Origin of the sequence: Streptomyces sp. GbtcB6 (assembly GCF_019091475.1) — a bacterium.
GTDB classification, from domain to species: Bacteria; Actinomycetota; Actinomycetes; order Streptomycetales; family Streptomycetaceae; genus Streptomyces; species Streptomyces hyaluromycini.
Genome location: NZ_JAGXJL010000022.1, coordinates 90,422 through 147,672, shown reverse-complemented (window position 1 = coordinate 147,672; position 57,251 = coordinate 90,422). Strand labels below are relative to the sequence as shown.

Here is a 57,251-nt window from a genome sequence, read left to right as displayed (position 1 = left end):
CGCGGCCGTCGGGCCGTCGTCCCGTCCCGTCAGTGCGCGGTCGCTGAACTGCTGCTGACTGAGGCTGTGGCGGGGGACAATCTTCATGGGTCGTGTTCCTCTCAACCAGGTGAACGGCCCGAACAGCGGCTCCCGGGAGGCACCCCGGGAGCCGCACGCCGTTGAAGTCGGAACATCCGGCTCCCCACGCCCCCGCCCGTACGACCACCGCACACCGTGCGGAGCCGGACGGGCGAGAGAGGCAACCGGCCGCAGCGCTAGCCGCTGCGATTGGCGGGCTGAAGAGACGGATCGGATTGGTCGCGGGCGCGCGTTCCGCTCACGAACCGGGCTGAAGCGCTGGCGCCGCCGGCCGATCCATCACGACTGCGCCCAAAGCTGTCGTCGGCACACGAAGCCTCCAACCAGGCGAAATGACAGGGGATGTTGCACTGCAAGGGGGACCGTGTCCCCACTCTCCGGCCGTTGCTCGCGGTCGCCGGGCCACCTCCCCAGTACGGGCCGAAACCCTGTTTCACCTGGGCCTTAGCGGGCGGCCTTGCAGCGTTCACCGCCCTGTTCGGAGCAGCCCAAAGAGGGCCCTCCTGCGCCTGTCGTACTCACCCCTGCGGGCTTTCCTCCGGGCACATCCATAGACTGGACCGGTGGACCGGTCCAGTCAACTGCCAAGTCCCGTTAGGCCGCGGCGATCTGACGATCCATGCAGGTCAGCGAAGAGAAAGAGGAAACAAAAAAGCTGGACCGGCGGACCGGTCCAGCTTCTTTATGGATAACTTCGACCTACATCGCATATGTATCTACCCGTTCGTAGTGAGGGGAGGGTGTGACGCCCTCCTCGCATACGAGTGGACGCCCCTCTTGGTCATAGGCGGTGTGCAGTACCACGGCAACCGCCGTTGCCACAGATAGACCCAGGTGGCGAGCTTCGTCCTCCGTGGCCAGCCGAACCGTGGTCACGTCCACCCCCTCCGAGGGGAAGCGGCCGGTCTGTCGCCGTACGTATCGAGTCGTCCCTTCTGGGATGGGGGCGGTCTGCGCGAGGCGGGGGGACGCTTCCGCAACCTCAGGCGGAAACCATGCTTCGGCGTAGCTGTGCGGGCTTCCGTCCGGGAGTTGGTGAATCCGGATGCGCCGCAGGGCAGAGACGCCCGGAGCCATGCCCAGTACCGCCGCCACCCGTTCGGGCGGCTCAGCCCAATCCGGCTCACCTACACGCAGGAAGGGCATACCCCCGGTGACGCGGGTGGAGCCCGCCTGTCGTGCTCCCGCCGGCCGCGCGACGGGCGTCTCCGTCACGACAAAGCCCGTCCCCTGCTTGGCCACGACAACGCCGTCGTTCCGCAGCACATCCATCGCCTTGATGGCCGTCGCGCGGGAAACCGACCACTGCTCCGCAAGGTCGCGCCCAGACGGCACAATCTCACCAGGACCGAATTCGCCCGCGGCGATGCGGGCCCGTAGCGACTCCGCAATCTCCTCGTACTTCAGTAGCGCCATGACTGCCCTTCTTGCTGCCACCTTGCTGGACTGGTCCACCGGTACACAGCATACTGCCGCTATGTCTAATTTCGGATTGGCTCCCTCCGTTCTGCGCTTCTACAGCGAGACCGTGGACGAGAGCAGACGCCTGCATCGCTCAGCCGATGGGCGCCTTGAGCTGGCCCGGACCAAGGAACTCCTGCGCCGCTTTCTGCCGGCGGCGCCCGCGAGCGTGCTGGACGTCGGCGGCGGGCCGGGGGTGCACGCAGAGTGGCTGGTCAAGGACGGGTACACGGTGTCGCTGGTGGACCCCGTCCCCCGTCACGTAGAGCAGGCGTCCGCGATTTGCTCCGCAGCGATCGGAGACGCGCGGGCCCTAGAAGCAGCCGACAACAGCTTCGACGTCGTCCAGCTCTTGGGGCCGCTCTATCATCTGCCCGACGCGGTTGACCGCCGTAGGGCTCTCGGGGAAGCGCGCCGCGTAGTGAAACCCGATGGACTGGTGGCCGCAGCAGCGATCAACCGCTACGCCTCGCTCTTCGAACACGTCACGTACGCCCACCTGCACACGGAGCGCATGCGTGAGCCGGTGTCCAAGATTCTTCGCACAGCCGTGCACGACGGAGCGCACTTCACTCTGGCGTACTTCCATCGTGCAGAGGAACTTGCGGATGAGCTTCGCGAGGCCGGGCTCACTGACGTGGAAGTCTTCGGGATCGAAGGTCCGGCATGGTCGCTCGTGAAGGCTGTCGAGCAGCAGCCTGGCGAAGGCCCTACCGATGAGCTGATCGCCTCAGCTATGGAAGCCGCGCGGATGGCTGAACCGTACCCGGAGCTGCTCGCTGCTAGCTCCCACTTGCTCGCGGTGGGTCGCGCTCCGCGGTCTTGAAAGCCGCTGCGGGCATGTCGCGGGCAACTCGCATCCGCCGGGCCGTCCCTGGGCCGTCCGGGGACGGCCAACGACTACCAACAACGACAGACAACGACGACGTTCTGACTGGTCAGAGCGACCCTGCGAACAGGGCTCCAAGGCAGCACCGCTGCAACATCACTTCTTCGACGTGTGACAGGCGCCGTTCCGGCCGTCGACGCCCCCGTTCCTGTTTCTCAGGGCGGGGGCGTCGTCGTATCGTGCGTCGGTACTGATGTTCGAGACGGGGGAGCCGGGATGTCCCAACAGGACGACGAGAAGCACGAGTTCGACCTCAGGTGGGCCGCCGAGGCGGAACACAAGGAGCCGTCCGCGCGGGCCCGGATGCTGGCCGCCCGCTGGAAGGAGAACCCCCCGGCCCCGGCGCCGTTCCGGGCGGATCCGGGGCCGGTGACACCGCGCCGGTCGTCGTGGGTGTCGACGGCGGTGGTGCTGGGGTGTGTCGCGGCGGTGATCCTGTTGCTGGGGTACATACAGACACGGTCGCCGTACTAGGAACCCGACGCACCGGCCCGTCGTGGGCCCCGCGCAATCGGCGCGAGCCGCGTCCGCCCCGCCGTCTAACATCACCCGAACGCCAGGTGGAACGGAGCACGGGGATGCGCGAGGAGTACGGGGACGGCGAGGCCGTGGCGCTGCGGCTTGCCGAGGGGGCCGCGCCGAGCGACGTGTTCGACGGCGCCGATCCGCTCGGCTGGCTCGCCCTGGACGCCGGTGCCCGGTCCTGGAGGCTGCGTGACGCGCTGCCGAGTCGCGCCGAGATCGACGGCGAGCGCAGGGACGCGCTCACCGAGTCGCGGGCCGCGCTGGCCCTCTGCCATGGGGACGGCCGGATCAGGGCGGCGGCGCTGGAGCGGGCGGCGCGTTTCCCCGGACTGCTGCCGCTGGTCGTCGTCCGCTGTGCCGACTGGGTCGCGCCGGTACGGGAGCGGGCCCGGGACCTGCTGCGCGAGACCCTCGACGCGGACGCCGCCGTCCCGCTCGCACCCCTGGTCCTGCTCCTCGGCCGGCGCGGGCGCGGGGACTTCGCCGTCGAGGTGCTCGGCGACGTCCTGCGGGGCGCGTCGCACGAGCAGCTCGGGCGGCTGCGCGCCGACGGCGACCGTACCGTCCGTCGCTTCGCCCACCGCCTGGCCGTGGCGGAGGGGAGGCTGTCCGCCGCCGAGCTGGCGCGGGCCGCCGCCCAGGACTCCGATCCCACCGTCCAGACACTCTGCGCCGAGGCCGCGGTGGCCCTCCTGCCGGAGGGTGCGGACGCCGACGACGTGCTCGGACCGCTGCTCGCCGCGCGCGGGCCGCGGGTCCGGTCGATCGGGGTGACGGCACTGCGGCGGGCCGGGCGACCGGAGCGGGCGGCGGACTTTCTCGCCGACCGGTCCGGCGTCGTACGCGCCTGTGCGCGCTACGTGGTCCGGCAGTACGGAACCGATCCGCTGCCCTGGTACCGGCGCCGGGTCACCGACGCCGGCGACCCGGCGCTGCCGTCCGGCGCGGTCGTGGGGCTGGCCGAGTGCGGAGCGCGGGCGGACGCCGAGCTGCTGGTGCCGCTGCTCGCCCACCCCTCACCCGCTGTGCGGGCGGGCGCGGTGGCCGGGTTGCGGATCCTCGACGTCACGGACGTACGACGGTTCCGGGAGCTGCTCGACGACCCGGCTCCGGGTGTCGTCCGGGAGGCGACCGTGAGCCTGCTGCCGTCCGCCGGGTCGCTGGACGCGGGGTGGCTCATGGACCGGCTCGCGGCCGGCCGGGCGCGGCATGCGCGGGTCGCCGCGTTCCGGCTGCTGGACGGGCGGGGCGGACTCGTACGGCTGCGGGCCGCGGTCGCGCTGCTCGACGACCCGGACGTGAAACTGCGGGGCTGGGCCGAGCGGTCCGTCCGGCAGTGGCACCCGACGCCGGACGTGCCGCTCGGGTCCGAGGAAGCGGCGGCGCTGCTGGAACGGGCCGGCCTGAGCCTTTGCCGCTACTAGGCGTTTTCGGAGCCTTCTCATTGCTCTCGGCAGGTGCACACTGGACAGCGGGACGAGTGCCTGACTGCGGGGTGGTGCAAGATGCAGAGCCGCTTCCGGAGCGACCGGCGGTTGACCGTGCGGATGACGGTCACGCTGTTCCTGCTCGGATTGCTGTACGTCGGCTTCGTTGCCGCGCTGATCGTGCTGCTGAAGTCGTGGCTGCTGGTCGTCGTCCTGGTGGGCGCCATGTTCGTGGCGCAGTTCTGGTTCTCCGACCGGATCGCGATGTACGCCATGCGCGGGCGGGTCGTGGAGCGGGAGGAGTATCCCGAGCTGCATGCCGTGGTGGACCGGCTGTGTGCCATCGCGGACATGCCGAAGCCGGTCGTCGCCGTCTCCGAGATGGACATGCCGAACGCGTTCGCCACCGGCCGGAACCCCGATCATGCGGTGGTGTGCGTGACGACGGGGCTGCTGCGGCGGCTGGAGCCCGCCGAGCTGGAGGGCGTGCTGGCGCACGAGCTGTCGCACGTGGCCCACAAGGACGTCGCCGTGATCACGGTCGCGTCCTTCCTCGGGGTCATCGCCGGGCTGATCGTGCGGTTCGCGTTCTACTCACAGCTCTTCGGGGGCGGCCGGCGGGACCAGAACACCGCCGCCGTGTTCGCCGCGATCATCGGGGTCTCCGCCGCCGTGTACGCGATCAGCTTCCTGCTGATCAGGGCGCTGTCCCGGTACCGGGAGCTGGCCGCCGACCGGGCCGCCGCCCACCTCACCGGCCGGCCCTCCGCGCTGGCTTCGGCGCTCACCAAGGTCTCCGGTGAGATCGCCCGGATCCCGACCAAGGACCTGCGCACCGCCCAGGCCTTCAACGCGTTCTACTTCACCCCGGCGACCGGCAAGGAGCCCGGCATCGAGCGCATCTTCTCCACTCACCCGTCCCTGGAGCAGCGGCTGGAGCAGCTGGGGCGGATCTCGGCGGAGCTGGGTGAGGCGGCGACGCCCGGAAAGGCCGGGTGAGCATGGGGTTCCTGGACATCCTGCTGGGCCGTACGAAGCCGGTCGCGCCCGATCTCGACCAGTTGTTCGCGCTGCCGTCGGCGGCGGTGACGCTGGAGGCCGCGGCCGGGTTCACGCCCACCGGCGGGGGTGCGGTGTGCTTCGCCACCGTGGAGGGCGCCGCCTTCGAGCAGACCCACCGGGAGGTCCAGGCACTCCTCGACGCGGACACGGACCGCGCCGGCGTTCCGGTGGAGCTGCGGCAGGACGACTACGGCTACTCCTGGCTGGTCTCGCAGCGCCCCTCCGACCAGCTTCCGCAGCTGGTCAACGACCTGCACGCGGTGAACAGCTCGATGGAGGTCAACGGCTTCGGCCCGCAGCTGCTCTGCTCCCTGGCCGCCTTCGAGGACGAGCGCGGGCGCAGGCTCGCGCTCGTGTACCTCTACAAGCGGGGGACGTTCTACCCCTTCGCACCGCTGCCCGGATCCGGTGAACGGCGGGACAGCGCGCTGGAGTTGCAGGTGAAGGCGGTGCTCGCGAACGACCTGCGGATCGAGCAGGACCTCAGCCGCTGGTTCCCGGTCTGGGGTGCCCCGGGCCTCTGACCGGCCGGGGCACCCGCTGCCTGCTTCCGCTGTTTCCCCTACTTCCCCTGCTTCCCCTGCTTCCCCTTCTCGTTCTGCTGGCGCCGGGACTCCAGGGGGCGCTCGCGGCGGTAGCGGCGCTCCCACTTGGCCTGCTGGTCACGGCGGTCGCGGTACGTCTTGTAGTCGCTGGCCATGCCCCCTCCCCCGCCGGACGAACCGCCCGACGAGGAGGCCGACGACGAGCCCCGCCCGTACTGGACGTACAGGAAGAGCAGGGCGACGGCGGCGAGCCACCAGTTGTGGTTGCCGAATCCGAGGATGACCAGGACGACGGTTCCGGATAGGACGATGGTGCCCATGACGGGTCTCCATGGCGTGGGTGTGTGAGCGGTCGACGGATCCGACGGCACGCGGGGGACGGGCGGCCGTCCGTCGGTGCGCGGCAGTGTAGCCCCGAGTCCGGGGGGCGCGGCCGGCCCTTCGGAAAGCGGTGGTGGACCACTCCGCAACGCTTCTCCAGCGTAGGGAGCCGGTCACTCGGCGTGCATCCCGTTTTCGTGCGTGCACGCGGGGGCGCACCCGTGGGTGAATGTGCGGCATGCTTCAACTCACCGACTTCACCCACGAGTACGACGGCGAGCGGCTCAGCGGGGTCCGTGCCCGGGCCGCGGGCGGTCCGGACGGTACGGGCGGACCGGTCGCCGTCCTGCTGCACGGCGCCGGCAACGGCAGCGAGCGGCGACTGCGCCCGCTGCTGGCGGAGTTCGCCGCCCACGGCTGCCCCGCCCTGGCCTTCGACTTCTCGGGCCACGGCGAAAGCACCGGTGCCCGCGCGGAGTTGAGCCTGCGCCGCCGCTTCGAACAGGCTGCGGCGGTGATCGACGCCCAGGTGGAGCCGGACCGCCCGCTGATCCTGGTGGGGTTCAGCATGAGCGGCCAGACGGTCGCGGATCTCGTACGGCACCACGGCGACCGCGCCTCGGCGATCGGCCTGTGCTCCCCCGCGGTCTACACCCCCAAGGCCTGGGACGTCCCCTTCGGCGACGGCACCGGCCGCTTCACCGAGCTCATCCGCACCCCGGACGCCTGGCGTGCCTCACCCGCCCTGGAGGCGCTGCGCTCGTACGCGGGCCGTGCGGTGCTCGCGGTGCCGGGCACGGACGCGGTGATCCCGCCGCAGGTCACGGCGGCCGTCCAGGACGCCCTGCGCACCCGGTCCCGGTACACCCGCCTCGAACTCCCGGACGCACAGCACCGGCTGGGCCTCTGGTTCAGCGAGCACCCGGACGACCGGCGGGAGTTCGTCACGATGCTGCTCAAGCAGCACGGCTGAACCGGCACGGCCGGCTCAGACCCCCGGCGCCGCCGTGAGGACACCCGCCGTCACGGCCGCGCCGAGGGTGGCGTGGTCGGTGGCGGTCTGGTCGGCGTAGGCGAGGGCGAAGTCGGTGATCGCGTGGTCGAAGGTGTCGGTGCCGCCCAGGTAGGCGGCGATGGCGATGCGGTCACCGGAGCGGGCGTGGGCACGCGCCAGGGTCGTACCGCACAGCGTGGCATAGCCGCGCAGGCCCTTCGGGTCCATGGCGGCGACCTCGGCGGAGCCCTTCATGTCGCGCAGCTGGCGCCAGTAGAAGGAGCGGCCCTGGGGGCCGGTCATCCAGCCGAGGAAGATGTCCCCGGCGGCCTGGAGCAGCCGCTGCCCGGCGACGACCCGGTGGCCGTGGTGGGAGTAGGGCCCGCTCGGCAGATGCTGCTCCAGTACGGACGTCCGGGCCTCCTTGATCTGGAGGAACAGCGGGTCGTCGACGTCCCGGCCGGCCAGCAGGACGATGAAGCAGCGGGTGCCGACGCTGCCGACGCCGACGACCTTGCGGGCCGCGTCGACGAAGCGGTAGCGGTCGAGGAGGAGGCGGCGCTCCCCGGCGAGGGTGGAGCGGTAGTCGCTGAAGGTCTTGCGCAGGGAGGCCATGTCGGAGGCGCCGGCGGGTTCGAGGAGCGGCGGGTCCTTGACGATGCGGCACTGTCCGCCGGTCGTCTCGGTGAGCCTGCCGAGCGCGTGCAGGCTGGTGCGGCGCCGGGCCCGGGTGAGGGTGTCCTCGATCCGGCGCCGGCGGCGCGCGGAGCGGGCCAGGGCCGTCAGGCTGTCGGTGTCGACCCGCTCGTACCAGACGGCGAGTTCCCCGAGCCCGGCCAGCCGCCGCATGGCGGTCCGGTACGCGGCCACGGCGGCCCGGGCGGCGGCGCGGGCCGCGGGATCGCCGTGCCCGTTCTCGCGGGCGGCGACGGCGACGGAGGCGGCGAGCCGTTTGACATCCCACTCGAAGGGCCCGGGGAACGTCTCGTCGAAGTCGTTCAGGTCGAAGAGCAGGGACCGCTCCGGAGAGGCGTAGAGCCCGAAGTTCTGCAGATGCGCGTCTCCGCAGAGCTGCACGGTGAGCCCGGTGTGCGGCTGGGCGGCGAGGTCGGCGGCCATCACGGCGGCCGCGCCGCGCAGGAAGGCGGAGGGCGAGGCGGCCATCCGCCCGTACCGGATGGGCAGCAGTTCGGGCAGCCGGTCGCGGCCCTGCCGCTCCAGTACGGCGACGGGGTCGGGGCGGTCGACGGACGGCAGCCAGAAGGCGTGGGCCGAGCGGGGGGCCCGCTTGCGGGCGGCCTTGCCGCGGGCGGCACGGTCGGCGGGTGCGGTCATACGGCACTCCCCTCTGTCGACTGGCTCCCTCTGGCGACTTGCTCCCTCCGTCACCTGCTGATCGCAGTGAAAGGGAGATACCGGGGCCGGCGCATGCCGAGCCCGCCGAACAGGTGATTGTCAGTGGCATCGGGCAGGATGCGGTCAGGAGTCCACGGGGAGGTCGGCATGAGCGGCGGACGGCGGCACATCGGGGTGACGGAGCGGCGCGCCCGGCTGGCGGTGCGCCACCTGCTGGCGGGCCCGGCGCGGGCGACGGCGCCGGCGGAGGTCGCCGAGGCGCTGGTGGCGCTGCACGGCTCGGATCCGGCGACGGTGTACCTGGCGGTGGGGGCGCGGCTGGCCGAGGCGGCGAAGACCGTGCCGGAGACGGAGCGGGCCCTGTACGAGGACCGCGCCCTGGTGCGGATGCACGGCATGCGGCACACGGTGTTCGTCTTCCCCGCGGAGCTCACGGCGGTCGTCCACGCGTCGACGGGCCTGACGGTGGCCGCCCGCGAGCGCGCCAAGCTGCTGAAGGACATGGCGCTGGCCGGTGCCCCGGACGCGGCCTGGCTCGCGGAGGTCGAGTCCGCGGCGCTGGCCGCGCTGGCCCGGCTCGGCCAGGCGACGGCGACGGAACTGGCGGCCGCCGAACCACGCCTGCGCGAGCAGTTCGCGTACGCCGCGGGCAAGAGCTACGAGGGCGTCCACACCGTCTCCACGCGCCTGCTGAAGGTCCTGGGCGTGGAGGGCAAGGTGGTGCGGGGCCGCCCGCTGGGCTCCTGGACGTCCAGCCAGTTCCGCTGGGCACCGGCGCCGGACCATGCGGAGCTGGACCCGGCAGCGGCCCAGGCGGTCCTGCTGGACCGCTGGTTGCACGCCTGCGGCCCGGCCACGGAAGCGGACCTCAAGTGGTGGACGGGGTGGCGGGTGACGGAGGTCCGCCGCGCGCTGACCGCCATCGGAGCGCAGCCGGTGACGCTGGACGAGGGCGACACGGGGTACGTGACGGCCGGGGACCTGCCGCCGGTCACCGAACCGTCCCGCCCCTGGGCGGCCCTCCTCCCCGCCCTCGACCCGACGGCCATGGCATGGCAGCAGCGGGACTGGTACCTGCCGCCGGAGCTCCGGCCGCTTCTCTTCGACAGAAGCGGCAACGTGGGGCCGACGGTGTGGTGGAACGGGCTGGTGGTGGGTGGCTGGGCGCAGCGCCGGGACGGCGAGATCGTCTGGCGGATCCTCGATCCCGGCATCGGGAGAGAGGCCGAGCAGGCGATCGCGGCGGAGGCGGAGCGGCTGCGCGGATGGGTGGGCACGGCGAAGGTCACGCCGCGGTTCCGTACGCCGGTTGAACGGGAGCTGAGCGGGTGAGAGCCGGGGGGTGGGGTCGCTTACCGGCGCTGGCAGGGTGCCGCTGCGCCCACCCGTGCCGCCCTGCGGCACGCCTGCCCGCAGCTAGGAAGCTGACGCGACTGCAGCGCCCCGTAAGGGGCGCGGGGAACTGCGCGAGCAACCCCCACCGGCCCGCAGCCGGACCACAAGGGCCCTCAATCGCCAGGTGCCGGGCGCCGCCGCAAACGCACGGCACCCGGCACCACCGGCTCAGCGCGAGTAACGCATCAGCGCCCGCACCATGTGGCACGTCGTGTCCGACGGCGGGTGGATGCCGATGCTCTCCGCCGTGCTCCGTATCGTCTCGTTGCGCGCCTGGTTGGGCAGGTAGACGCCGGAGTCGAGCAGGGCGATGGCGAGGCGCATGGCCTTCAGGCGGCGGTTGTGTGTGACATACCACTCTCGTGGCCGCCCGGCCGGCAGCGGGCGCTTCTCCGCCGGCGCGTACGGCGAGTCGAGCAGGACCGCATGCTTCGCGGTGGACTGGGTCGGCAGGGACTTCGGCTTCGGCTTCAGTGCGGCAGCGGGCACAGGCATCCTCCTGTCGCGGTCAGAGGGCCTCCGGACACCCCGGCGACTCTCTCGAACACTGCTTCCAGTGTACCGGCCGGGACTGACAACGAGACAGTCCGTAAAGGCGCCGAACAGCCAGGTGGAGATGGGTTTTTCAGGTGGGGCGCGATGTGCGTGAGGGGTTCCCACGACACTCCCCCGAATTCGAACAGAGCACTCCTCGGCGGCGGCCCGCGTACCGTTCCCCGCATGGAGATCTGGATCAATCCCGCCTGCTCGAAGTGCCGCACCGCGATCGGTCTGCTCGACGCCGAGGGGGCCGACTACACCGTCCGCCGCTACCTGGAGGACGTACCGACCGAGGACGAGATCAGGGTCGTCCTCGAACGGCTCGGGCTCGAACCGTGGGACGTCACCCGCACCCAGGAGGCGGTCGCCAAGGAGCTGGGGCTGAAGGAGTGGGCGCGGGACGCGAGCGCGCGCGACCGGTGGATCGCGGCCCTCGCCGAGCATCCCAGGCTCATCCAGCGGCCGATCATCACCGCCGACGACGGCACGGCGGTCGTCGCCCGCACCGACGAGGCCGTACAGGAAGCGCTGACCAGGAGCAAGAGCTGAACAGCGCTCAACTCAAGTGTGACGCAGGTTACTTCAGTGACTCCTGTAACCGCTGAGTAACGACGTTCGGCATCTCGTACCTACCGACGTACGCTCCCCCACCCCCCTTTGAGGAGGCGCGCATGTCGCGTAGGAGAACTCTCGGCGCCAAGAAGTCGATCGCACTGCTGGTCGGTGCCGCAGCCGTGGCCGGCGGCGGGGCCTTCGTCCTGGCGTCCACCTCGAACGCCTCGCAGACCTCGCAGAGCGCGAAGACACTGTCGTCCGCCGCGGACTCGACCGTCTGCTCGGGGCTGGCCACGGCCCTCGGCAACAACCAGAAGTTCATCGCCGACCAGAAGGCGAACCCGGACGCCCAGTCGTCGGCCCGGATCGCCAACCGCGAGGCGGTCATCGCGCAGATCAAGGTGCAGCAGAAGGCGTCCGGCTGCGTCGTTGGGGAGTCGGCTCAGGGCTCCCAGGCGGCGAGCGGTACGCAGACGGGCCAGACCGGCCAGACCGCCACGGCAGCGCCCTCGAAGAGCGCGGCCACCGGCAACACCGGTAACACCGGGGGCACCGCCGCCTCCGGGCAGCAGGTCTGCAAGGGCTCGACCGTCACGCTCTCCGGCGAGGCCGGCACGCCGGCCGCCTCCAGCAACCAGTTCCCGGCGGGAACCACGCTGAAGGTCACCAACCTGGACAACAACAAGTCCACGACGGTGAAGGTCACGTCGGTCTCCGGCAGTTGCGTGCTGCTCAACAACGCGGCCTTCGAACAGGTCCGGGAACCCGGCAAGTTCCTGATCCGCCGTGCGCTGATCGAGAAGGTCGGCTGACCGAGGCGACGGTTCGAGGCTCGGCCGCCGGCTTTCACGGAGGGAAGGCCGGCGGCCGCCGCGAAGGGGCCGGCACGGCGTCCGAATTGGGCTCCGTACCCCGCCCGCCCCGCTCTCACAACGTGAGTCGCGCCACAGAACCACCAGGTAACACCGGGTTCACATTCGAGCAATGATCGGGAAATCGCCTGTTGACAGGCTGCCGGGCAACACCGAGGCGCCCCAGTGCCGTAGCGCCGCTGCACCCGCAAGTGCGCCCGACCCACCCCGAAGGATGTGGCCCGTGACCTTCAAGGCTGAGTACATCTGGATCGACGGCACCGAGCCGACGGCCAAGCTGCGTTCGAAGACGAAGATCATAGCGGGCGCGCCCGCCGGTCTGGACGCGCTGCCGATCTGGGGCTTCGACGGGTCCTCCACGAACCAGGCCGAGGGGCACTCCTCGGACCGTGTGCTGAAGCCTGTCTTCACCTGCCCGGACCCGATCCGCGGCGGCGACGACATCCTCGTCCTGTGCGAGGTCCTCGACATCGACTTCACCCCGCACTCCTCCAACACGCGTGCCGCGCTGACCGAGGTCGCGGAGAAGTTCGCCGCGCAGGAGCCGATCTTCGGCATCGAGCAGGAGTACACCTTCTTCGACGGCTCCCGTCCGCTGGGCTTCCCCGAGGGCGGCTTCCCGGCCCCCCAGGGCGGCTACTACTGCGGTGTCGGCGCCGACGAGATCTTCGGCCGCGAGATCGTCGAGGCGCACCTGGACAACTGCCTGAAGGCGGGTCTCGCGATCTCCGGCATCAACGCCGAGGTCATGCCCGGCCAGTGGGAGTTCCAGGTCGGCCCGGTCTCCCCGCTGGAGGTCTCCGACCACCTGTGGGTGGCCCGCTGGCTGCTCTACCGCACCGCCGAGGACTTCGGCGTCTCCGCCACCCTCGACCCCAAGCCGGTCAAGGGCGACTGGAACGGCGCCGGCGCGCACACCAACTTCTCCACCAAGGCGATGCGCGAGGGCTACGACGCGATCATCACCGCCTGCGAGTCGCTCGGTGAGGGCTCCAAGCCGCTCGACCACGTCAAGAACTACGGCGCCGGCATCGACGACCGCCTGACCGGTCTGCACGAGACCGCCCCGTGGAACGAGTACTCCTACGGCGTCTCCAACCGCGGTGCCTCGGTCCGTATCCCGTGGCAGGTCGAGAAGGACGGCAAGGGCTACATCGAGGACCGCCGCCCGAACGCCAACGTCGACCCGTACGTCGTGACGCGGCTGATCGTCGACACCTGCTGCTCCGCGCTGGAGAAGGCCGACCAGGTCTGATCCGGCCACCCGGTTCCCGGAAGGGGCGTCCACCGATCGCGGTGGGCGCCCCTTCGGCGTTGTCAGTGGCGGATGCCATGGTGGGGGCATGGAGATCGACGAGGTGCTCGCCGTCAACGCCTGGACGGAGAGCGGGCAGACGTACGTGTGGAGTGCGCCGGAGGAGCTGCGGGCGGCGGTGCGGGAGCTCGGTGCGGCGGGGAACCGCTTCCTGGTCGCGCAGCGCATCCCGGACCTGCCCGACGTGTTCGCGCAGGTGTGGCACGAGCAGGGCGGCGGCTACCGCCTCGAACACCGGCGCGGCGCGGGCGAGTTCTCCGGTACGGACCTCACGGACCCGGAGCGGGTGGCGGACCTGCTCGTCGGCTGGGCGCGGGAGGACGACGGCTGGGACGCGGGGGTCGCCTGGGAGCCGGTCGGGATACCGCCGCGCGAGGAAGTGCCCGCGCTCGCGCCCGAGGTGGCGGCCCGCGCCGAGGAACAGGTGCGCGCGCTGCTCCGGGACGGATACCTGGGCATCGACCGTCTGGTCCAGGAGGCCGTGTACCTGATGGAGGGCGGCGGCCAGGACGGCCCGCCGCCGGTCTCCTCCGCCCAGGCGCGGGAGATCGTGGCGCGGCTCTGGACGGAGCGGGTGGCGGAGCAGCGGGCGTGGACCGGGCTCACCGACCCGGACCGGCTGACGCGGGCGTTCGCGGGCCTGGAGCGCGCGGGCATCGTCGCGCGCGAGGACTTCGCCTGCTGCCGCTCCTGCGGAATGAGCGAGATAGGCGCCGAGGCCGAGGACGCGGGCGGGGCGCGGGGGTTCGTCTTCTTCCACCACCAGGGCACCCGCGGCGCCGCCGAGGGCCACGGCCTCAGCCTCTACTACGGCGGCTTCGACGCCTCCGCCGGCACCACCACGGCCGTCGGCCGCGAGGTCGCCGCCGCGCTCGCCGCCGCGGGGCTGTCCGCGGTGTGGGACGGCAATCCGGACAAGGCGATCGAGGTGACTCCGCTGACCTGGCACAAACGCCTGGTGGGGTGAGGCGGGCAACGTCAACGTCATGCCAAGGAAGCGTCCAAGCAGTGAGAGGAGGGTCCTGTTTCCCGGCTGTGTCTGCTTCAATGGGCGCATGGCCAGCTTCCAGAAGTGCAGCGCGACGGGTCGCCAGGACCTTGAGCCGTTCTGGCCTTCCCGTCAGCACCACGACTTCGACCGGGTGTGTTGCCGCGCGATGAACGCGCGGGCCCTCTAAAGCCGTACACCCCGGCCTTCGGCCAGCGCGGAACGCAGTACGTCCCCGGCGCGCCCGACCACGAATCGCGGCCGTCGTCCCGACCGACTGACACCTCGCGCGAAAGAGCTGACGTCTCATGGCGACCACTCGTTCTCTCTCCCCCGCCTCCGCCCTCGCCTCCTCCTCGCCCGGCCGGCACCGGCTGCGTGCCGTCGACCGGGACGAGGTCGTGGACATGGCGGACCTGCTGCCGCCGGGCGCCACCTGGCTGCCCGCCCCGCAGCACACGCTGCCCACCCTGCCGGGCCAGCCGCCGATGATCGGCTACCTGGTGCTGGTCCCGGCGGACCAGCAGCCGCCCTTCCTGCCGGTCGCGGTGCCGGACCCGCAGGAGCCGGCCCAGGAACCGGTCGCGACCGGCGCCCGGCCGCTCGTCACCGTCGACACTGTGGAGCGCACCGCCCAGGTCGACGGACGTGAACTCGACCTCACCTACCTGGAGTTCGAGCTGCTCGCCCATCTGGTGGCGCATCCGGGCCGGGTGCACACCCGCGACCAGCTGGTCACCACGGTCTGGGGCTACGGCCATGTCGGCGACGGCCGCACGGTCGACGTCCATGTCGCCCGGCTGCGCCGCAAGCTCGGCGCGGAGCACCGCCGGGCGATCCAGACGGTCCGCCGGGTGGGATACAAGTACACCCCGCCGACGGGCCGTTGAGGGACCGCTGACGGGTCGCCGACGGGCAACTCCGCCCTCGGCTGAACCCCGTTACGTCCGCCGTCCCCCGCGGGCACGATCGGCGGCATGAGACTTCTGGTGCTGGGCGGTACGGAGTTCGTGGGGCGGGCCGTCGTCGAGGCGGCTCTGGGGCGCGGCTGGGAGGTGACCGTCTTCCACCGGGGCAACCGCCGGCCCCCGTCCGGGGTGCGGTCGCTGCACGGCGACCGCACCGCACCCGACGGCCTCACCGCGCTGGCGGACGGCACCGAATGGGACGCGGTCGTCGACACGTGGTCGGCCGCACCCCGGGCGGTGCGGGAGACGGCACGGCTGCTGCGGGGCCGTGCCGGACGGTATACGTACGTGTCGAGCTGCTCGGTCTACGAGTGGCCCCGGCCCGCCGGCTACACCGAGGAGGCGCCGCTGGTGAAGGGAGCCTCGGCCGACGCGGAGGCGACCGAGTACGCGCAGGACAAGCTGGGCGGTGAGCTGGCCGCCGAGGAGTCCTTCGGGGCGGACGGTTCGGTGCTGGTGCGGGCCGGGCTGATCCTCGGGCCGTACGAGAACGTCGGCCGGCTGCCGTGGTGGCTGAACCGGATCGCGAAGGGCGGGCCGGTGCTGGCGCCGGGCCCGCGCGACCTGCCCGTGCAGTTCGTGGACGCCCGCGACCTCGCCGAGTGGACCCTCGGGGCGGTCGAGCGGGGTCTGTCGGGGCCGTACAACCTGGTCGGGCCGCCCGGGCACACCACGATGGGCGAGTTGCTCGAAGCCTGCCGGCGGAGCACCGGCTCGGACGCGGAGCTCCGGTGGACCGATGCGGAGGTGATCCTCGGCGCCGGGATCGAGCCGTGGGTGCAGTTGCCGGTGTGGGTGCCGGCGGACAGCGAGTTGCACGACGGGGTCCACGGCCTGGACGTGTCGCGGGCGCTGGCGGCGGGGCTGATGTGCCGTCCGGCGGAGGAGACGGTGGCCGACACGTGGCGATGGCTGCGGGGCCTCGGCGGGGCGGCGCCGGTGCGGGCGGGGATGGGGCTCGACCCCGATGTCGAGGCGCGGGTGCTTGGAATTCCGTTGGAAGGGGTGTGATCTCACCTGCGGGCCGGTGGGGGCTTGTCGCGCAGTTCCCCGCGCCCCTTCAGGGCGCTGCCTGAGGCCCCGTAAGGGGCGCGGGACCGTATCCGATATGCGGCCACCGCCGCGTGGGCGCGACAAGCCACGACGGCGCCGCAGTCGGCACACGGCCTGTCGCGGCACTTCCAGCGGAGCGCTCAGAGCCCCCGGGGTGTATCTGGCACCACCCCCTGACATGGGGCTTCGGGCCAGTGACCCGGTCCTGGAAGGTTCGGGAGACTGGTCGCATGACGACGAACACAGACAGCGGGGGCTTCCGCGACCGGGCCCGGGAGACCGTGCTCGCCGCCGTGCGCGGGCTGGTGCTGGCGCTGGTGATTCTGCCGGTCTCGGTGCTCTGCTTCACGCTGGTCGCGGTCTCGGTGGCGCTGATCCCGATCGGGGTCGGGATCGTCACCACGCCGTGGATCCTGGGCGGGGTGCGGGACGTGGCGGACGTGCGGCGGCGGCTGGCGTTCGAGTGGTGCGGGGTGCGGATCCGGTCGGCGTACCGGGCGGTTCCGGCGGACGCCAACCCGTGGGCCAGGACCTTCGGGATGCTGCGCGACCCGCAGGTCGGGCGGGACGTGCTGTGGCTGTTCGTCGACATGACGGCAGGGTTCGTGACCGCGCTGCTGCCGGCGGTGCTGGTGTTCTATCCGTTCGAGGGGTTCGCGCTGGCGGCGGGCCTGTGGCGGACCATGACCGGCGGGCCGTACGGGAAGTACGGCCCGTACTGGTACGGCTTCGTGCCGGTCAGCGGCCAGGCCACCGCGTTCGCCGCCGCCGCGCTCGGCGCTGTCATCCTCGTAGCCGCCTTCCGCTACACCCCCGCCCTGCTGACCGCCCACTTCCGGCTCACCCGTGCCGTCCTCGACCCCGGACAGGGCGAACTCGTCGAGCGGGTGCGGGTGTTGACCGAGACGCGGAAGGACGCCGTGGACACCTCGGCGGCCGAACTGCGCCGGATCGAGCGGGATCTGCACGACGGGGCGCAGGCCCGGCTGGTGGCCATGGGGATGGACCTCGGGACGATCGAGATGCTTCTGGACAAGGATCCGGAGAAGGCCAGGCAGCTGCTCGCGCAGACCCGGCAGGCGTCCGTGGAGGCGCTGGGCGAGCTGCGGGACCTGGTCCGGGGCATCCATCCGCCGGTGCTGGCCGAGCGCGGGCTCGGGGACGCCGTACGGGCGCTGGCGCTGCGGCTGCCGGTGCCGACGGAGGTGGCGGTGGAGCTGCCGGGGCGGGCGGACGCGCCGGTGGAGTCGGCGGCGTACTTCGCGGTGAGCGAGGTGCTGACCAACGCGGTCAAGCACTCCGGCGCCGACCGGATCTGGGTGGACCTGCATCACGTGGAGGAGGGCGGCGGCATGCTGCGGATCTCGGTCACCGACCACGGCAGGGGCGGCGCGGTGATCGGCGCCGGGTCGGGGCTCGCCGGGGTGGAGCGGCGGCTGGGTACATTCGACGGTGTCCTGGCCGTCAGCAGCCCCGCGGGCGGTCCCACCATGGTCACCATGGAGATTCCGTGCGTGTTGTCCTAGCCGAAGACCTGTTCCTGCTGCGCGACGGACTGGTCCGGCTGCTGGAGGCCCATGGCTTCGAGATCGCGGCCGCCGTCGAGTCCGGCCCCGAACTCGCCCGCGCGCTGGCCGAGTCGGAGCCGGACGTGGCCGTGGTCGACGTACGGCTGCCGCCCACGCACACCGACGAGGGGCTGCAGTGCGCGCTCACGGCGCGGCGGGACCGGCCGGGGCTGCCGGTGCTGGTGCTCTCCCAGCACGTGGAGCAGCTGTACGCGAGGGAGCTGCTGGCCGACGGCAGCGGCGGGGTGGGCTATCTGCTGAAGGACCGGGTGTTCGACGCGGAGCAGTTCGTGGACGCCGTACGGCGGGTCGCGGCGGGCGGTACGGCCATGGACCCGCAGGTGATCCAGCAGCTGCTGTCCCGGCGGGCCGACGACCGGCCGCTGGGGGGCTTGACACCGCGGGAGCTGGAGGTCCTGGAGCTGATGGCGCAGGGGCGGTCGAACGCGGCGATCGCCGGGCAGCTCGTCGTCACGGAACGGGCCATCGCCAAGCATACGTCCAACATCTTCACCAAACTGGGACTTGAGGTGTCGGACGATGACAATCGGCGCGTCCTCGCGGTGCTCGCCTACCTTGACCGCGACCGCTAATTTTCCAGAAATTGCCCTGCTCAAACGGCAGTTGTGCCCCAAGTGCGTAACAAATCTCTGATGAATTTGTGAGGCGGCTGAACACCTCTGAGGCGACCTGCGTATGAAAGGACGCCGCTTCACTCCTGTCGGGCGCCTCGATGCCGCCCCGCAAGGAAGGTCTGAGGAGTTCCATGGGACGCAACATACGCAAACGCCGTTCGCCGCTGACCGTCAAGGTCATAGCCGCATCGGCGGCCGTAGCACTCGGCGGGGGCGGGCTGCTCTATGCGCAGATGAACGCTTCGGCTCACGAGTCGAACAACTCGGCGCAGAACTACACCAAAGCCGCCGCCGCCTCCGCGGTCGCGACGATCTCCTGCCCGGACGTCGGCCAGAAGCTGACGAACGTGCCCGCCAACGCCAAGCAGGGGGTGGCGACGGAGCTGGCGAACCTCGACAAGCAGATCACCGAGGCCTACGCCCGGCTCGCCTCCACCCGTCAGGCGCAGGCGAACGACGCCAACTTCGTGCAGAACGCGATCGTCGGCCCCCTGAAGGAGAAGCGGGCGGCCACGATCAACCGGATCAGGCTCGACATCACGCGGGTCGGTGGCACCTTCGACAACTCGCTGTCGCAGCTCGCCGCCTGCACCACGCAGTCCGCCAACCAGACCACCGCCGGGCAGGGCAACAACAACGGTGGTCAGAACAACAACGGCGGCCAGAACAACGGCCAGGCCAGCGCCGCCCCGAGCGCCAGCGCCAGCGCCAGTGCCCCGGCCAACATCGGCGGGCAGGCCGGCAACGGCCCGGTCGCGGCCGACTTCGTGGACATCACGAAGGTCGCGCCGAACGTCCTGTCCAAGCCGGCGAAGACCGGCCAGGCCTCGACCGGTACCTTCACCACCCGTTGTGGTACGAACCAGAACAAGAACCACAACACCGACAACGTCATCGTGGCGCCCGGCGTGACCAACGGCGCGCACCACCTGCACGACTACGTCGGCAACCAGAAGGTCAACGCGTTCGCCACCAACGACTCGATGCTGGCGGCGCCGAGCTCCTGCCAGAACCAGAGCGACCTGTCGTCGTACTACTGGCCGGTCGTGCGTGTCCAGGACGGCTCGCAGGACTTCGACCAGAACGCGGACGGCGGTGGCAAGGAAGGCAACGTCGGCAAGATCCTGACGCCGGTCCAGGCGCAGATCAAGTACGTCGGCAGCCCGGCCAGCAAGGTCGTCGCGATGCCCCAGTTCCTGCGCATCATCACCGGTGACGCCAAGACCACCACCAACGGTCTGGCCAACGCCAACGCGCACTGGAGCTGCACCGGCTTCGAGAACAAGGTCCAGCTGACGACGCAGTACCCGATCTGCCCGCAGGGCAGCAACGTGGTCCGGACGTTCGCCTTCCAGAGCTGCTGGGACGGCGTCAACATCGACAGCGCCAACCACCGTACGCACGTGGCCTTCGCGGACGCGGCGAGCGGCGTCTGCGGGAACGGCTTCAAGGCGATCCCGCAGCTGACGATGCGTCTGGTCTACAAGATCACGCCCCCCACCCTCCAGGCGGACGGCACGGTGAAGAACGCCTACGCGGTGGACGGCTTCCCGGAGCAGCTGCACAAGCCGTCGACCGACCACGACGACTTCATCAGCATCACCAAGAACAACCTGGCGGCGAAGATCGCCAACTGCATCAACACCGGCCGCAAGTGCCAGTGAGCAGTAGCTAGCCGGTAACACGAAGCGGGCGGTGGGAATCTCCCACCGCCCGCTTTCGTATGTGCCGCGGACCTCAGCCGGTGTGCTTGCTGTGGTCGGTGCCGATCTCCTCCTCGCCGCCCAGCGTGGTCTGCAGCGCCTTGACGACCTTGTCGGTGCCGACGGCGACCCACTTGCGGCCGACGAGGTAGAAACCGCCGTAGTCCTTGGCGTCGTTGATCCACTCGCGCTGCCCGCGGTCGGTGGCGAAGGTGGCGAAGACGAACTTGCCGGCGGAGACCTTGCAGATCGCCTGGCGGACCTCGTCGGAGTCGATCTGCATGTCGGGGGTGCACTTCACCTTGGCGGCCAGGCTCTCCAGGCTGCCGGTCGCGGTGACCGGGATCTTCGCCTCCGCCTTGCCGTCTCCGGATCCACAGCCCGCCAGCGCCAGGGCGGCCACGGCGCCCGCCGCGGCGAGCATCGGTCGGGTCAACCTCATCTGTTCCTCCGGTCGCGTTGCCGGCCCCCGGTGCCTTCAGGGGGCCCGTCCCCTTCGATACGGCTGCGGGCCGCGAAGCACTCACATCGGCTCACATCGTGCGGACACCGCAGTGTCACCCGTGTGGCGGTGACCAACCAACGGGTCGCTCGTTCTTCAGGACGTGCAGTCACAGGATGTAGCCCAGCGTCACGCAGCCGCCTCCGCCGGAGCCCCGCATCCGGCCGTCGATGTCGAGCAGGCCGAGGCCGCGCTCGTCGAGCACTATCCCCGGCTGGTCCGGCTCGCCTACCTGGTGCTGCCGCCGGGGCTCGCGCGCGGCCGCCGCGTCCTGACCGCGCACTCCCTGGTCCAGCGGGCCCTGCCACGGGGCCGCAGGCAGGTCCCGGTCATCCCGACCCAGGCGAACGGGCGGCAGGCCGACCCCGGGTACTCGCTGGTCCGGCTCGAAGTGGTGCGTACGGCACTGGAGGCGGGCCGGCCGCTCCGGCTGACCGCGTGGCCCAAGCGCGCCCAGCTGCCGCCGCTGCTCCCCCAGGTGTGGGGCCTCAGGCTCTTCCCGCGTTCCGGGGGCGCCGACGAACTCGCCCTGGACCAGCGGCTCGCCGGCCTCTCCGGCCCGGCCCGCGCCGCCTACGCGCTGCGCGGCCTCGAACAGCTCCCCGACGGCGACGTCCGCAAGATCCTGCGGGCGGTCGGTGTCGAGCACCCCGAGGGCGCGCTCGCCGAGGCGAACGGCGTCCCGGCCGAGTACCCGCTGCTCGACTCCCCCGAGTTCGACCCCTGTTCCCTGCAGGCCCGGCCCACCGACCTGATGCGCCGCCGCCAGCACACCAAGGCCGCGCTCGCCGCCGCTGCCGCCCTCGCGGTGTGCGGGGCGCTGGTCGCGCTGCCGGGCGGCGGCTGGGGTGCCGACGGCGCGGCCGCCCCGGTGTACGCGCAGAACCCCGCCGCCCAGGCCGCCCTGGACCCGGCCCAGCTGACGAAGGTCCCGGCCGCCGCCTGGCAGACCGCCGCGCGCACCGACTTCTCGGTCTGGCCGGCCCGCGGGGCCCTCACCGGCGACACCACGCTGCTGCGCCGCGCCCTCGCCGTCTGGGCCCGCCCCGGCGACACCGTCCGCGTCTCGGCGACCCCCGGCACCCAGACCGGCGGCCCGGCGGGACCGCCCCAGCTGCTGTACGCGGGCGTGGTCGACAGCGCCCGGGTGGTGGTCTTCTACGACGGTCTGCGCATCGCCCGCTACGCCGAACCGAAGGACGGCACCGAGGGCGCCGCCCTGGACTTCGCCCGTGTCGACGGCGCGACCGGCGCGGAGGCGAGTGCCCTGGTCCTTGGCCGTGCCGACGGCAACGTCCGCTATCTGACCGCCCCCTGGGTGACCAAGGCGGGCGAGCGGGACCTGATGAAGCCGACCGCGGGGGCGATGGACCTCGGGCTGGCCGACGGGGTGACCGGGCCGCTGGCCAGCTCCGCGCTGCAGCAGGGGGCGTGCACGTCCTGGAACGTGCTCCAGCTGACCGACGCGCAGGGTGTGCACCTCGCGACCGACCTGGGCGAACTGGTGCCGGCCCGGCTCACCGCCGGGCGGCCCGGCGACACCGGCGAGGCCTCGGGGGCGGCGGCGCTGCGCGACTGGGCGCCGTTCGCCTGCTCGCTGGCCGCGGAGCGGTCGGCCGGGGTGCGCAGTGTCAACGCGTGGGCGTTCGCCGAGCAGCAGCTGCCGGACGCCGGCGGCACCGGGTCGTGGGTGTGCACGCGTGCCGAGACCTGGCGGGGCGACGGGACCGTGGCGCTGGCGCAGTTCCGGACGCCGGGCAGCCGGTACGGGGCGGTCGCGGCCAAGGGAGCCGATGTGACGGCCTGCGGTCCGCGCGATCCGCAGGTGCTGGCCGGGGTGTTGTGGAAGTCCGAGGGCGGCCAGTGGTACCTGCTGGCCGCGGGCAGCCGCGACACCGCGTCGATCCGGGCGACCGGCGGGGTCACGGCGTCGGCGCAGGGGACGCAGCTGGTGGCCAGGGCGAAGCAGGGGGCGCAGGCCGAGCTGGAGGGGACACTGGTGGATGGCGGCGAGGTCAGCGGGTTGCGGTGAGTTCGGCACCTCCCCCACTGCCTTAAGGGCGTGGGGGGGGGACCCCCAGATTCACCGTCGTGGCTGATCGCCGTCGCGGCGGGAGAGAGTGCGTACAAGCTTGTTGACGTCGGTGTAAACAAGGTCGTCCGCAGGGCTTCTCAGGCGCCCTACCCGTCAGTACATTGACGCCATGTCCAACAAGCAGCCGCAGCCGGTGCAGTCCGAGCACATCGCGCTCAAGGCCCGCAACGTGTCCTTCGCCTGGGAGGGCACCCCCCTGCACTGGGTGCCCGGCGATCCCTTCGCCACGCACACCATCAACGTGCTGCACATGCTGCTGCCCGCCGGCGAGCGATGGTTCGTGCACGTCTACAAGCAGGTGCTGCCCCTCATCCGCGACGAGCGGCTGCGCGAGGACGTCGTCGGGTTCATCGGGCAGGAGGCGATGCACTCCCAGGCCCATGACGAGGTGCTGCCCCACCTCAGGGAACAGGGTCTCGACCCGACGCCGTACACCGCGCAGGTCGACTGGTTCTTCGAGAAGCTGCTCGGCGACCGGACCCTGCCGCCCGGGAAGGCCAGGCGCTGGTGGCTCCTGGAACGGGTCGCGCTGATCGCGGCCATCGAGCACTACACCGCCTTCCTCGGCGACTGGGTGCTCAACGCCGAGGAGCTGGACCGGCGCGGCGCCGATCCGATGATGCTGGACCTGCTGCGCTGGCACGGCGCCGAGGAGGTCGAGCACCGGTCGGTCGCCTTCGACCTGTTCCTGCATGTCGACGGCGGCTACCGGCGCCGGGTGCGGACCTGGGCGACGGCGTTCACGGCGATCGTGTTCCTGTGGCAGCGCGGTGCCCGCTTCTTCATGGCGAACGACCCGACGCTCGTCGAGGGCCGGGCCCGGCTCCGGGACTTCTACCTCGCCGGCCGGCGCGGCACGCTCCCCACCACCGGCGACATGCTGAGGTCGATCCCGACGTACCTGAGCCGCGGCTACCACCCCTCCCAGGAGGGCTCCACCGCCCAGGCGGTCGCCTATCTGGCCTCCTCCCCCGCCGCGCTGGCCGCCGAGAAGGAGGGTGCGTGATGCCGAGGCTGCGGACCGTCGTCGCCGTCGCGGGCGCCGCGCTGCTCGTGAAGCGGGCCCTGCGCCGCCGCATCGAGGCCTCCCCGCTGTGGCCGATGCCGGCCCTGGATCCGCCGACCTCCGGGCAGCCGCGCTCCCGGGCGCTGCGGCTGCTTGTCGCCTCGCGCCGGACGATCGCCGACGGGGTCGTCGAACTGCGTCTGGAGGGCGGGCAGTTGCCGGGCTGGGAACCGGGTGCCCATCTCGACGTGGTCCTGCCGTCCGGACTGGTCCGGCAGTACTCGCTCTGCGGGGATCCGGCCGACACCTCGTCGTACACGATCGCCACCCGGCTGGTCGCCGACGGGCGGGGCGGTTCACGGGAGGTCCACGAGCAGATCGCGGAGGGCATGGAGCTGGAGGTGCGCGGGCCGCGCAACCGTTTCCCGCTCGTCGAGGCCGGGTCCTACGTGTTCGTGGCCGGGGGCATCGGGATCACGCCGGTCCTGTCGATGGTGCGGGCCCTGCCGGAGGGGGTGGCGTGGCGGCTGCTCTACTGCGGGCGGAACCGCCGGTCCATGCCCTTCCTCGAGGAGTTCGCCGGGGACGACCGGGTCACGGTCGTCGCGGAGGACGAGGACGGGCGCCCCGACCTCGACGCGCTGACCGTCCCGGAGGGCGCGGCGGTGTACTGCTGCGGTCCGGAGGGGCTGCTGGCGGCGGTGGAGGAGCGGTTCCCGGCCGTCCGGCTCGAACGTTTCGCGCCGCGCGCCGAGACCGGCGGCAACCGCGCCTTCGAGCTGGAACTCCGGCGCAGCGGACGGACGCTGGCGGTCCCGGCCGACTCGACGGTGCTGGCCGCGGTACGGGCGGAGCTGCCCGACACGCCGTACTCCTGTGCGCAGGGTTTCTGCGGGACCTGTCAACAGCGCGTGCTGGAAGGGGAAGTGGAACACCGGGACGAGCTGCTGACCGACACGGAGCGTGCCGACTCGATGCTCATCTGTGTATCGCGGGCGCGAAGTGGGAGACTTGTGCTGGATCTGTGAACACCCGTGAAGGGTCGGGTCCGTGGGAGGCCGGATCCGATCGGTAAGGTGTTCGCATGACAACCGGGGTACGCCGCAGGATGGGAGTCGAGGAGCGGCGGCAGCAGTTGATCGGCGTCGCCCTCGAACTGTTCAGCCGTCGCTCGCCCGACGAGGTCTCCATCGACGAGATAGCCTCGGCCGCGGGCATCTCACGGCCGCTCGTCTACCACTACTTCCCCGGCAAACTCAGCCTGTACGAGGCCGCGTTGAAGCGTGCTTCGGAGGATCTCGCGGGCCGCTTCAGCGAGCCGCACGAGGGCCCGCTCGGGGCCCGGCTGCTACGCGTGATGCGCCGCTTCTTCGACTTCGTCGACGAACACGGGCCCGGCTTCGCCGCGTTGATGCGCGGCGGCCCGGCGGTCGGCTCCTCGGCGACCAACGCGCTCATCGACTCCGTACGGCAGGTCGCCTACGAGCAGATCCTCGCGCACCTCGACATCACCGAGGCACCGGCCCGCCTCGAACTGGTCATCCGTTCCTGGATCTCGCTCGCCGAGTCGACGGCACTGATCTGGCTGGACGGGCGGCGGATTCCGCGCGGCGAGCTGGAGGTGCAGCTCGTCCACGACTTCGCGGCGCTGACGGCGGTGAGTGCGGCGTACGACGAGGAGATGACGGCACTGGTGAAGCGGATGGTCCAGGACGAACCGACCGACGGCCCGTTCGCGGACCTCGCCGCCCGGCTGATCGCGTTGGCGGGCTAGCCCTGTAGGGGCGCCGTGTGCCGTCGGTCGGCTGCGGCGCCGTGGGGGCTGGTCGCGCAGTTCCCCGCGCCCCTTACGGGGCCTCAGGCAGCGCCCCCGTAAGGGGCGCGGGGGACTGCGCGGCCGGCCACGACGGCGCGCCAGCCGAACAACCGGCAGAAGCAGACCTAGCCCTCGTACTTCCGGTAGGACGGGTCCAGGTCCCGTACCTCGGCGGAGACGTGCAGGGTGATCCCGTCGGTGGGCGTCACATGGCTGCGGACCAACTCCAGCACGGCCTCCGTGAGCTTCGCCTTCGTCTCCTCGGTGCGTCCGGCGAGAAGCCCGATGGTCACATGCACGAGGGCGTCGCTCTGGTCCATGGCGTTGTATCCGTACGCGGAGTACCCGTCCCGGAACATGGTCTTGCAGGCCTCCGGCTTGGCGGCGGCGATCTCGACGACTGTCTCGTGCAGCGCCCGTACGAAACCGTTCGTGTCGAAGGCGCCCTCGTCGGTCAGCACAGCGGTGTAGTCGACGGTGATCTGCGGCATCAGCGCTCCTGTTCTACGGCTACCGGGGCTCAGCCTAGTTCGCCAGGCTCAGCGCCAGCAGGGCGACGTCGTCCTCGCGGTCCCGGCCGAAGCTGGTGAGGAGGGTGTCGCACAGGGCCTCCAGGCCGGGCAGGGCGCCGCCGGCGGCGGCCCGGAGGTGTTCCATCGAGACCGCGAGGTCGGTGCCGCGGGTCTCGATCAGGCCGTCGGTGACCATGAGGAGCCGGTCGGTGGGTGCGAGGACCAGCTCGGTGGGCGGCGGGTGCGGCAGGCCCACCCCGAGCAGCGGACCGGACGCCTTGACGTACTCGGCGCTGCCGTCGTCACCGAGTACCAGCGGCGGGATGTGGCCCGCGTTGGCGATGCGGGTGCGCCCGGTCGCCGGATCGATCAGGGCCAGGCAGACCGTGGCCGTGACATCGGCGTGGTAGTGCCGCAGCAGCTGGTCGAGCCGTTCGGCGAGCGCGGCCGGGTCGCTCTCCGTGAGGCAGTAGGCGCGCAGCGCGTGCCGGAGTTCGACCATGACGGTGGCCGCGTCCAGCGAGTGCCCCACGACGTCCCCCACCGCGGTCAGCACCCCGTCGCCGACCCGCAGCGCGGCATAGAAGTCGCCGCCGATCTCCGTCTCCTGGGAGGCGGGTTCGTAGCGCACCGCTATGTCGACGCCCGGCAGCTCCGGCAGCTGGTGCGGACGGGGCAGGAAGCTGTGCTGGAGGGTGAGCGCGACATGCCGCTCCACCTGGTACATGAGCAGGGGCTCGGCGGCGAGCGCGGTGGCCTGGGCCAGCTGGGCCAGCAGCGCCTCGCCCTCGGGGCTGACCCGGCGCAGCCCGCGGGTGGGCGTGGCCAGGCAGACCGGCGCCTTGCCGTCCTGGGTGAGGACGAGCGCCAGCCGGGCGTCGTGCTGCACTCCGGGCCGGAAGAACCCGGCGGGCCACAGCGGCGCCGGCACGGTGGTGATCTGCACCCCGGACTGCCCTTTGGTGAGCCGTCGCAGCAGGGCGCGCACCGTCCGGTGGGCGTCCTCGTCGGGCAGCACGAGCGAGGTGCGCTCCCGGTACAGGCCCCGGTACAGCTCGTCGTCCTGGTCGAGGACGAAGACGGCGGCGGGGCAGCCGAGGAGCCGGGCGGCGCCGTCGGCCGCGGCGTCGGCGAGTTCGTGCAGCGAGCGGGCCGCCTGGATGGTGACGATGGTCTCCGACAGCAGCCGCAGCCGCCGTACCAGCGCCTGGTCGTCGGCGCGCAGCCGGGCGGCGCGCACCACGGCCCGGACCACGGCCTCGATGTCCTCCGGCTCGGCGGGCACCGTCAGATAGGCCTCGGCCCCCGACTCCAGCCCCGGGCAGCGGTCCGCGGGCACCACGGAGTGCGCGGAGAAGTGCACGACGGGCAGACCGGCCATGTGCGGCCGCTCCTTGAGCCGGCGGCACAGCTCGAAACCGCTCATGTCCGGCAGGTGCACGTCGATGAGGGCCACGTCGGGCAGCTTGCCCTTGCGCCGCCGTACGTCGAGTTCGCTGAGCGCCTCGCGGCCGCCGGTCACCGCGACGACCTCGTGACCGGCCCGGCGCAGTACGGTGCCGATCGCGTAGCGGCTCGCGGCCGTGGCGTCCACGACCAGCACGGTCGTGTCTGTCAGCTTGCCGTTGACGTCCATACTCCCAGCCCCTGGACAACGCCGGTGGGGCAGAACCTGGGGGTACCCCCAGCGGTAGCTGGGGGTAGTGCCGGGCCTGCCCCACCAACGTAAGGCCGCGGTCACGTGGTCCGGGAGAACACCGCCACCGTGCGCCCCGGAACGGTGAACGTACCCGTTTCCCGCTCGTACGAAGCGGACTTGACGACGGAGTCCGCGCCCGAGGCCTGCACCGGGTGCAGCCGGTAACCGGTTCCGGCCAGGGTGCCCACCCGCTGCTCCTGCCGCTCCGGGCTCGCGTTGAACACGACGACCAGGTCACCCAGTTCCATGGTGATCACCCCGGCCGTCTCGTCCTTGCCGGAGAGCGGGAAGGAGAGCTTCGACTGCACCTGCGCGGCCGTGCCGAGCGAGAACGCCTTCTCGGTCGTCCGGATCCTCAGCAGGTCCTGGTAGGCGGCCGAGGCCCCGTCGATCTGCGGGCACCCGACCTTCACCGAGGTCAGCAACGGCTTCGCGTAGGACCACTTGGACTGGTTGTCGGCGGCCGTCGGCAGCCCGCGGCCGAAGCCGTTGCCGTCGGCGCAGTTCCAGTGGATGGCGTTGAACCAGTCGCCGCTGTCGAAGGAGTTGCGGTCCAGGGACTTGGAGCGCAGCAGGTCGGTGCCGGCCTGGGAGAGCGACGGCCCCTGTGAGAGGGCGGCCGTGGCCATCGCCAGGACCTGCATCCGCGCCCGGTCGGACGCGGAGGTGCCGGACGGCAGTTTGTACGTCAGCGCGTCGAACAGTGACTCGTTGTCGTGCGCGTCGACATAGGCGAGGGCGTCGCCGGGCGCGTCGGCGTATCCGGCGGGCGAGCCGTTGTAGTCGATCTCCGCGCCGGAGACCTCCTGGCCGTCGGTGTCGGTGAACCGGTACTTGGCGAGGTTGCCGGTCAGCCCGACCTTGATCAGGTCCTGGTAGTGCAGCAGCCGGGCCTTCTGCTCGGCCGCAGTGCCGTTGGCGGTGGAGGAGTTGGGGTCGGTGTAGAGCCCGGAGGCGAAGCCCTGGACGCCGGGGTCGTCGTCGAAGGGGCTGCCGCCGCGTACGGCGTCCCGGGCCCGGTCGGAGAAGGTGGCGATGCCGGTGCCGGCCATGTTGGCCTGGGTGGCCTGGACGAAGCGGGCGTCGTTGGCGACCTCGCCGAAGTTCCACCCCTCGCCGTACAGGATGATCTTCTTGCCGTCGACGCCGTCCTTCTTCAGGGTGAGCGCGTCGAGCGCCTTGCGGACGGCCAGGATGTTGGCCTTCGGGTGGTGGCCCATCAGGTCGAAGCGGAAGCCGTCGACCTTGTACTCCTTCGCCCAGGTGACGATCGAGTCCACCACCAGCTTGCCCATCATGGCGTTCTCGGGCGCGGTGTTGGCGCAGCAGGTGCTGTTGGCGACGCTACCGTCGGCGAGCAGCCGCTGGTAGTAGCCGGGCACGATCTGGTCGAGGACGCTGGTGTCCGCCTCGCCACTGGCCGCCGTGTGGTTGTAGACGACGTCCATGACGACCCGCAGCCCGTCCTGGTTCAGGGACTTGACCATCTTCCGGAACTGGACCGTGCGCGCGGTGCCGTCCGGGTCGGTGGCGTACGACCCCTCGGGGACCGTGAAGTGGTACGGGTCGTAGCCCCAGTTGTAGGCGTCCTTCGCGGCAACCGCCGAGACGCACTCCTGCTGCTTCTCCGAGTCGGCGGGGTAGGAGGCCAGGTCGCAGTCGGGGCTCGCCTGGTCGGCCTTCTTCTCGGGCACGGTGGCGAAGTCGAAGACCGGGAGGAGATGCACGTACGAAGTCCCGGACTTGGTCAGGGACTTGAGGTGCTTGGAGCCGTCGCTGTCCTTGTCGGTGAAGGCGAGGTAGGTGCCCCGCTCCGCCGCCGGGACCGTGGTGTCCGCCGCCGAGAAGTCCCGGACGTGCAGCTCCTGGATCTGGGCGTCCTTCAGCGGGACGGCCCTGGGCTTGGTGTACGTCGACCAGCCGCCCGGGGCGAGGGACTTGTCGTTGAGGTCGACGACGAGGCTGCGCTCCGAGTCGGCGGTGAGGGCGACCGAGTAGGGGTCGGTGACCTTGTTGGTGACGACCTTCTGGACCGTGGGCGCCCACACCTTCACGACGTACCGGTAGGGCTTGTTCTTCCAGGACGCGGAGCCGGTGACGGACCAGACGCCGGTCGCGGAGTCGCGGTGCATCGTCTTTGCCGAGCCGTCGAGTTCGAGGGCGACGGACTGTGCGGTCGGCGCCCAGACGGAGAGGGTCGGCTTTCCGTGGTGGAAGACCGGGCCGAGGTCCGCCGTCGTGGCCTTGGCGTACACGTCGTCGAGCACCCCGGCGATCTGCACGCCGGTCGCGGCCAGCACCGCGCCGTTGGCTGCGCGCTGGGAGGCGACGAGCTGTCCGCCGAGCGCCTGGCGCACCCGGTCCCGGTCGCGCGGGTCGACCGACCAGCCCGTGTAGTCCTTCAGGTACGGGAACTCGGCCTTCTGCGCGTCGGTGAGGGTGGTCTTCGTCAGCCGCAGCCACCGCTCGTCGTCGCTCGTCAGCGTCCCGTCCTTGACGGCGATCGAACCGTCGCGGGAGTAGACCAGCTGGGTGGAGACCGCGCCGTCGACGCCGTCCCAGGCGACCGTGTTCCGGTCGATCCAGACCGCCTTGGAGGCGGACAGGTCGAGCGCGGCCGCGCTGCCGGCGGGCTGCGGGAGCAGGTACTTCTCCTGGCCGTTCAGCAGCCACACCTCGTAGCCGCTGGACTTGAGGTCGAGGGACTGGTCGGCGGCGAGATCCTTCTCGTCGCCCTTGTGGATGATGTAACTGAGGCTGCTGGCACCCTCGGTGAGCGGTACCTCGAAGACCGCGCCATAGGCGTCGGTCCGCACCGGCTTCAGGGGGTTCGACCAGTCGGTGGGGTCGGCGGCACCCGTCCAGACGTGCAGGCCCCAGCCGTCGTAGTCCCCGTCGGCCCGGTGGTAGTGGATGACCGCCTTGGTGGTGTCCTGGGCGGGGTAGTCGGGCTTCGTCGTGAGTACGTCCGTCTTCCCCTGCTCGATCCAGACCTCGCCCGTCTTGGTGACGTCGATGGAGCGGTCGGCGGAGACGTCCTTGTTGCCGTCCTTGTCGACGACGAGGAAGCCGATGTTCGTGGCGCCGGGCTTCAGCTTGACGTAGGCGAAGGCGCCGTACGCGTCCCGGCCGGTGAAGGGGTGGCCGGCGGGCCAGGTGGTCGCCTCGCCGTCGGCGAGGTCGCCCCAGGCGTACAGGCCCCAGTTGTCGTAGTCGCCGTCGGTGCGCTTGTAGTGGACGACCGCGTAGTCCCGGGAGGAGGCGGTGGGCGTCTCGGCGACGGGCGGGGTGCCGGAGGTGCTCTCGGCCAGGGCACTGGAGGTGTGCCCGGCGGAGTCGACGACGACCGCCTTGTAGCGCAGGGCGGTGCCGGCCGGGAGATCCTTGGCGAGGCTCTGGGTGACCTTGTACGGGGCGTGGTCGGCGGAGCCGAGGGTGGTCCACCGGCCGTTGCCCACCTGGGCGGCGAAGACGACGCGGTCGAGCTGTCCGCCGGTGACGTCCGCGGTGAGGTCGACGGTGCCGGTGGCGCCGGCGGCCGGGGCCTGGAGGGTGATCGTCGGGGCGGTGGCGGGCCTGTCGAGGGGGCCGGCCGCCTTGTAGACGACGGCGGACTCGGCGGGGACGGTGACGGTCACGCGGTTGTCCGTACCGGAGGTGACGCTGCCGTCGGTGCCGTAGAGCGCCCGGTAGCGCATGCCGGCGGAGCCGGTGGCGAAGGCCGCCGTCTTGGCCGTGTCGGCGTTGTTGAAGGCGACGACGTACTCCTGGCCGGTCCTGGCGTCCGTCCGGGTGAAGGCGTAGATGCCGGCACCGTCGGCCGCGTAGCGCTCGGTCTGGACGCCGTCGGCGAGGGCCGGGTTGTCCTTGCGGAGCTTGGAGAGAGCACTGATCTGCTTGTAGAGCGGCGCACTCGTGTCGTAGGAGTCGCTGGCGGCGGTGCGGTCGGTGCCGATCTCGTCGTCGTCCAGGTAGTCGGCGACCTTCGACGCGAACATCGTCTGCCGGGCGTCCTTGTCCCCGCCGGATCCGGTGAAGCCCTGCTCGTCGCCGTAGTAGACGACCGGGTTGCCCCGGCTGAGGAACATCACCTCGTTGGCGAGCCTGTCCTTGGCGAGCAGTTCGGCGTCCGTGGCCTTCGGGTTGTCCTGCTCCAGGAAGTACCCGATCCGGCCCATGTCGTGGTTGCCGAGGAAGGTGACCTGCTCGTAGGCGTTCGCCTTGTCGGTCGTGTACTTGTAGTCGTCGCCGAAGACGCTCGACAGCTTCTGTGCGCTGCCGCCCTGGGAGGCGTAGGAGCGGGCCGCGTCCTGGAAGGGGAAGTCGAGGGTCGCGTCGAGGCGGCCCTGGGTGACGTACGGCGAGGTGACGGACGTGTCGGCGGAGTAGGTCTCGCCGAACATGAAGAAGTTCCTACGGCCGTGCCGCGCCGCGTACTTGTCGAGCGCGGTCGCCCACTGGGTCCAGAACTCCATGTTGACGTTCTTGACGGTGTCGATCCGGAAGCCGTCGATGGCGAAGTCCTTCACCCACCGCTCGTAGATCTTCTCCATGCCGCTGACGACCTCGGGCCGCTCGGTCCACAGGTCGTCCAGGCCGGAGAAGTCGCCGTAGGTCGCGGACTCGCCGGCGAACGTCGAGTCACCGCGGTTGTGGTACATCGTCGGGTCGTTGAGCCACGACGGCACCTTGCTGTCGCTCGTCACGGTCGGCGTGCGCGGGAAGGAGGCGGTGGAGACGGCCGGGAACTTCTTCTTCCCGTCCGCGTAGTCGGCGTCGTCGAAGGGCTGCCCGTCCTTGGTCAGGTAGGGGAAGGCGCCCTTGGAGAGGTAGTCGTAGGACTTCTCTTCATAGTCGACGACGTCGGCGGTGTGGTTGGTGATGACGTCGAAGAAGACCTTCATGCCCTTGGCGTGCGCCTTGGAGATGAGGGTCCGAAGGTCCTTGTTGGTCCCGAAGTGCGGGTCGACCTGGGTGAAGTCGGTGATCCAGTAACCGTGGTAGCCGGCGGAGGCGTTGCTCCCCGTCCCCTGCACGGGCCTGTTCTTGAAGATCGGCGCCATCCAGATGGCGGTGGTGCCGAGCCCCTTGATGTAGTCGAGCCGGTTGGTCAGCCCCTTGAGGTCGCCGCCCTGGTAGAAGCCCTTGTCGGTGGGGTCGTAGCCGGTGGAGAGGCGGGAGCCGGTGAGGCCGCCCTTGTCGTTGCCGGTGTCGCCGTTGGCGAAGCGGTCCGGCATGACGAAGTAGAACTGCTCCCGGGTGTCGTCGTGCCGGGCGGGCTCGGCGGCGAGCTTCGCGTCGGAGGGCGGGGCGGGCGGGGCGGCGGCGTGTGCGGCGAGGGGCTGCACGAGCGCGGCGGCGAGGGCGGCGACGGCGACGGCCGCGACCCGTCTGACATGTATCACCGGTGTGAACTCCTAGCGATAGCGGCTCTCTTGGCTCCGACCCGGCGCGACCGTACCGCTAACGAAAGGTTTACAGCAAGAGGCTTGAAACTCACAGCAAGAACTTTCACTGGGCGTATTGACGCGATGTCTCAACTGCCGCACGCTCACGGGTTGTTGAAACCTGTCCCTCTCGCTTCGGAGCCGCACATGACCAGACACCGGCCCCCGGGTGTCTTCCGACGCACGGCCGGCGCAGTCGCCGCGGGCGCCCTGGCGCTCGCGGGTGTGATCGCCCTGCCGGCCACCTCCGCACAGGCGGACACCACCGCCAAGGGCGATGTGATCGCCAACCTGTGGGAATGGAACTGGAACTCGATCGCGTCCGAGTGCACGAACATCCTCGGCCCGGCGGGCTACGGCGCGGTGCAGGTCGCCCCGCCCTCCGAGTCCCTCAAGCAGTCCAACTACTACTGGTGGGACGTCTACCAGCCGTACTCGTACACCCTGAACAGCCGCTTCGGGACGGCGACGCAGTTCGCGTCGATGATCTCCGCCTGCCACGCGGCGGGGGTGAAGGTCTACACGGACGCGGTCATCAACCACACGGCCGCACAGACCGGCACGGGGTACGACGGCACCACCCTCACCAGCAAGTACGACACCCCGGACTGGGATCCGAGCGACTACCACACCTCCGCGGACTGCCCCACCTCCGACCTGACCATCCAGGACTACTCCAACCTCACCCAGGTCCAGAACTGCGAACTGCTGGGCCTGCCCGACCTCAAGACCGGCGCCGACAACGTCCGTTCGGGTCTCGCGGCCTTCCTCAACAAGCAGATCGCCCTGGGCGTCGACGGCTTCCGCGTGGACTCGGCCAAGCACATCCCGGCCACCGACATGGCGGCCATCGTCGCCAAGCTGAACAACACGACGTCCGGTGCGGCGCCGTACGTCTTCGACGAGATCTACCCGGGCTCGACCCCGCAGCCCAGTGACTACTACGGCTCCGGTGACGTCCTGGACTTCACCTACGCGAGCAAGATGAAGTCGGCCTTCCAGGGCAATGTCTCGGACCTGGCGTCGCTGTCCTCGTCCGGCATCCTGCCCGCCGCCAACTCCGTGTCCTTCGTGACCAACCACGACACCGAGCGCAACGGCCTCGACATGAGCTACAAGGACGGCGACAGCTACCGGCTCGCCAACCTCTTCCAGCTCGCCTACAAGTGGTCGACGCCGACCGTCTACTCCAGCTGGCAGTGGACCCAGAGCGACCAGGCACCGCCGAACTCCGCCGGCTTCGTCACCGACACCGACTGCTCCAGCGGCTGGAACTGCCTCGACCGCGACACCGCCGTCGTCGGCATGGTCGCCTGGCACAACGCGACCGGCAGCGCCGCCGTCTCCGACTGGTCGACCAAGTCGTCCTCCGTCATCGGCTTCGGCCGCAGCGGCGCCGGCTTCTTCGCCGTCAACAACGGCTCGTCCTCGGCCACCTACACCTTCGCGACGGGCATGGCCGACGGCACCTACTCCGACGTCATCGACGGCGGCGCCACCAAGGTCACCGTTTCCGGCGGCAACGCGAGCATCACGATCCCCGCGAAGGACGCCGTCGCCTTCTACAACTCCTCCTACACCTGCACGGTCGGCTGCGACGACGGCGGCAGCGGCGGCGGCTCCACCTCCACGGTGACCGCGACCTTCAACGAGTACGCGTCCACCACGACCGGCACCAACGTCTACGTCGTCGGCTCCATCGACGCCCTGGGCTCCTGGGACACCTCGAAGGCGATCCAGCTGTCGTCCTCCGGGTACCCGATCTGGTCGGGCGCGGTGAACGTGCCGATCAACACGTCCTTCCAGTTCAAATACATCAAGAAGGACAGCTCGGGGAACGTCACCTGGGAGTCCAACGCCAACAGGTCTGCCACGAGCGCGACTTCGGCGCTCTCCCTCGACAACTCCTGGAACGTGGCGAACGCCGACGCCACGGACGTCACCTTCAACGAGTACGCCACCACCGCCTACGGCACCAACGTCTACGTCGTCGGCTCCATCGCCTCCCTCGGCTCCTGGAACACGAGCGACGCGATCCCGCTGTCCTCGGCGTCGTACCCGACGTGGAGCAAGCTCGTGATCGTCCCCAAGAGCACCACATTTGAGTACAAGTTCATCAAAAAAGACAGCTCCGGAACCGTGACGTGGGAATCGGGCACCAACCGCTCCTACACAACCGGCACTTCGTCGGGCTACACCACCAACGACAGCTGGAAGTAGCCGCGCAAGCTCGACACCCACGAGCGGGCTCTCGTCGAAACATGTCGACGAGAGCCCGTTCATCTGTGCACCTCTCGAAGCCGTGACCGATCCGCATCGGCGTCGTTGATCCTGTCGCATGAAAGCTGACAGGGGACGCAAGTACCGCCTGTACCCCACCCCGGGGCAGGAGGAGGTCCTCACCGCATGGGGGCACTCCGCACGGGCTTTGTGGAACGTGGCACTGGAGCAACGTCAATACGTCTACAAGCAGCGCGGCGTGACGCTGCGTTCCGTGGAGCAATGCCGGTCACTCACGGCCGCGCGGGCCGAGATCGGCTGGTTGCGGGAGCTTCCCGCCACCGCGGGGCAGCAAGTGCTGCGTCAACTGGATCTCGCCTACGAGAACTTCTTCAACCCGTCACATCCTGCGGGGTATCCACGCTTCAAGAAGCGCGGCAGCCGCATGGGCTTGTCTTTTCCAGGCCAGACGGTCGAAGTCCGCAAACTCAATCGGCACTGGGCGGAAGTACAGGTTCCCAAGATCGGCTGGGTGCGGTTTCGTCTGTCGCGTGCCCTGGGAGGGACGCTTCGCAACGCCACGATCAGCAGGAACGGCACCGGCCGGCACGTCTCGTTCGGGGTTGCCACAGGGGTCGAACCGGCTCCGCCGCTCGACAGGCCCGGGTGCGGAGTGGATTTCGGGGTCGCGGCCTCGGCATTTGTATCCACGGAGGAACAGCCGAGGCTGATGCCTCGGACGCTCTCCGCATCCGAGAAGGCCGGGCTCAAGCACCTCGAACAGAAGAAGGCCCGGCAGGTCGCGTACGCCAAGAAGCACCAGGGAGGCCGCTACAGCAACCGGCTCCGTCGCACCATCGAGCAGATCGCGAAGATCAAGGCCCGGCAGGCCAACCGCAGAAGAGACTTCACACACAAACTCACCACCGACCTCACCAAGAACCACGGCTACGTCGGCATCGAGAACTTGAGCGTGAAGAGCATGACGAAGAGCGCCAGCGGAACCGCCGAACTTCCAGGCGCCAAGGTGAGGGCCAAGGCGGGGCTGAACCGCTCGATCCTCGACAACTGCCCCGGCGAGCGCCGTCGACAGCTTGACTACAAATGCCCGACGTACGGGTCGGAACTGAGGTTGGTTCCCGCCTTTCACACATCCAACACCTGCGGGAATCCCGACTGCGGAAAGGTCGATCCGGAGTCACGACCGGGGTGTGGCCGACTCTTCGTCTGCGTGCACTGCGGATTCGAGGACGACGCCGACCATAATGCCGCCGTCGAGATTCACGCCCGAGCCCGCCGGACGGGTGGCTCGGTCACCAACAGCACGCGCAGACGCCCTTCGGCGTCGAGTCCCGGCCAGCTCCGGAGGCGGATGCGTGAAACCCAGCTCGCCGCCCATGGCGGCAAGGGGAATCGCAGCCAGTGAACGGCGGCGAGAATCGTCAAAAGTATGTCAAGAAGGACCCATTCTGGACGTTCGCCGGACCACAAGGCCCGTTTGGCAGGTTTGAACGAAAAGCCGCAAACATCCCTCTCGCTGAGCTAGCTGCAAGGCGAGCTGTCCCGCGTCCAGGAAAGATTCCGCGGCACGGCGCGAACAAATCCGCGGTGTCGTGCATCGAACCTCGTGTACAGCACCAGAGGACGGCACGGGGCGCACACCGCGCCCCGTGCCGCAGGACACGAGTGGAGCGCCGTCGCCGTGAACGAAGACCTGAACACCTACCGCACCGACACCTCCGACACCTCCGACCTGGGTGCCGCCGGGTCCGCCGGCAGGCACCGTGCCCGCCGCGGGATCAGCCGCGCCAAGCTGGCCGGAGGCGCGGCCGCCCTCGCCGGTCTGGGCCTCGTCTGGGCGGGCACCGCCAATGCCGCGACTCCGGCCGCCGCCAAGGCCACGCCCACCTGCTCCGCCGCCGCGCTCAAGGCCACCTTCGGCCAGCAGCTCGCCGGCGGCATGAACCACCAGGGTGTCGTCATCACGCTGCGCAACCTGAGCGGGAAGACCTGCGCGCTGCGCGGCTACCCCGGCCTGGGTCTGGAGAACTCCGCGCACAAGGCGATCACGACCCACACGCACTGGGGCAACACCTGGTACGCCAAGGACCCGGGCAAGAAGACCCTCGTCCTCAAGGACGGCCAGAGCGCCGAGGCCGTCGTCGCCTGGACCCATGCCAACACCGGCACCTCGGGCGCGGTGCACGCCTCCTACCTGGAGATCACGCCGCCCGCCTCGACCAAGCACAAGACGCTGGCCTTCCCCCAGTGGGTCGACCACGCCGACCTCTCCGTCACCGCGCTGGCCAGGCACATCAACGTCACGCCGTGATCTAGGCCCGCGCCCCGCCGTCCACCCGCAGCACCGTGCCCGTCACATAGGAGGCGCGGTCGCTGAGGAGCCAGGCGGCGGCCTCGGCGATCTCCTCGGGGTCGGCCGTGCGGCCCAGGGGGGTCGTGGACCTCATCCGGTCGATGACGCCGGGGGTGGCCGCCTCCCATTCGCGGACCATGTCGGTGAGCGTGCCGCCGGGGGCGATGGCGTTGACGCGGATGCCCTCGGGGCCGTAGGTGACGGCCGCTGACTCGGTGAGGCTGTTGACCGCTCGTTTCAGGGCGCCGTAGACCGGCAGGACCGGGTTGGCCCGCAGGCTGCCGACGGAGGAGTTGTTGACGATGGCGCCGGTGCCGGCGGTGGCGCGGATGGCGCGGATCTCGGCGGTCACGGCCAGCCAGACGCCCTTGAGGTTGACGCTGGTGATGTGGTCGAAGTCCGCCTCGGGGAGTCCGTCCATGGGGCCGGGGTGCTGGATGGTCGCGCCGTTGTTGAAGGCGAGGTCGAGGCGGCCGTAGACCTCCACGGTGCGGTCGACGGCGGCACGGATGCTCGCCGCGTCGGCCAGGTCGCAGACCGCGTAGTCCGCGCTGCCGCCCGCCGCCCTGATCTCGTCCGTGACGGTCTTGAGCTGCTCCTCCGTGCGGGCCGCCAGCAGGACCCGGGCGCCCTCGCGGGCGAAGAGCCGGGCGGCGGCCGCGCCGATGCCGCGCCCGGCACCGCTGATGAACGCCACCTTGCCGGTCAGCAGACCGGGATTCACTGTGTTCTCCATGCCTTCGAGCCTGCGTCCGGGCGTCCGGCCTCATCCAGGCACCGGCGGTACCTGGATGGGGTCGGGCACCCGGCGCACACTGGTGGCGTGGACAGGCAAGAACTCGCGGCGTTCCTGCGCAGCCGGCGGGAGCGGATCTCCCCCGCCGAGGTGGGACTGCCGCACGGCCCGCGCCGCCGCACGCCCGGGCTGCGGCGCGAGGAGGTGGCGCAGCTGGCGTTCATCTCGGCGGAGTACTACACACGCCTTGAGCAGGCCCGGGCGCCGCGGCCGTCGCGTGAGGTGCTGGGCGGGCTGGTGCGGGCGCTGCGGCTGTCGGACGCCGAGCGCGGGCATCTCCACCATCTCGCCGGAGCGCCGCCGGGGCCGCCGCCCGGGCCCTCGCGCGAGGTCCGGCAGAGCCTGCTCGACCTGCTGCACCGGCTTCCGCAGGCCGCCGCCTTCGTGACCTCCGCGACCTTCGAGGTGCTCGCCTGGAACGACCTGGCGGCCGCCCTCATGGAGGACTTCTCGGCGCTGCCCCCGCGCGATCGCAACCTCATGCGCCGCGCCTTCCTCACCCCGCGCCCGGCGGGCAGCAGGCTGTACGGGGTGTCGGACGTGGACGCCTTCGCCCGGCTCTCGGCGCAGCGCCTGCGGGCCGCGGCGGGCCGTTTCCCCGACTCGCCCGAGGTGACCGGCCTGGTGGCCGAACTCCTCGCCGGGAGCGAGGAGTTCAGGCGGCTCTGGGAGTCGCACGACGTGTCCGCCGAGCCCACCCTGGTCAAGACCTTCCGGCATCCGGTGGTGGGTCCGGTCACCGTCAACTGCGACGCCCTCGACATCACCGACCGGGACCAGCAGGTCGTGATCTACACCGCGACCCCGGGTTCACGGTCCGAGGAGGCGCTGCGGCTGCTGTCGGTGATCGGCACCCAGCGGATGGACCCTCAGCAGGCGGACTTCCCGGCGTAGATCGCCAAGGCGGTGTTCGAGGCCAGGGTGGCGGTGAACTGGCCGCTCGAATTGACCGTCACCGACGTGTTCGCCTGCACGTTGCAGTACGTCCCGGCCGGCAGTGACGTCTGGTACGTCCGGGTCAGGGAGCCCGACTCGTGGTTGATGGCGACGTATCCCTTCGCGCCCCGCCCGAAGGCGATCGCGTCGGCGCCGTCGTCCCACCAGTTCGTCATCGACTCGCCGCGCACCGCGTTGCGGAAGGCGACCATGCGGATGATCTCCGGCCAGGCGTGCTGGCACTTCCAGCCGTCCTGCCAGCAGGCGTTGACGACACCGTTGTTGGGCGGCCCGGCGTCGGCGTCCGACCATTCGTAGCCGGAGTTGATGTCCGGGGCGCCGTACGGGTAGGCGAGCATGAAGACGTTGGCCAGGGTGTAGTTGGCGCCGTCCTTGTAGTTCAGCGTGGAGCCGTTGCGCTCGGTGTCGTGGTTGTCGACGAAGACCCCGGCGACCGAGCTGCTCATGTACCCCCAGCCCTCGCCGTAGTTCTTCAGATAGGCGAGGTTCTCGTCGTTGAAGACGCGCTTGAGGTCGTAGGCGTACCGGAACTCCTGGACGTCCCCGTTGCCGGTGTACTCGGTCGGCTGGACGGCCTCGCCGGCGCCGTAGATGACCTCCTGCTTCCAGTACACGGACGGATTGGTCAGCCGGGTCTTGATGTTGGCGAGGTCCTCGGCCGGGATGTGCTTGGCCGCGTCGATCCGGAAGCCGTCGACGCCCAGGCTGAGCAGGTCGTTCATATAACCGGCGATGGTCTTGCGGACGTACTCCTCGCCGGTGTCCAGGTCGGCGAGGCCGACGAGTTCGCAGTGCTGGACGTTCCAGCGGTCGGCGTAGTCGGAGACGAGCGAGGTGCAGTCGTCGAAGTCGTACGAGGAGTACAGGCCGGGGTAGTTGTACTTCGTGTACGACGAACCGCCGGTGCCGGTTCCGCTGCCCGCCGACATGTGGTTGACGACGGTGTCGACGACCACCTTCACACCGGCCGTGTGGCAGGTGTTCACCATGTTCTGGAAGGAGGTGCGGTCACCGAGTCTGCCCGCGATCTTGTACGAGACCGGCTGGTACGACGTCCACCACTGCGAGCCCTGTATGTGCTCGGCGGGCGGGGAGACCTGGACGTACCCGTAGCCTGCCGGGCCCAGGGTGTTGGTGCACTCCTTGGCGACCGAGCCGTAGTTCCACTCGAAGAGGACGGCGGTGACGTCCTTGGTGCCGGGCGGGGAGGCCGACGCGACGGACGGGGTCATGACAACGCTACAGGCGGCCAGCGCCAGTGCGGCGGAGAGGGTCTTACGTGCCATGTGGGGTTCCTTCGCCATTGAAGGCTCTTGCAGAAACGTTGCTGAAATCTTGCGGTTGCGCAGATGTTAAGGGCCCGCCACCCAGTTGGGTAGCGGGCCCTGTGAAGTTGCTGCAAGAAGTTACCGGGTGACGGCCCGTCAGGCCGTCGTCCACCACACGGTGGTGTCGGCCGGCAGCTTCGCCTCGCCGTCCGCCTCGGTCAGCTCACCGCTGGCGAGCAGCACCCTGCCGTACGCCGGAATGGTCACGGACTCGCCGCCGGTGTTCGCCACGCACACGAACTCCCCGCGCCGGAAGGCGAGGACGCCCTCCGGGGAGCGCAGCCACTCCACCGCGTCGCCCGCGCCGAGGTCGGCCTGCGCGCGGCGCACGCTCAGCGCGGAGCGGTACAGCTCCAGGGTGGAACCGGCCGTCCCGGTCTGCGCCTCGATGCTCAGCTCGCCCCAGCTCGCGGGCTGCGGCAGCCAGCTGCCCCCGGCCCCGAAGCCGTACGACGAGCCCTCCCGCGTCCACGGGATCGGCACCCGGCAGCCGTCGCGGAAGCCGTCCTGGCCGGCGCCGCGGAAGTACGCGGGGTCCTGGCGGACCTCGTCGGGCAGGTCCACGACGTCCGGGAGGCCCAGCTCCTCGCCCTGGTAGATGTACGCCGATCCGGGCAGCGCGAGCATGAGAAGGGTGGCCGCCCTGGCCCGGCGCAGGCCGAGGTCCCGGTCCCCCGCCGTGCGGATCTGTGTCCCCAGTCCCGGCGGGTTGGCGAAGCGGGTGGCGTGCCGGGTGACGTCGTGGTTGGACAGCACCCAGGTGGCGGGGGCGCCGACCGGGCGCATGGCCTCCAGGGTGCGGTCGATGACCTTGCGGAGCTCGGCGGCGTCCCACTCCGTGCTCAGGTACTGGAAGTTGAACGCCTGGTGGAGCTCGTCCGGGCGGACGTAGTTGGCGGTGCGCTCGACCGTCGGGGTCCAGGCCTCGGCGACGAAGATACGCTCGCCGGCGTACTCGTCGAGGACGTGCCGCCACTGCCGGTAGATCTCGTGCACGCCGTCCTGGTCGAAGAACGGCATGACATCGTTGCCCAGCAGCTTCAGCTGGTCGGCGCCGCCGAGGTCCGGCAGCCCCTCCGCCTTCACCAGCCCGTGGGCGACGTCGATACGGAATCCGTCCACGCCCATGTCCAGCCAGAACCGCAGGATGGAGCGGAACTCGTCGCCGACGGCCGGGTGTTCCCAGTTGAAGTCGGGCTGCTCCGGGGCGAAGAGGTGGAGGTACCACTCGCCGTCGGCCAGTCGCGTCCACGCCGGCCCGCCGAAGATGGACTCCCAGTCGTTGGGCGGGAGTTCGCCGTTCTCGCCCTTGCCCGGGCGGAAGTGGTAGCGGTCCCGCAGGGGCGAGCCCGGGCCCTCGGCCAGCGCCCGCTTGAACCACTCGTACTGGTCGGAGGAGTGGTTCGGGACCAGGTCGACGATGATCCTGAGCCCCAGCCCGTGCGCGTCCCGGATCAGCGCGTCGGCGTCCAGCAGGTTGCCGAACATGGGGTCCACGGCCCGGTAGTCGGCAACGTCGTAGCCGGCGTCGGCCTGCGGGGAGGCGTAGAACGGGCTGAGCCAGACGGCGTCGACACCGAGGTCGCGCAGGTACGGGAGTCTGGCACGCACGCCCTCCAGATCACCCATCCCGTCGCCGTTGCTGTCGGCGAAGCTGCGCGGATAGACCTGGTAGATCACCGCGTCCCGCCACCAGTCGCGGCGACGGGCGACGGTGGCGATGGCGGGGGCCGGTGCGGCGGATTGCTGCTGGCTCATGGCGTCCTTGATGCGTCGTAACAGGGTCATCGGGTCAGAGGTGAATACGGCGGTGGGGTGACGAGGCGGCCGCGGTCACAGCGGGGTCGGATGGAGACCGCGGCCGCCACCCCGCGCCCCGAGGGCAGCGCCCCGAAGGGGCGCGGGGAACTGCGCGACCAGCCACGACGGCGCCGCAGACGAACGACTGCCCTCGTGGCTCAACCAACGGTCAGCCCTTGGTTCCGCCGGCGGTGAGGCCGGTCACCAGGTTCTTCTGCACGAGGTAGAAGAACACGGCCACCGGTATCGCGATCAGCACCGCCGTCGCTGTCATCAGGTTGCGCTGCGCATCGTGCTCGCTGATGAAGCTCTGCAGGCCGACGGCGAACGTGTACTTGTCGTCGCTGAGCATGAACGTGGAGGCGAAGGCGACCTCGCCGAAGGCGGTGAGGAAGTTGTAGAACGCGGCGACCGCGAGGCCGGGCTTGGCAAGGGGCAGGATCAGCCGGGCGAACGTGCCGAACGGGGAGAGCCCGTCGACCCGGCCGGCCTCGTCGATCTCGAAGGGGATGGTGTCGAAGTAGCCCTTGAGCAGCCATGCCGTGTACGGCACGACGGTGGTGCAGTAGACGAGGATCAGCCCGAGGTAGCTGTCGATGAGGCCGAGCCGCGACAGGATCTGGTACATCGGCACGATCAGCACGGCGATCGGGAACATCTGGGTGAGCAGCAGCAGCCACATGAACTTCCGGTAGCCGGGGAAGCGCATGCGGGAGACCGCGTAGCCGGTGGTGGAGGCGAGGATCAGGCCGATGACCGTGGTGCCGCCGACGACGATCATCGTCGTCTTGAACCAGTCCCAGAACCCGGTGTGCTGGAGGACGAACGAGTAGTTGTCCAGCGTCATCTTGTGCCAGATGCCGCTCGGGTGCAGGTAGTCGTCCTTGTCCGGGCCGAGGGACAGGAAGATCAGCCAGCCGACCGGGAAGAACGCGATCAGGCTCGCGACGGCGAGGATGCCGTGGATGACGGCGCTGCCCAGCGGGCCGCGCTCGTCCCTGCGGCGGACACGGCGGGTGGTCGTCACGGGGGCCTCCTCGGCGACCTGGGCGGAGGTCCGGACAGTGGTCGTACTCATGGGAACTCCTGTCTCAGATCGCGAGCTGCTGGTCGTTGCGGTTGAGCCAGCGGCGGTAGAAGGAGGTGAAGACGATCAGGATGGCCAGCAGCAGCATGCCGTAGGCGGCGGACTGGGCGAAGTCACGCGGCTGCTGCCCGAAGCCGAGGTAGTAGGCCCAGGTGACCAGGATCTGCGCGTCGGGTGCGGTGTCGCCGAAGAGCAGGAAGATGACGGCGAACTGGTTGAACGTCCAGATGATGCCGAGGAGTACGACGGTGGAGCTGACGGACCTGAGCCCCGGCAGGGTGACGTACCGGAAGCGCTGCCAGGCGCTCGCGCCGTCCATCTCGGCGGCCTCGTACAGCGTGCCGTCGATGGACTGGAGGCCGCCGAGCAGCGAGAGCATCATGAACGGCACACCGCACCAGGTGTTGACGAGGATGGCCGCGGCCCGCTGCCAGAAGGTGTCCTCCAGCCAGGCGGGTTGTGGCAGATGCAGGAAGTGCAGGGTGCTGTTGACGATGCCGCCGTCGGCGAGCATGAACCGCCAGCCGAAGACGGTGACGAAGGTCGGCACCGCCCAGGGCAGGACCAGGACCATGCGGTAGAAGGTGCGGCCGCGGAACTTCTCGTTGAGCAGCAGGGCGAGGCCGAGACCGATCGTGTAGTGCAGGGTGACGCAGAGCGCGGTCCAGACGATCGTCCAGAGGAAGTGGGACCAGAAGCGGTCGTAGGACGTCGGTCCGAACAGGATGTCCTTGTAGTTGTCCAGGCCGATGAACTTGTAGGTGGCGTCGATGTGGTTGACGCCGATGGTGCGGGCGGTGTTGAGGCTGTTGGCGTCCGTCAACGTCAGGTAGAAGCCGTACACCAACGGGTAGACGACGAGCGCCCCGAGGACGACGGCCACGGGCGCGACCATCACGTAGGCGTACCAGTACTTCTGGTAGCCGTTCTTCAGCCGCTGGCCCAGCCCGGGGCGGGGCGCGCGGTCACCGTGGCGTTTGCCGGTCGCGCGGTCGATGGCGACTGTCATGGTTCGACACCTTCTGGTCTTCCGGGATCGGGCTGGGCACAGGCCGGTGGCCGCCGGAGCTCTCCCCCCTGAACGGGGCGCTCCGGCGGCCGGCCGACGCTTACTTGCTGAAGTCGGGGACGAGCTTCTCGATCCCGAGTTCGGCGGTGCTCAGGCCCTTGTCCAGGGACTCCTTGCCGCCGGCGATCTTGGTCAGCTCGGTGCCGACCGGACCCCACAGGGAGGAGTACTCGGCGAGCGCCGGGCGCGGCTGGGCGGAGGAGAGGACGGCCTGGTAGCCGGCGATGCCCGGGTCGGCCTTCACCTCGGCGGTGTAGGCGTCGGAGCGGGTCGGCAGGGTGGAGTTCTTCAGGGCGATCTCCGTCTGGGTCTTCGCGGAGGTCATGAAGGCGACGAACTTCTCGGCCGCGGCCTGGTGGGCCTTGTCGATGCCGGCGTAGATGGAGAGGTTGTGGCCGCCGGTCGGGGCGCCCGCCTTGCCGGTGGAGCCGGCCGGGACGGTGGCGATGCCGAGGTTGGACTTGTCGCTGAACGCGGAGCCCTTGTAGAAGTTGGTGATCTCCCAGGGGCCCTCGATGGTCATGGCGACCTTGCCGTTGACGAAGGCGTCCTGGCGGTGGGCGTAGGCGTCGGCGGTGACGTCCGCTTTGTGCAGGCCCTTGCCGGAGTAGAGGTCCAGCCAGGTCTGGTAGCCCTTCTTGGCCGCCGCCGAGGTGATGGTGATCTTCTTGGCGGAGGCGTCGACCATGTCGGTGCCCTCGCCGTAGAGGAAGGGCTGGGTGTAGTACGCGGCCTCGGGGCCCCAGTAGCCGGTGGTCTTGGCCTTGTCCTGGATCTTGGCGGCGTCGGCCTTGACCTCGTCCCAGGTGGTGGGAGCCGCGGTGATGCCGGCCTTCTTGAAGAGCGCCTTGTTGTATACGAGGGCGAGGGTGTCGGTGACCAGCGGGACGCCGTAGGTCTTGCCCTCGTACTGGGCCTGGGTGATCAGGCTGGACTGGAACTTGTCCTTGTCGGCGAGGGCGGCGGTGCCGTCCAGCGGCACGAAGTAGCCGGCCTTGGCGAAGGCGGGGGTCCAGCCGACCTCGGAGCGCAGCACGTCGGGGGCGCCCTTGCCGGACTGGGCGGCCGTGTCGAACTTGTTCTGCGCCTGGTCGAACTGGACGTCGACGTAGTTGACCTTGATGCCCTTGTTCGCGGCCTCGAACTCCTTGACCAGGGCCTTGTACGTCGGCGACTCGTTGGTGGCGTTGGAGGTGTCCCACCAGGTGATGGTGACCGGCCCGTCCGACTTGCTGTCGCTTCCGCTCCCGCCGCACGCCGTCGCCGTGAGGGCGAGGGACGCCACCAGTGCGGAGGCCGCTATGCCACGCCGCATGAGTTCTCCTTGAGGGTTAAGCCCGAGTGATGCGGGGGCGGTCCCGTCCACCGTCCCGCTGTCGTGCCGACTGCGCCGTTGCTGCGGCGGCCGGGCGTCAGGGAACGTAACAGCGATGTAAGCCTTGCGAAAGACCTTGCAGCAAAAAAGTGCAAGACATCTCCGAAGTTATCCGGGCGTGACCTCTCGGCGACCGCCGTGAGACGCTTGTTTACAGCGGTAGAGCGCTACGGCGGCCACTTGTGCAAGACTCTGCAAGCTCTTGCCATCATGTTTCAGTAGGGAGTGCGATGACGCAGCAGCCCACAGCGGGCCGCCCCCCAGGCCGCATCAGGCGCCCGATCGGTGTGCAAGGGGACATACGGCCGGTACAGTCCAGTGCCGTGACCACACGGCTTGCCGACATCGCAGCGCAGGCGGGGGTGAGCGAGGCGACGGTGAGCCGGGTTCTGAACGGGAAGCCGGGCGTCGCCGCCACCACCCGCCAGTCCGTGCTCGCCGCCCTGGACGTCCTCGGCTACGAGCGTCCGGTACGGCTGCGGCAGCGCAGCGAGGGCCTGGTGGGCCTGATCACGCCCGAGCTGGAGAACCCGATATTCCCGGCCCTGGCGCAGGTCATCGGGCAGGCGCTGACCCGGCAGGGCTACACCCCCGTGCTCGCCACCCAGACCCCGGGCGGTTCCACGGAGGACGAGCTGACCGAGATGCTGGTGGACCGCGGGGTCGCCGGGATCATCTACGTCTCCGGGCTGCACGCGGACACGACCGCCGACATGCAGCGCTACGAGCGGCTGCGGGCGCAGGGCGTGCCGTACGTCCTCGTGGACGGCTTCTCGCCGAAGGTGCAGGCGCCGTTCATCTCCCCCGACGACCGGGCCGCGATGACGCTGGCCGTCACCCACCTCGTCTCCCTGGGCCACACCCGGATCGGGCTCGCCCTCGGCCCCAAGCGCTTCGTCCCCGTGCAGCGCAAGATCGAGGGGTTCGTACGGGCGATGCAGGACCAGTTGGGCCTCGGCGCGGAGACGGTCGAGACGCAGCTCGTACAGCACTCCCTCTACACCCTGGAGGGCGGCCAGGCGGCCACCACGGCGCTGATCGACCGCCACTGCACGGCGGTCGTGTGCGCCAGCGACATGATGGCCCTCGGCGCGATACGGGCCGTACGCCAGCGTGGCCTGGACGTCCCCCGGGACGTCTCGGTGGTCGGCTTCGACGACTCCCCCCTCATCGCCTTCACCGACCCGCCGCTCACCACCATCCGCAAGCCGGTCCCGGCGATGGGCCAGGCCGCGGTGCGCACCCTGCTGGAGGAGATCGGCGGCACCCCGGCCCCGCACAGCGAGTTCGTTTTCATGCCGGAGTTGGTGGTACGCGGTTCCACGGCGGCAGTACCTGGGAAGTAGTCGCCCCGCCGTAGAACATGCACGGTGAACCCGACCTTGGGATGATCTGCCGGAGACGTCTTTTCTGGCAGACTCTGTGCCTATGAGTGACTCGACCGTGACAGAGCCGGAAGGTCGCGCACAACAGACCCTTCCGCGGACCGTCACGGGCGAGGGCGACCAGCGGGTCCTGCACCGGCTGCGCACGCCGCGCCGGCCCCGGCTCTGGTTCGAGATCCTGCTGATCGCGGTGAGTTACTGGACCTACTCGCTGATCCGCAACGCGGTCCCGGAGCAGAAGGCGCAGGCGCTGCGCAACGCCGACTGGATCTGGAGGGCCGAGCACCACCTGGGGATCGCCGCCGAGGAGTCGGTCAACCACGCCGTCAACTCGGTGACTTGGCTGATCGTCGGCATGAACTACTACTACGCGACGCTGCACTTCGTGGTGACGCTGGGTGTGCTGGTGTGGCTCTACCGCAGCCACCCCGGCCGCTACGCGGCGGCCCGTCTCGCCCTCTTCGCGACCACGGGGGTGGCCCTTGTCGGCTACTACCTGTTCCCGCTCGCCCCGCCCCGTCTGATGAACGGCAGCGGCTTCGTCGACACGGTGACGGTGCACCACACCTGGGGCTCGATGGCCTCCGGCGACCTCAAGCACATGTCCAACCAGTACGCCGCGATGCCGTCCATGCACATCGGCTGGTCCCTGTGGTGCGGCCTGACGATCTTCGCCCTGGCCTCGGTCCCCTGGGTCCGGCTCCTCGGCCTCCTCTACCCCACGGCCACCCTCCTCGTCATCGTCGCCACGGCCAACCACTTCTGGCTGGACGCGGTGGGCGGCGCCCTCTGCCTGGCCTTCGGCTTCATGGTGGCCCGGCTGTGGTACGGGGCGCTGCCGTACGCCCTGCCGAGAGCCGCGCCCCGAAGGGGCGCGAGGAACTGCGCCGGCAACCACGACGGCGCCGCAGACGAACGACGGCGCAAGTCGGCGCCCCCCAGCGGAGCCTAGGCCCCGTAGAAGAGCTCCTCCACGACCGCCCGGGCCCGCCGCGCGGTCCGTCGGTACGCGTCGAGCATGTCCCCGGCATGCCCGTCGCCGTACCCCAGGTACCGCCCGACCGCAGCCAGCTCCCGGCTCTCGGAGGGGAACGTGTCGCCGGCCCGTCCGCGCACCAGCATCACGGCGTTGCGCACCCGTGTGGCCAGCACCCATGCCTCGTCCAGTATCGCGGCCTCCTCGGTCCCCAGCAGCCCGGCCGCCTGTGCCGCGGCCAGTGCCTCCCGGGTCCGGGTGGTGCGCAGCCCCGGCTCGGCCCAGCCGTGCCGCAGTTGCAGCAGCTGCACGGTCCACTCGACGTCGGACAGCCCGCCCGGCCCCAGCTTGGTGTGCAGTTTCGGGTCGGCGCCGCGCGGCAGCCGCTCGGACTCCATCCGGGCCTTGAGCCGCCGGATCTCCCGTACCGCGTCCTCGCCCAGCCCCTCCGCCGGATACCGCAGCGGGTCGACCAGATCGATGAACCGGCGCCCCAGCTCCTCGTCCCCGGCGACCGGTTCGGCCCGCAGCAGGGCCTGCGACTCCCACACCAGCGACCACCGGCGGTAGTACGCCTCGTAGGAGTTGAGCGTGCGCACCAGCGGCCCGGACTTGCCCTCGGGGCGCAGGTCCGCGTCGATCAGCAACGGCGGGTCGGCGCTGGGGATCTGGAGCAGCCGGCGCATCTCGGCGACGACCTTGTTGGCCGCGTCGGCGGCCTCCCGTTCGGCCACGCCCTCCCGCGCCTCGTGCACGAACAGGACGTCGGCGTCGGAGCCATAGCCCAGCTCGTGTCCCCCGAAGCGGCCCATGCCGATCACGGCGAACCGGGTGGGCAGGGTGTCCCCCCAGCCGTCCCGGACCACCGCCCGCAGGGTCCCCGCCAGCGTCGCCGCCGTCAGGTCGGAGACCGCGCCGCCGACCCGGTCGACGAGGGCGCCCTGGTCGGCCTCGGCGGGCTTGGTCTCGGTGCCGTAGGAGTCCACGATGTCGGCGGCGGCCGTACGGAACAGCTCGCGGCGGCGCACGCCGCGTGCCGCCCGCACCCCGTCCTCGGCGTTGTCGGCGCGGCCGGCGGCGGCGAGGATCTCCTGCTCCAGCTGGGCCCGGCCGCGCGGCTCCAGGCCTCCCCCGTCGCCGTCGCCGAGCAGGGCCACGGCCTCCGGGGCGCGCATCAGCAGGTCGGGGGCGAGGCGGCCGGCGGACAGCACGCGGGCGAGGTTCTCGGCGGCGGCGCCCTCGTCGCGCAACAGCCGTAGGTACCAGGGGGTCTTGCCCAGCGCGTCGGAGACCTTGCGGAAGTTCAGCAGGCCCGCGTCCGGGTCGGCGGAGTCGGCGAACCAGCCCAGCAGGACGGGCAGCAGGGTGCGCTGGATGGCGGCCTTGCGGGTGACGCCGGAGGCGAGGGCCTCCAGGTGGCGCAGGGCGGCGGCGGGGTCGGCGTAACCGAGGGCCACCAGGCGTTCCCGAGCCGCTTCGGCGCTCAACCTGGCTTCGCCGGGGGCGAGTTGGGCGAAGGCGTCGAGCAGCGGGCGGTAGAAGAGCTTCTCGTGCAGGCGCCGTACGACGCCGGTGTGCTGCTTCCACTCGCGGATCAGCTCGGTCACCGGGTCGGCGCGCAGGCCCAGCGAGCGGCCGAGACGGCGCAGGTCGGCCTCGTCCTCGGGGACCAGGTGGGTGCGGCGCAGCCGGTAGAGCTGGATGCGGTGCTCCATGGAGCGCAGGAAGCGGTAGGCGTCGCCGAGCTGGACGGCGTCGGCGCGGCCCACGTAGCCGCCGGCGGCGAGGGCCTGGAGTGCGTCCAGGGTGGTGCCGGAGCGCAGGGTCGGGTCGGTGCGGGCGTGCACCAGCTGGAGGAGCTGCACGGCGAACTCGACGTCCCTGAGGCCCCCGGGGCCGAGCTTCAGCTCGCGGTCGATCTCGGCGGCCGGGATGTTCTCCACCACGCGCCGGCGCATCTTCTGCACGTCGGCGACGAAGTTCTCGCGCTCGGCGGCCTTCCACACCAGGGGTTCGAGCGCGGCGACGTACTCCTGCCCGAGTTCGAGGTCGCCGGCGACCGGGCGGGCCTTGAGCAGGGCCTGGAACTCCCAGGTCTTGGCCCAGCGCTGGTAGTAGGCGAGGTGGCTGCTGAGGGTGCGGACGAGGGGGCCGTTGCGGCCCTCGGGACGGAGGTTGGCGTCGACGGGCCAGATCGACCCCTCCACCGTGGTCTCGGAGCAGATCCGCATCATGTGCGAGGCGAGCTTGGTGGCGGACCGCAGGGCCTTGCCCTCGTCGGCGCCGTCGGCGGCCTCGCCGACGAAGATCACGTCGACGTCGGAGACGTAGTTCAGCTCGTGGCCGCCGCACTTGCCCATGGCGATCACCGCGAGCCGGCAGGCGGCGGCGTCCCCGGGCGCGGCGCTCTCCGCGAGGGCGAGGGCGGCGCGCAGGGTGGCGGTGGCCAGGTCGGCGAGTTCGGCGGCGGTCTGGGCGAGGTCCGTCGTCCCGCACACGTCACGCGCCGCGATGGACAGCAGGCAGCGCCGGTAGGCGACGCGGAGGGCGACCGGGTCGCCGGCCCCGGCGAGCCCGCGTTCGAACTCCGCGACGCCCGGGTGCAGGTCGCGGGGCTCGTAGGTGACCAGGGCCTCCCAGTCGCGCGGGTGCCGGGCGAGGTGGTCGGCGAGGGCGGCGGAGGCGCCGAGGACGCCCAGCAGGCGGTCCCGCAGCGGCTTGGCCGCTATCAGGGTGTCGAGCAGTTCCCGGCGGGCGGTGGGGCCGGGCTGGGCCTCCAGGAGCCTTACCAGGCCGTGCAGGGCGAGGTCGGGGTCGGCGGTGGCGCCCAGGGCTTCGAGGAGCACCGGATCATCGCGTACGGCGGCCAGCTCGGCGCTGTCCAGCAGCCGCTCGGCCGCGGAGGCGTCGGTGAAGCCGTGCCGCAGCAGTCGCGTGAAGGTACTGCTCCTGCGCCCCGGCGTCATCCGCGGCCTCCCTCCGGACCAAGGTCGTCTCCGCCCGAGCCTAACCGCAGACCCCGTCACGAGCGCCGATGAGTTCCGGGCGGGATCGTGGTCTGTACCGGCAGGGAACCCAGGGAGGCATCATGCGCGAGCCCGAGGGCGTGCTGGACGCCCGCTACAGCAGCGAGGGCACCTCGGCCCACGGCTGGTCCGAGGCGGAGAAGGTCCTGTCGGAGTCCGAGCTGTTCTGGATCTCGACGGTACGCCCGGACGGGCGCCCGCATGTCACCCCGCTGCTCGCGGTGTGGCACGGCGGCGCCCTGCACTTCGGCACCGGCCCCGGCGAGCGGAAGGCGGCGAACCTCGCCGGGAACCCCCACGTCGTGCTGACGACCGGCACCAACAGCTGGACCGAGGGGTACGACGTGACGGTCGAGGGCGAGGCGGTACGCGTCACCGACGACGGCCGGCTGCGCGAGCTGGCGGCGGCCTGGGAGGCGAAGTACGGCCCGTTCTGGCACTACGAGGTGGACGGCGGCTGCTTCCGTCACGGGCCGGGACGGGCCCTGGTCTTCGCGGTCCGGCCACGCAGGGTCATCGGCTTCGGCAAGGGGGAGCCGTTCAGCCAGACGAAGTGGGAGTAGTTCATCCGGTCCCGTGGTTCGCCGGGTCCAGTAGTTCATCCGGTCTTCACCTGTCTGGCCGAACGCGGTGGGAGCGGGGATTATTGGCGTGTGCATGCTCAGTCCGCACCGCCACCGACCCCTCCCTTCCCCGAGCACCGGAGGTTGATGTGTCCGGCAGTTCCGCACGTTCTGCGATGCTGCGCCGCACCCGTACGGCGGTGGCGTCCGCCACCGCCTTCACCGCGGCCGCGGTCGGCCTGTGGACCGGGCTCGGCGGCACGTCCGCGCACGCCGCGAGTGCCGTACCGACCCCGGACCACGTGATCGTCGTGGTCTTCGAGAACCACGCCTACAGCCAGGTCATCGGCTCCTCCAGCGCCCCGTACATCAACTCGCTGGCGTCCGGCGGCGCCAACCTGACCCAGATGTACGCCGAGACCCACCCGAGCCAGCCCAACTACTTCGCCCTGTTCTCCGGCTCCACCCAGGGCATCACCGACGACAGCTGCTACACCGCGGGCTTCTCCTCGGCGGCGAACCTGGCCTCCGAGCAGCTCGCGGCCGGCCGCACCTGGGCCAGCTACAACGAGACCCTGCCCAGCCAGGGCTCGACCACGTGCAGCAGCGGCAACTACGCGCGCAAGCACAACCCGTGGTTCGGCTTCAGCAACGTGCCGACCTCGACCGCAAAAACGTTCGCCCAGTTCCCGACCGACTACACCACCCTCCCCCAGCTGTCCTTCGTGACCCCCAACCTGTGCAGCGACATGCACGACTGCTCGGTGTCCACCGGTGACACCTGGCTGAAGAACAACCTGGGCGCGTACGCGACCTGGGCCAAGACCCACAACAGCCTCCTCGTCGTCACCATGGACGAGGACAACCGCCTGGCCGGCAACCGCATCCCGACGGTCCTGTACGGCCAGCCGGTCACCGCCGGCTCGACCTCGGCCACCACGTACGACCACTACGACCTGTTGCGCACCCTGGAGGACGGCCAGGGTCTGAGCGCGCACGCGGGCAACGCGGCGTCCGCGTCCGACATCACCGGGATCTGGGCGTCCTGACGTGTACGTAGCGGACAGCCGCGCGAGCACTCCGGCGACGGCGTCCGTGGAAGGTACCGCCCGGCCCGCGACGGCCGGGCGGTACCGCTCCACGATCGCGCCCACCGTCCTCGCCCTCGGCACGGTCAGCCTGGTCACGGACGTGTCCTCCGAGATGGTGACGGCGGTCCTCCCGCTGTACCTGGTGGCGGGCCTGGGCCTGTCCCCGCTGGGCTTCGGCCTCCTCGACGGCGTCTACAACGGCTTCTCGGCGGTCGTACGGCTGGTCGGCGGCCACCTGGCCGACCGCGGCGGCGGCCGCCACAAGTGGGTGGCCGGCGCGGGCTATGCCCTCTCGGCCCTCTGCAAACCCCTCCTGCTGGTGGCGCACTCGTTGACGCCCATCGGCCTGATCCTGGCGGCCGACCGCACCGGCAAGGGCCTGCGCACGGCTCCCCGGGACGCCCTGATCTCGCTCGCCAGCACCCCGGAGAACCGGGGCCGTGCCTTCGGTGTCCACCGCGCCATGGACACGGCGGGCGCCCTGCTGGGCCCGCTGGCCGCGTTCCTGATCCTGCGGGCGACGGTGGACGGCTACGACGCGGTGTTCACGGTGAGCTTCTGCGTGGCGGTGCTGGGCGTGCTGATCCTGGTCCTGTTCGTGCCGGGCGGCGGCCGTGCCGAGACGGCCGCTTCCGACGCGCGCCCCGCACCGCGCCCCACCCTGCGGGCGGCAGTCGGCCTCCTCGCCGACCGCGACCTGCGCCGCCTCACCGTCTGCGCCCTGCTCCTGGGCCTCGCGACGGTGAGCGACTCCTTCGTCTACCTGCTGCTGCAACACCGGCTCGGCGTCCCGGACCGCTGGTTCGCCCTCCTCCCCCTCGGCACGGCGGCCGCGTTCCTCCTGCTCGCCGTCCCCCTGGGCCGCCTCGCGGACGGCTGGGGCCGCTGGCGCGTCTTCCTGACCGGCCACGCGGCCCTGTTGCTCGCATACGCGCTCCTGCTGACGTCCTGGCACGGCACCGCCCTTCCCTACGCGGTGCTGGCCCTGCACGGCACGTTCTACGCGGCGACCGACGGTGTCCTGATGGCGGCCGCGTCGGACAGCGTCCCCGAGGCGCTGCGCTCGTCGGGTCTGGCGCTGGTCCAGACGGGCCAGGCGGCGGCGCGTTTCGCCTGCTCACTGGGGTTCGGGGCGGCGTGGACGCTGTGGGGCGACCGTACGGCGCTGACCGTGTCGGCGGTGGCCCTTGCGGTGTGCGCGGTGTACGCCCTCACCCTCCGTCCCTCCCGGAAGGCCGCCGCATGACCCTGCGTTCCCGCATCCTGGTCCTCCTGTCGGCGCTGGCGGTCCTGGCGGCCGTCGCCCTGGCCTCCGTCCTGCACGCCTCGGCCCGGGCGGAGCGCCGCGACCACACCCAGGCGGGCGGCCCGAAGGTCACCCCGGGAACGGTGACCCTGACGGCCCCCGGTCACATGATCTTCCGCAACATGGCCTGGGGCCCGCACCGCGACGAGCTGACCACGGTCCCCGTCTCCGCCCCCTCCGGCCCCCGCACCGCCTCCGGCGTGAAATGCCTGCGCTTCTACGCCGCCGCGGGTACGGGCGTCTGTCTCCAGGCCGTCCACGGACCGGTCTCGGACACGTACCGCGCCCTGATCCTGGACGCGAACCTGCACACGAGGGCCCGTTACGACGTCCCGGGCATCCCGTCCCGCGCCCGGGTCTCCCCCACCGGTCACTATGCGGCCTGGACGGCGTTCGTGGGCGGTGACTCGTACGCGGGCACGAACTTCTCGACCCGCACGGCGATAGCCGACACCCGCACCGGCGCCCTGATCCCGTCCCTGGAGGCGTTCCGGATCATCAGGGACGGCCGTCCCTACCAGGCCGCGGACGTCAACTTCTGGGGCGTGACGTTCGCCCCGGACGACCGCACGTTCTACGCGACGCTGGCGACGAAGGGCTCGACGTACCTGGTCCGAGGCGACCTGCACACCCGCACGGTCACCACACTCCACAGCAACGTCGAATGCCCGTCCCTCTCCCCCGACGGCACCCGCATCGCGTACAAGAAACGGGTGAAGGGCCTCCCGAAGGACGCCCCTTGGCGCCTCTACGTCCTCAGCCTTCGGACGATGCACGAAACCCCGCTCGCGGAGACCCGGAGCGTGGACGACCAGACGGTGTGGAAGGACACGCACACACTGGTCTATGCCCTGCCGGGCGACTACGGGGCAGACCTGTACGAGATCCCGGCGAACGGCACGGGGACGCCGCGACGCATCAGCGTGTCGGCGGTGTCACCGGCGTACGTCCGCTGACCCGGGCGGTCTCGGATCCTCTCCGAACGCCCTGAGAAGCTCCGCTCCGACGCGCGCGAAAGGGGGCACCGCGTCATACCAGGCGGAGGCCTCGTGACCTTTCACGCCGAGTCCTCATATTCCGCTGAGCGCGAGAAATGATTCAGCAGCGCGCGCCGCCAAGTAGAAGAACCAGCGCCGCCCCGATTCTCCGACATTTTCGTACGAGGTGTAAACCAAAGCGTGAGCCAGCAACGAAAGGAGATACTGCGCATGCCACAACTCCCCGCCCTGAAGAAACAGAGAAGATACATACATAACCTCCGCAAGAGTGTCGCGGAGGGGAATGGGCAAGCCAGGGCAGGAACCTTCAACACCATCGACCAGGAAATTAACCAACTCCTCTCTCTGCGCACCCTCCAGACCGTCCCTCAAACTTCGAAAAACGCACGACAGCGCCAAAGTGACGACATCGCGAGCCAGGGGCGCATCTTCCGCAAATCCCGATAAATCAATGAACTGCATTACGTCGAGGTCAGGCCCCTCCGCCACCGTCCGAGACACAACCAAATTATCCAGATGCAAGTCACCATGAGAATATCCCGCAAAATAGGTGACCTGAAAATCCTTCAGCCCAAAGAATTCCGAGGCGATCCGGATCGGGTTTGGCAAATCTCTCGACGACTCGCCGGCCGCAGGGTGCGGAAAATACCTGTCCCCATGAAGAAGGTGGGCATTTTTGACCCACTCATAGGCCGACCGACCGGGGGACATTGCATGCCTCAGCTCAAGCTTCAAATATTCGTCCACATTTAGCGTCTTCTGCTGGAAACCAAGCGGGACGTTCCACTCTTGCAGGATGAGCGAAAAAGCCCGACGGCAACCCGCCGCCTGATAGGCGACGGAGAGTTCTCCCAAAGTGCAGGTGAGGCCGACGTCGAAGTTGGCCTCCTGAAACATCATAGATCTGCCATCCGGTAGCACGACAGAGTCATAGGGCTGCCCTACCAGATACTTTTTGGAGAATTCGGGGTTGGCTTCCCAGGCCGCTTTGTGGCGTTGCGGCTCGGCGGAATAATCACCCTTTGCGCAGACTTTCACGATAACACTCTGCCGGTATGCACCCATCCGGTCATTCGAATACCGGAGAAGATCCAGAGAGACCAGCTGCGCCCCCGTCCCGCCACTCCGACGCCAAGGCGTATCAGGCACTGAAACGATCAGTTCGTGGTCACGCGCCCACGCACGCAGCGCGTCCGCCACCGTCCGATCGGCCAAGTATGCGTCGAGGGCGACGCCTATCGCCTGCTCATCCGCCACTGAGCCTCCAGCGCTTCGTAGGTTGTGCAGCCACACTGGACATGCACAGCCTAGCTGCCTCACAGTGTGAATAAGGCACCAACGCCAAGTGGCAGGGAGGCCGCAGTTGCCTGTGGGGGAGCCCATAATCAGACAGGCGATCGAAGCGCCGGAGGGGCTCGTGCTGCGCGCCGTCTCGGTCGTCCATTCTCGGGTCAAGCGCCTCGTGACACTCCGCCTGTCAATCTCTCTGATAATTTCCGTCGCAGGGGTTGCGGTACCCTTCTTTCACGTATCCGCGCTACCGATTACCATCGCCGGTGCCCTGTGGGCG

48 protein-coding genes (2 of these 48 running past the window's edge) are annotated in these 57,251 nt (G+C 70.3%); 31 read left to right on the top strand and 17 right to left on the bottom strand.

The features are described from left to right. Together KVT45_RS32250 and KVT45_RS32245 are read right to left on the bottom strand one after the other, a co-directional pair. Positions 1-87, bottom strand: partial view of a DUF6284 family protein gene (locus KVT45_RS32250; RefSeq protein ID WP_254647650.1) — the 5' end (the start) only. 189 nt of this gene lie to the left of the window's left edge; 87 of the gene's 276 nt are visible here — the first part of the coding sequence; the start codon lies at positions 85-87; its stop codon lies off the left edge, out of view. Between the two features lie 693 nt (positions 88-780). Next, positions 781-1,497: a GntR family transcriptional regulator gene (locus tag KVT45_RS32245; protein ID WP_217552677.1), complete on the bottom strand. Its 717-nt coding sequence runs from the start codon at positions 1,495-1,497 to the stop codon at positions 781-783. Between the two features lie 61 nt (positions 1,498-1,558). On the opposite strand from KVT45_RS32245, the gene KVT45_RS32240 reads away from it, so the two are divergent. The 5 genes from KVT45_RS32240 (at position 1,559) to KVT45_RS32220 (ending at position 5,969) form a co-directional block, all read left to right on the top strand. Further along, the gene (locus tag KVT45_RS32240) at positions 1,559-2,368 is read left to right on the top strand and encodes a bifunctional 2-polyprenyl-6-hydroxyphenol methylase/3-demethylubiquinol 3-O-methyltransferase UbiG (protein WP_217552720.1); all 810 of its coding nucleotides are present in this window, start codon (positions 1,559-1,561) and stop codon (positions 2,366-2,368) included. Positions 2,369-2,647: 279 nt separating this feature from the next. After that, positions 2,648-2,905, top strand: a complete 258-nt coding sequence (locus KVT45_RS32235; RefSeq protein ID WP_217552676.1) for a hypothetical protein — start codon at positions 2,648-2,650, stop codon at positions 2,903-2,905. A gap of 104 nt (positions 2,906-3,009) precedes the next feature. Then, entirely contained in the window at positions 3,010-4,380 is a 1,371-nt protein-coding gene (locus tag KVT45_RS32230) for a HEAT repeat domain-containing protein (RefSeq protein ID WP_217552675.1), read from the top strand. An 81-nt stretch (positions 4,381-4,461) separates the two neighbouring features. Next, positions 4,462-5,382: a zinc metalloprotease HtpX gene (htpX, locus tag KVT45_RS32225; RefSeq protein WP_217552674.1), complete on the top strand. Its 921-nt coding sequence runs from the start codon at positions 4,462-4,464 to the stop codon at positions 5,380-5,382. Between the two features lie 2 nt (positions 5,383-5,384). Continuing rightward, positions 5,385-5,969, top strand: a complete 585-nt coding sequence (locus KVT45_RS32220) for a hypothetical protein (RefSeq protein WP_089101209.1) — start codon at positions 5,385-5,387, stop codon at positions 5,967-5,969. Between the two features lie 38 nt (positions 5,970-6,007). Here the strand turns inward: KVT45_RS32220 and KVT45_RS32215 are convergent, their stop codons facing one another. Next, complete coding sequence (locus tag KVT45_RS32215) at positions 6,008-6,310, bottom strand: hypothetical protein (RefSeq protein WP_217552673.1); 303 nt, start codon at positions 6,308-6,310, stop codon at positions 6,008-6,010. A 239-nt stretch (positions 6,311-6,549) separates the two neighbouring features. Here KVT45_RS32215 and KVT45_RS32210 point away from each other — a divergent pair, with 239 nt between their 5' ends. Continuing rightward, the gene (locus tag KVT45_RS32210; RefSeq protein ID WP_254647649.1) at positions 6,550-7,284 is read left to right on the top strand and encodes an alpha/beta hydrolase; all 735 of its coding nucleotides are present in this window, start codon (positions 6,550-6,552) and stop codon (positions 7,282-7,284) included. Between the two features lie 15 nt (positions 7,285-7,299). Here KVT45_RS32210 and KVT45_RS32205 read toward each other — a convergent pair whose 3' ends face one another. Continuing rightward, positions 7,300-8,640 (bottom strand): DUF2252 domain-containing protein, encoded by a 1,341-nt coding sequence (locus tag KVT45_RS32205; protein ID WP_217552671.1) that lies wholly within the window; start codon positions 8,638-8,640, stop codon positions 7,300-7,302. 168 nt (positions 8,641-8,808) lie between these two features. Here KVT45_RS32205 and KVT45_RS32200 point away from each other — a divergent pair, with 168 nt between their 5' ends. Beyond that, positions 8,809-9,993 (top strand): winged helix DNA-binding domain-containing protein, encoded by a 1,185-nt coding sequence (locus KVT45_RS32200; RefSeq protein WP_217552670.1) that lies wholly within the window; start codon positions 8,809-8,811, stop codon positions 9,991-9,993. 231 nt (positions 9,994-10,224) lie between these two features. Here the strand turns inward: KVT45_RS32200 and KVT45_RS32195 are convergent, their stop codons facing one another. Next, the gene (locus KVT45_RS32195) at positions 10,225-10,545 is read right to left on the bottom strand and encodes a hypothetical protein (RefSeq protein ID WP_217552669.1); all 321 of its coding nucleotides are present in this window, start codon (positions 10,543-10,545) and stop codon (positions 10,225-10,227) included. Between the two features lie 231 nt (positions 10,546-10,776). Here KVT45_RS32195 and KVT45_RS32190 point away from each other — a divergent pair, with 231 nt between their 5' ends. From KVT45_RS32190 to KVT45_RS32150, 9 genes are all read left to right on the top strand, one after another. Next, positions 10,777-11,145, top strand: coding sequence for an arsenate reductase family protein (locus tag KVT45_RS32190; RefSeq protein WP_217552668.1), 369 nt, complete (start codon positions 10,777-10,779; stop codon positions 11,143-11,145). A 122-nt stretch (positions 11,146-11,267) separates the two neighbouring features. Continuing rightward, positions 11,268-11,963 carry a septal ring lytic transglycosylase RlpA family protein gene (locus tag KVT45_RS32185; RefSeq protein WP_217552667.1) on the top strand — a complete coding sequence of 232 codons (696 nt, stop codon included), beginning with the start codon at positions 11,268-11,270 and terminating at the stop codon, positions 11,961-11,963. Between the two features lie 283 nt (positions 11,964-12,246). Next, positions 12,247-13,278 carry a glutamine synthetase gene (gene glnII / locus KVT45_RS32180; protein ID WP_217552666.1) on the top strand — a complete coding sequence of 344 codons (1,032 nt, stop codon included), beginning with the start codon at positions 12,247-12,249 and terminating at the stop codon, positions 13,276-13,278. A gap of 88 nt (positions 13,279-13,366) precedes the next feature. Further along, positions 13,367-14,305 carry a hypothetical protein gene (locus tag KVT45_RS32175; protein ID WP_217552665.1) on the top strand — a complete coding sequence of 313 codons (939 nt, stop codon included), beginning with the start codon at positions 13,367-13,369 and terminating at the stop codon, positions 14,303-14,305. Between the two features lie 329 nt (positions 14,306-14,634). Next, complete coding sequence (locus KVT45_RS32170; RefSeq protein ID WP_217552664.1) at positions 14,635-15,216, top strand: winged helix-turn-helix domain-containing protein; 582 nt, start codon at positions 14,635-14,637, stop codon at positions 15,214-15,216. An 87-nt stretch (positions 15,217-15,303) separates the two neighbouring features. Beyond that, complete coding sequence (locus tag KVT45_RS32165; protein ID WP_217552663.1) at positions 15,304-16,305, top strand: SDR family oxidoreductase; 1,002 nt, start codon at positions 15,304-15,306, stop codon at positions 16,303-16,305. Between the two features lie 272 nt (positions 16,306-16,577). Further along, complete coding sequence (locus tag KVT45_RS32160) at positions 16,578-17,873, top strand: sensor domain-containing protein (protein ID WP_217552662.1); 1,296 nt, start codon at positions 16,578-16,580, stop codon at positions 17,871-17,873. Beyond that, entirely contained in the window at positions 17,858-18,508 is a 651-nt protein-coding gene (locus tag KVT45_RS32155) for a response regulator transcription factor (RefSeq protein WP_217552661.1), read from the top strand. Before KVT45_RS32160 ends, KVT45_RS32155 begins: the two co-directional genes overlap by 16 nt. Positions 18,509-18,681: 173 nt before the next feature. Next, positions 18,682-20,214 carry a DUF1996 domain-containing protein gene (locus tag KVT45_RS32150; protein ID WP_217552660.1) on the top strand — a complete coding sequence of 511 codons (1,533 nt, stop codon included), beginning with the start codon at positions 18,682-18,684 and terminating at the stop codon, positions 20,212-20,214. A 73-nt stretch (positions 20,215-20,287) separates the two neighbouring features. Here KVT45_RS32150 and KVT45_RS32145 read toward each other — a convergent pair whose 3' ends face one another. Then, on the bottom strand, positions 20,288-20,695 hold the full coding sequence (locus KVT45_RS32145; protein WP_089101223.1) for a hypothetical protein: 408 nt from the start codon (positions 20,693-20,695) through the stop codon (positions 20,288-20,290). 163 nt (positions 20,696-20,858) lie between these two features. Here KVT45_RS32145 and KVT45_RS32140 point away from each other — a divergent pair, with 163 nt between their 5' ends. The 4 genes from KVT45_RS32140 to KVT45_RS32125 all read left to right on the top strand — a co-directional run bounded on the left by KVT45_RS32140 (position 20,859) and on the right by KVT45_RS32125 (position 25,630). After that, positions 20,859-22,787 (top strand): hypothetical protein, encoded by a 1,929-nt coding sequence (locus KVT45_RS32140; protein ID WP_217552659.1) that lies wholly within the window; start codon positions 20,859-20,861, stop codon positions 22,785-22,787. A 172-nt stretch (positions 22,788-22,959) separates the two neighbouring features. Beyond that, positions 22,960-23,856, top strand: a complete 897-nt coding sequence (locus KVT45_RS32135; protein WP_217552658.1) for a metal-dependent hydrolase — start codon at positions 22,960-22,962, stop codon at positions 23,854-23,856. After that, on the top strand, positions 23,856-24,884 hold the full coding sequence (locus KVT45_RS32130; RefSeq protein WP_217552657.1) for a PDR/VanB family oxidoreductase: 1,029 nt from the start codon (positions 23,856-23,858) through the stop codon (positions 24,882-24,884). Before KVT45_RS32135 ends, KVT45_RS32130 begins: the two co-directional genes overlap by 1 nt. A 56-nt stretch (positions 24,885-24,940) precedes the next feature. Next, positions 24,941-25,630 (top strand): TetR/AcrR family transcriptional regulator, encoded by a 690-nt coding sequence (locus tag KVT45_RS32125; protein ID WP_217552656.1) that lies wholly within the window; start codon positions 24,941-24,943, stop codon positions 25,628-25,630. 167 nt (positions 25,631-25,797) lie between these two features. On the opposite strand, the gene KVT45_RS32120 is transcribed toward KVT45_RS32125, so the two are convergent. The 3 genes from KVT45_RS32120 to pulA form a co-directional block, all read right to left on the bottom strand. Further along, positions 25,798-26,163 carry a 5-carboxymethyl-2-hydroxymuconate Delta-isomerase gene (locus KVT45_RS32120; protein ID WP_217552655.1) on the bottom strand — a complete coding sequence of 122 codons (366 nt, stop codon included), beginning with the start codon at positions 26,161-26,163 and terminating at the stop codon, positions 25,798-25,800. A 34-nt stretch (positions 26,164-26,197) separates the two neighbouring features. Next, positions 26,198-27,820: a fused response regulator/phosphatase gene (locus KVT45_RS32115; protein ID WP_217552654.1), complete on the bottom strand. Its 1,623-nt coding sequence runs from the start codon at positions 27,818-27,820 to the stop codon at positions 26,198-26,200. Positions 27,821-27,921: 101 nt separating this feature from the next. Then, on the bottom strand, positions 27,922-33,288 hold the full coding sequence (pulA, locus tag KVT45_RS32110) for a pullulanase-type alpha-1,6-glucosidase (protein WP_217552653.1): 5,367 nt from the start codon (positions 33,286-33,288) through the stop codon (positions 27,922-27,924). 189 nt (positions 33,289-33,477) lie between these two features. Between pulA and KVT45_RS32105 the strand changes: the two genes are divergently transcribed. The 3 genes from KVT45_RS32105 to KVT45_RS57785 all read left to right on the top strand — a co-directional run bounded on the left by KVT45_RS32105 (position 33,478) and on the right by KVT45_RS57785 (position 37,882). Beyond that, a complete protein-coding gene (locus KVT45_RS32105; protein WP_217552652.1) occupies positions 33,478-35,550 on the top strand; it encodes a carbohydrate-binding module family 20 domain-containing protein in 2,073 nt (690 codons plus the stop codon). Positions 35,551-35,668: 118 nt separating this feature from the next. Beyond that, positions 35,669-36,976, top strand: a complete 1,308-nt coding sequence (locus KVT45_RS32100; protein ID WP_254647646.1) for a transposase — start codon at positions 35,669-35,671, stop codon at positions 36,974-36,976. Positions 36,977-37,252: 276 nt separating this feature from the next. Beyond that, positions 37,253-37,882: a DUF4232 domain-containing protein gene (locus KVT45_RS57785; protein ID WP_308310922.1), complete on the top strand. Its 630-nt coding sequence runs from the start codon at positions 37,253-37,255 to the stop codon at positions 37,880-37,882. Between the two features lies 1 nt (position 37,883). Here the strand turns inward: KVT45_RS57785 and KVT45_RS32090 are convergent, their stop codons facing one another. Next, positions 37,884-38,660 (bottom strand): SDR family NAD(P)-dependent oxidoreductase, encoded by a 777-nt coding sequence (locus tag KVT45_RS32090; RefSeq protein WP_217552651.1) that lies wholly within the window; start codon positions 38,658-38,660, stop codon positions 37,884-37,886. A gap of 87 nt (positions 38,661-38,747) precedes the next feature. On the opposite strand from KVT45_RS32090, the gene KVT45_RS32085 reads away from it, so the two are divergent. Further along, complete coding sequence (locus KVT45_RS32085; RefSeq protein WP_217552650.1) at positions 38,748-39,614, top strand: helix-turn-helix transcriptional regulator; 867 nt, start codon at positions 38,748-38,750, stop codon at positions 39,612-39,614. On the opposite strand, the gene KVT45_RS32080 is transcribed toward KVT45_RS32085, so the two are convergent. The 5 genes from KVT45_RS32080 to KVT45_RS32060 all read right to left on the bottom strand — a co-directional run bounded on the left by KVT45_RS32080 (position 39,590) and on the right by KVT45_RS32060 (position 46,276). After that, positions 39,590-40,963, bottom strand: coding sequence for an alpha-amylase family protein (locus tag KVT45_RS32080; RefSeq protein ID WP_217552649.1), 1,374 nt, complete (start codon positions 40,961-40,963; stop codon positions 39,590-39,592). The genes KVT45_RS32085 and KVT45_RS32080 overlap by 25 nt on opposite strands. Before the next feature lie 138 nt (positions 40,964-41,101). Then, positions 41,102-42,763: a glycoside hydrolase family 13 protein gene (locus KVT45_RS32075; protein ID WP_217552648.1), complete on the bottom strand. Its 1,662-nt coding sequence runs from the start codon at positions 42,761-42,763 to the stop codon at positions 41,102-41,104. A gap of 211 nt (positions 42,764-42,974) precedes the next feature. Next, the gene (locus tag KVT45_RS32070) at positions 42,975-43,883 is read right to left on the bottom strand and encodes a sugar ABC transporter permease (RefSeq protein WP_217552647.1); all 909 of its coding nucleotides are present in this window, start codon (positions 43,881-43,883) and stop codon (positions 42,975-42,977) included. Between the two features lie 13 nt (positions 43,884-43,896). Then, positions 43,897-44,901, bottom strand: coding sequence for a carbohydrate ABC transporter permease (locus KVT45_RS32065; protein ID WP_217552646.1), 1,005 nt, complete (start codon positions 44,899-44,901; stop codon positions 43,897-43,899). A gap of 100 nt (positions 44,902-45,001) precedes the next feature. Beyond that, on the bottom strand, positions 45,002-46,276 hold the full coding sequence (locus KVT45_RS32060) for an extracellular solute-binding protein (protein ID WP_217552645.1): 1,275 nt from the start codon (positions 46,274-46,276) through the stop codon (positions 45,002-45,004). Positions 46,277-46,659: 383 nt separating this feature from the next. Between KVT45_RS32060 and KVT45_RS32055 the strand changes: the two genes are divergently transcribed. Then, positions 46,660-47,682, top strand: a complete 1,023-nt coding sequence (locus tag KVT45_RS32055) for a LacI family DNA-binding transcriptional regulator (RefSeq protein ID WP_308310921.1) — start codon at positions 46,660-46,662, stop codon at positions 47,680-47,682. An 82-nt stretch (positions 47,683-47,764) separates the two neighbouring features. Further along, entirely contained in the window at positions 47,765-48,673 is a 909-nt protein-coding gene (locus tag KVT45_RS32050; protein ID WP_254647645.1) for a phosphatase PAP2 family protein, read from the top strand. Here KVT45_RS32050 and KVT45_RS32045 read toward each other — a convergent pair. Beyond that, positions 48,670-51,663 (bottom strand): bifunctional [glutamine synthetase] adenylyltransferase/[glutamine synthetase]-adenylyl-L-tyrosine phosphorylase, encoded by a 2,994-nt coding sequence (locus KVT45_RS32045; RefSeq protein ID WP_217552643.1) that lies wholly within the window; start codon positions 51,661-51,663, stop codon positions 48,670-48,672. The genes KVT45_RS32050 and KVT45_RS32045 overlap by 4 nt on opposite strands. Positions 51,664-51,785: 122 nt before the next feature. Here KVT45_RS32045 and KVT45_RS32040 point away from each other — a divergent pair, with 122 nt between their 5' ends. The 4 genes from KVT45_RS32040 (at position 51,786) to KVT45_RS32025 (ending at position 55,639) form a co-directional block, all read left to right on the top strand. Next, positions 51,786-52,286: a pyridoxamine 5'-phosphate oxidase family protein gene (locus KVT45_RS32040; RefSeq protein ID WP_217552642.1), complete on the top strand. Its 501-nt coding sequence runs from the start codon at positions 51,786-51,788 to the stop codon at positions 52,284-52,286. 176 nt (positions 52,287-52,462) lie between these two features. Further along, positions 52,463-53,335 (top strand): alkaline phosphatase family protein, encoded by an 873-nt coding sequence (locus KVT45_RS32035; protein WP_217552718.1) that lies wholly within the window; start codon positions 52,463-52,465, stop codon positions 53,333-53,335. A 1-nt stretch (position 53,336) separates the two neighbouring features. Next, positions 53,337-54,623 (top strand): MFS transporter, encoded by a 1,287-nt coding sequence (locus KVT45_RS32030; RefSeq protein WP_217552641.1) that lies wholly within the window; start codon positions 53,337-53,339, stop codon positions 54,621-54,623. Then, positions 54,620-55,639 (top strand): TolB-like translocation protein, encoded by a 1,020-nt coding sequence (locus KVT45_RS32025; RefSeq protein WP_217552640.1) that lies wholly within the window; start codon positions 54,620-54,622, stop codon positions 55,637-55,639. Before KVT45_RS32030 ends, KVT45_RS32025 begins: the two co-directional genes overlap by 4 nt. 114 nt (positions 55,640-55,753) lie before the next feature. On the opposite strand, the gene KVT45_RS32020 is transcribed toward KVT45_RS32025, so the two are convergent. Continuing rightward, entirely contained in the window at positions 55,754-56,938 is a 1,185-nt protein-coding gene (locus tag KVT45_RS32020; protein ID WP_217552639.1) for a hypothetical protein, read from the bottom strand. A gap of 160 nt (positions 56,939-57,098) precedes the next feature. Between KVT45_RS32020 and KVT45_RS32015 the strand changes: the two genes are divergently transcribed. Then, a protein-coding gene (locus tag KVT45_RS32015) for an S-4TM family putative pore-forming effector (protein WP_217552638.1) crosses the window boundary here: on the top strand, positions 57,099-57,251 show its beginning. It continues 714 nt past the right edge of the window; only the first 153 of its 867 coding nucleotides appear in the window; the start codon lies at positions 57,099-57,101; the stop codon falls past the right edge of the window.

Coding starts and splice junctions, on each gene's coding strand:
- KVT45_RS32245 (WP_217552677.1), bottom strand. CDS start 1,497: ATGGCGCTACTGAAGTACGAGGAGATTGCGGAGTCGCTACGGGCCCGC.
- KVT45_RS32240 (WP_217552720.1), top strand. CDS start 1,559: ATGTCTAATTTCGGATTGGCTCCCTCCGTTCTGCGCTTCTACAGCGAG.
- KVT45_RS32235 (WP_217552676.1), top strand. CDS start 2,648: ATGTCCCAACAGGACGACGAGAAGCACGAGTTCGACCTCAGGTGGGCC.
- KVT45_RS32230 (WP_217552675.1), top strand. CDS start 3,010: ATGCGCGAGGAGTACGGGGACGGCGAGGCCGTGGCGCTGCGGCTTGCC.
- htpX (WP_217552674.1), top strand. CDS start 4,462: ATGCAGAGCCGCTTCCGGAGCGACCGGCGGTTGACCGTGCGGATGACG.
- KVT45_RS32220 (WP_089101209.1), top strand. CDS start 5,385: ATGGGGTTCCTGGACATCCTGCTGGGCCGTACGAAGCCGGTCGCGCCC.
- KVT45_RS32215 (WP_217552673.1), bottom strand. CDS start 6,310: ATGGGCACCATCGTCCTATCCGGAACCGTCGTCCTGGTCATCCTCGGA.
- KVT45_RS32210 (WP_254647649.1), top strand. CDS start 6,550: ATGCTTCAACTCACCGACTTCACCCACGAGTACGACGGCGAGCGGCTC.
- KVT45_RS32205 (WP_217552671.1), bottom strand. CDS start 8,640: ATGACCGCACCCGCCGACCGTGCCGCCCGCGGCAAGGCCGCCCGCAAG.
- KVT45_RS32200 (WP_217552670.1), top strand. CDS start 8,809: ATGAGCGGCGGACGGCGGCACATCGGGGTGACGGAGCGGCGCGCCCGG.
- KVT45_RS32190 (WP_217552668.1), top strand. CDS start 10,777: ATGGAGATCTGGATCAATCCCGCCTGCTCGAAGTGCCGCACCGCGATC.
- KVT45_RS32185 (WP_217552667.1), top strand. CDS start 11,268: ATGTCGCGTAGGAGAACTCTCGGCGCCAAGAAGTCGATCGCACTGCTG.
- KVT45_RS32175 (WP_217552665.1), top strand. CDS start 13,367: ATGGAGATCGACGAGGTGCTCGCCGTCAACGCCTGGACGGAGAGCGGG.
- KVT45_RS32170 (WP_217552664.1), top strand. CDS start 14,635: ATGGCGACCACTCGTTCTCTCTCCCCCGCCTCCGCCCTCGCCTCCTCC.
- KVT45_RS32165 (WP_217552663.1), top strand. CDS start 15,304: ATGAGACTTCTGGTGCTGGGCGGTACGGAGTTCGTGGGGCGGGCCGTC.
- KVT45_RS32160 (WP_217552662.1), top strand. CDS start 16,578: ATGACGACGAACACAGACAGCGGGGGCTTCCGCGACCGGGCCCGGGAG.
- KVT45_RS32150 (WP_217552660.1), top strand. CDS start 18,682: ATGGGACGCAACATACGCAAACGCCGTTCGCCGCTGACCGTCAAGGTC.
- KVT45_RS32145 (WP_089101223.1), bottom strand. CDS start 20,695: ATGAGGTTGACCCGACCGATGCTCGCCGCGGCGGGCGCCGTGGCCGCC.
- KVT45_RS32135 (WP_217552658.1), top strand. CDS start 22,960: ATGTCCAACAAGCAGCCGCAGCCGGTGCAGTCCGAGCACATCGCGCTC.
- KVT45_RS32130 (WP_217552657.1), top strand. CDS start 23,856: ATGCCGAGGCTGCGGACCGTCGTCGCCGTCGCGGGCGCCGCGCTGCTC.
- KVT45_RS32125 (WP_217552656.1), top strand. CDS start 24,941: ATGACAACCGGGGTACGCCGCAGGATGGGAGTCGAGGAGCGGCGGCAG.
- KVT45_RS32120 (WP_217552655.1), bottom strand. CDS start 26,163: ATGCCGCAGATCACCGTCGACTACACCGCTGTGCTGACCGACGAGGGC.
- KVT45_RS32115 (WP_217552654.1), bottom strand. CDS start 27,820: ATGGACGTCAACGGCAAGCTGACAGACACGACCGTGCTGGTCGTGGAC.
- KVT45_RS32105 (WP_217552652.1), top strand. CDS start 33,478: ATGACCAGACACCGGCCCCCGGGTGTCTTCCGACGCACGGCCGGCGCA.
- KVT45_RS32100 (WP_254647646.1), top strand. CDS start 35,669: ATGAAAGCTGACAGGGGACGCAAGTACCGCCTGTACCCCACCCCGGGG.
- KVT45_RS32090 (WP_217552651.1), bottom strand. CDS start 38,660: ATGGAGAACACAGTGAATCCCGGTCTGCTGACCGGCAAGGTGGCGTTC.
- KVT45_RS32080 (WP_217552649.1), bottom strand. CDS start 40,963: ATGGCACGTAAGACCCTCTCCGCCGCACTGGCGCTGGCCGCCTGTAGC.
- KVT45_RS32075 (WP_217552648.1), bottom strand. CDS start 42,763: ATGAGCCAGCAGCAATCCGCCGCACCGGCCCCCGCCATCGCCACCGTC.
- KVT45_RS32070 (WP_217552647.1), bottom strand. CDS start 43,883: ATGAGTACGACCACTGTCCGGACCTCCGCCCAGGTCGCCGAGGAGGCC.
- KVT45_RS32065 (WP_217552646.1), bottom strand. CDS start 44,901: ATGACAGTCGCCATCGACCGCGCGACCGGCAAACGCCACGGTGACCGC.
- KVT45_RS32060 (WP_217552645.1), bottom strand. CDS start 46,276: ATGCGGCGTGGCATAGCGGCCTCCGCACTGGTGGCGTCCCTCGCCCTC.
- KVT45_RS32050 (WP_254647645.1), top strand. CDS start 47,765: ATGAGTGACTCGACCGTGACAGAGCCGGAAGGTCGCGCACAACAGACC.
- KVT45_RS32045 (WP_217552643.1), bottom strand. CDS start 51,663: ATGACGCCGGGGCGCAGGAGCAGTACCTTCACGCGACTGCTGCGGCAC.
- KVT45_RS32040 (WP_217552642.1), top strand. CDS start 51,786: ATGCGCGAGCCCGAGGGCGTGCTGGACGCCCGCTACAGCAGCGAGGGC.
- KVT45_RS32035 (WP_217552718.1), top strand. CDS start 52,463: ATGCTGCGCCGCACCCGTACGGCGGTGGCGTCCGCCACCGCCTTCACC.
- KVT45_RS32025 (WP_217552640.1), top strand. CDS start 54,620: ATGACCCTGCGTTCCCGCATCCTGGTCCTCCTGTCGGCGCTGGCGGTC.